Genomic DNA, 54,940 nt, shown 5'->3' with positions numbered 1-54,940 from the left:
GGGATGAACGCGGAGTTGGCGGTGGAAGTGGCGACCGTGGTGCTGAACTCGGTGCTGGTCACAGATACGTCCATTCCTCTTACCAGAAATCGGGCAGGCTGTAGCGATAGGTGTTGGTCTGGTGCCAGTAGTGGTTGCCGTCGACCCACACGGCCACGCCCCGCAGGAAGCGCTGCACGTTCGGCAGGGGGCAGGCGGCGGCCAGGGCTGCGGCTTCGGCCTCGAAGTCGTGCATGAGGTCGTTGTGCACCTCGATCGCCTTCAGATAGGCGTCGCGTTCGCCGATGCCTTCACGTTCGGCGATCACCACGGGGAGGTTCAGATGGCGGCCGGGGCTGGCGAGTTCCTTGGTGTACGAGTACAGGTCGTTCACGATGGTGGTGGCGTTCCCGCCGAGCGCGATGACCCGCTGCATAGCGGGCTGAGCGTGTAGATCGGCTGGCAGTTCGTAGCCGCCGACGGTGTCGGTGATGGTGGGACAGGGACGGAAGTTGTTGAACTGACGCATCGCCAAATACGCCCACACCTCGGGGACATGCCCGCTCTGGGCCCAGGCCGCTTCGGCGAGGTACCCCATGTGCAGACGGGCCATGTCGTGCCGGAACCGGTCGGCCTGGGAAGGGCTGGCGCTTTGGACGAAGTACTCCATGGCGGACCGGTAGGCACGTCGCGGCGCATCCGAATGGAGCGACTCCGCCCACTGCTGCTGGTACTCCTTCGTCGTGTGCAGGGGGTCGATGGCGGTGTGTGCCAGCAGAAGGCGGCCGCCGAGGCCGATGGGCGAGCCCCCGTGGTCCTCGCAGTAGCAGTCGTCCACGGCGTTCTCGGCGACCATCAGACGCGCGGCGAGCATCAGGTGGTCGACGGTGGGAGCGTCCGGATGACAGGCGACCATGTAGCGGCCCACGGAGAAGCCGTCGAACTGCTCCTCCCACTCCTGTGGGTACAAGTCGACCTCGTCCAACGCCCAGGCCTTGATCCTGCGGCTGACTTCTTCCACCCGCACCGGGTCGGGCTCCGGCACCGGGTGGTGGTAGAGGCCGGGGATCGCGTTGCCTTCCACTGGAGCCGTCGACGGCTCCGGTGGCGTCGGGGGCTCCTCGCGCCGTGTCAGATACAGGCTCGTCGTGCCCAGGCCGCTGGGGCCTCGCAGGATCCGTTCCACGGGTGCGGATGGGCTCGACTGTGGAGGGGAAATCTCAGGATCGGGCATCCATGGCTCCTTGATGGGATGGGTGACTGTCCCGGATCACGGGCATACTCGACCGGCCCGGGAGCTCCGAACTGCCGTAGCCGCCGGGATGGGCGCGGGTCCTCTAGTAGCTCGCCAGAGGTGAACTCACGCTCCCGCCACCGCGATTGCTCTGACGTGGGGACGCGGGGACTGCTGGGTCGGCTCCGGCCGTGCTTGCGGGCTGATGTCAACCGTCATGAGGCGAGCTCTCCTCGTCTGGGCGGTGGCTGGCGTGGCGCGTGACCGGAAAGGAGCCAAGAAGCAAGAGGATGGAGACACATCCAGATAATCCGTTCAGATCCCGGACAACGGTAACGGCCGGTCCGCCCAGTCGACCCTGGGAAGTCGTTGACATTAACTCCATGCAGTGATCCCACGCCGCGCAAGGTTTGCCCGGATTGCCGAGTGTATTTTCAGAGAACGTCCGGTTTGCGCTGTTCATTAGCATTCGACCGTGCGATCGCGGCGGCCGTCCAGGCTCTCGGAACTCGCGACACGCCCTGCGGGGTGCTGTTCGCGGTGCGGCCGGAACACTACCTCCCAGTTTATCGTGTCTATGCCACTCTGCACGGGTGTGCTCTAGCCTGCTCCCGCTCCGCCGCACAAGGCGGCGGGCCACGATCCCGGGTCCGCCCGGGGCTTGGGGGAAAACATGATGCGCGATCGAGTGGCGCTCGCTGTCCTGGCGGCCGCGACCGCGACCGCCCTGGTGACCGCCGGTACCGCTCACGCCGGTACGACACACGCCAGTACCGGCACCGCGAAGTCCAGACCGCGCGTCGTCGACGTGACATCGATGGCGCAGATCCCGACCGTCCAGAGCAACCTCAAGGGCAAGGCGGTCCCGAACCAGGTCTACCGGCTCACCATGACCAACAACGACCGGGGCGAGTGCCTGGACGGCGACACCAACACCATCCCCGCCAACGGAGCCAAGGTCCAACTCTGGGCCTGCAACGGCTGGACCAACCAAACCTGGATCTGGGCACCCGCCGCCGGACAACCAGCCGGGAACTACACCATCCAGAACGCCGACGGCAGCGAGTGCCTGGACGGCGACACCAACACCATCCCCGCCAACGGAGCCAAGGTCCAACTCTGGGCCTGCAACGGCTGGACCAATCAAACCTGGGCCTGGCACGGCAGCACGCTGACCAACAACGACCGGGGCGAGTGCCTGGACGGCGACACCAACACCATCCCCGCCAACGGCGCCAAGGTCCAACTCTGGGCCTGCAACGGCTGGACGAACCAGAACTGGACGCTCCACTGAATCCCCGCAACGTTGCGCTCAACCTCGCGCTGTAATACCCCGGCCCGTCGACCGCCAGATCGGCGGCCGCGACCAACAGACGGGCCGGGCAGCATCGCTGCCCGGCCCGTCGTCGAAGTCGACCGACCCGTCTCCGTGTTTGACGGCGTTTGACGGCTTTCGTTAGCGGGTGCTCACCTCGCGGCCGAGCCAGGCGGCGAGGCGGGTGTAGTGGTCCGCGTCCGGCGGGGCCTGGTGGACGGGGCCGAACGGGACCTCGGGCCCTCGCCGGTCAGCGGGCAGCGCGCGGTGCGCGGTGTCCAGGGCGAACTCGGCGATGGCCGGGTCGAGTTGGGCGGGTGCGTCGAGCGCCTGTGTCACGTCCCAGGTGTGTGCCGCCACTTCCATCACGTAGACGCTGAGTGCCGCACGGCCCGGCACGGTGCCCCAGGGCATCTCCGCCGTGCGGTCCAGCACGGCGTCGTCAGCCCACGCGGCAGCCGCACGGGCTCGCGCCCGGGCCACCGCCGCGGGCCAGTCGTCGTCCGCTACGAAGCCGACTTGCGCATAGACGTCCAACGCCCGTCCGCCTTCGCCCACGTAGGCGATGCGGTGCACCGCGCCGACGAGATGGCCGAGCAGCCCGCGCAGGTCGAACTCGGCACAGGGAGTGGGGCGCGTCAGTGCCTGCGGTGGGATGGTGGCGGCCACTTTCTCCAGTTGGTCCAGCGAGCGAAGGAAGAGCGGACGGGGGTCCATGGCGGCTCCTTGCCGGTTCGTTGAGGTTTCGACGGCACGCAGCATGCCGCCCAAACTTGACACCTGGCGTCAGGTTTTATGCTCGGTTTCCGTGAAAGCCGACCGACTGTTGTCGATCCTGCTGTTCCTGCAGACCCGCGGCCGGGCCTCCGCCGCCGAACTCGCCGAGCGTCTTGAGGTCTCGGTACGCACCATCTACCGCGACGTGGACGCGCTGTGCGCCGCGGGGGTGCCGGTGTGGACCGAGCGCGGGCGCGGCGGCGGCATCCGGCTGCTGCCCGGCTTTCGTACCGACGTCACGGGGCTGACCAACGACGAGGCGCGGGCGCTGTTCGTGCTCGCGGCCGAGGGCACGCACGACGCACTGGGCCTGGGCGAGGCGATACGGTCGGCGTTGCGCAAGGTGATGGCCGCGCTGCCCGCGCCGCACCGCGATGACGCCGAGCGCACCAGTCAGCGCGTCCTGGTCGATCCGGTGCGCTGGATGCACGGCGGCAAGGCCGATGCCGACCTCGCCGAACTGCAGCGTGCCGTCTTCACCGACCGGCGGCTTCGCCTGACCTACCGCAGCAGCTCCGCCCGTGAGCCGCGCAGTTACACCGTCGATCCCTATGGGCTGGTCAGCAAGGCGGGCGTTTGGTATCTGGTCGCCGATCGGGACGGCGAGCCGCGCCTGTTCCGTAGCGACCGCGTGCAAGCCGCCACCGTCACGGCCGAGCCGGTGCGTCGCCGCCCGCGGCAGGATCTGGCGTGTGTGTGGGCGCAGTTGCGGGACCGGGTGGAGAAGCTGCCCGACGAGGTCACCGTGCGCTGCCGGGTCCGGCTGGATCGCACGGAGTTGCTGCAGCGCTTGTTCGCCGCCAATCTCGTCGCCCCGCCCACGCCTGCCGAGGGTGATCCCGGCTGGGCCCGTGTCGACCTCGGGCTGCGTTCCCTCACCGCCGTTCGCGCCCTGCTGTGCCTCGGCGGTGCCATCGAGGTCATCTCGCCGCCCGCCGCCCGCGCGGAACTCGCCGCCGCCGCGGCCGAGGTGGTGGCGCTGTACGGCGCGTCGGCTCCGGCCGCGGTCGACGAGGTGCCCGTCGAGTCGCCCGCCCACCACGATGTACCGGGCCGCCAGGGCACAGCGGGCTGAGCGTCGGCCGAGGCTACGTCGCCGCCCGCACACCCCGTGTGCCCGCGCCGACCGCAACTCCCGGCGGCCCGGCGGCCGTTGAGAGCGGGAGCTGGTGAGGCCGCACCCGCTGTGGTTCCGGTTCGTACGCGGTCCGCTGGCGGCCGGGCGCGCCAACGGCCTGGCTAGCGAGCCGCGTTGGAGTCGGCGTCAGGGTGCTTGCCCTGAGTGCGTCGGGCGTAGGCGCGGGCCGCGCGGGCGCGGTCGCCGCAGCGCACCGAGCACCAGTGGCGCCGGGCGTGGGTGCGCAGCAGGTAGCGCTGGCAGGGCGGCGAGTCGCAGGCTGCGAGCCGTTCGGCGTCGGGGCCGGTGAGCAGATCGGCGGCGTCTGCCGCGAGGACCGCGAGGGCGTGGTCGACGATCTGGTCGGTGGGATGAGCCTGGACCCGATGCAGGCCCTGTTCGGGGTCCCAGCGCAGCAGCGCGACCGCGGGAGCGCCGACGAGTGCGTCGTTGACGGCGCGTAGTGCGTTGTCCGGCGCGGGGCGGGCGTCGATCCGGGAGGTGAGCAGTTCGCGCAGTTGGTCCCGCAGGGCGCGCAGGCGGGCCGCGCACACCTCGTGCAGTTCGGCGTCGGACGGAGCGAGGTCGCGCTCGGCCAGCCACCGCTTCGCCGCCTCGGGAGAGCCGAGCAGGTCCAGGAACTGGCCGCCTGGCAGGGCGAGCGCGGTGTTGGCGAAGTCCAGCGCGCGGTACTGCTCCGCACCCGGTGCGGGTGGCGGGGCGGGGTGGACGGGCTTGCCGGTTGCGGTCTCCTTCACGCTTCTCATGTTAAGCCTTGCGTTTCTCCGTGAGGCTCGACTAGCTTCCTCTCACGGAAAAACTCTCATTTACCCGTGAGGAAACGATGTCCGAGACCAGCACGCCCTCCGAGCAGATCCCCGTCAGCGTCTACGGCGGTCCGACCGCCCTGATCGAGTACGGCGGCCTGCGGTTCCTCACCGATCCCGCCTTCGACGAGCCAGGCGAGTACCCCCGGGGCAACGGCTACGTCCTCACCAAGACCGCCCCAGCCCGCGTCCACCCCACCGAACTCGGCCCGCTCGACGTGGTCTTGCTCTCGCACGACGAGCACCCCGACAACCTCGACCACTCGGGCCGTGCGCTGCTGGCCGACGTCCCCCTGGTCCTCACCACCCGCGGCGGCGCGCACCGGCTCGGCGGCACCGCCCGGGGCCTGGCCCCCTGGGAGGCCATCGACCTGCCCCGCCCCGACGGCGGCACCCTGACCGTGACCGCCACCCCCGCCCAGCACGGACCGGACGGCTGCGAACCCGTCATCGGCGAGGTGGTCGGATTCGTTCTGACCGCCCCGGACCTGCCCACCGTCTACGTCAGCGGCGACAACGCCTCGTTGGCCCTGGTCCGGCAGATCGCCGATCGCCTCGGCCCGGTGGACACCGCCGTGCTCTTCGCGGGCGCCGCCCGCACCCGGCTGTTCGACGGCGCCCTGCTCACCCTCGACAGCGCCCAGGCCGCCGAGGCCGCCGCCATACTCGCCGCCCGACGCGTCGTCCCCGTCCACTTCGACAGCTGGGGCCACTTCACCGAGGGCCGCACCCATCTGGTCGACGCCTTCACGGCGGCCGGGCTGCGGGACCGCCTGGAACTGGGGTCGGTCTGAGCCGGTGGCGGACGATGGCGGCGACTGCCCGGTTTCGCCGCGGCCACACAACCGGTGATCACTTCGCCACTGGTCTCGGCCTGTTGGCGTAGTCCGGCGTGCCGCACGGCCGTCGGGTGGTGATGCTGAACGGGTAGCGAGAGCTGAGCACGTGTTGGGAGGACCACGTGATGCGTCACCGTGCCGTCATCGCCTGCCGTTGGACCGCGCGTTCGCTGCTCGCCAGCAGCTTCCTCGTCGGCGGGGTCAGCGCGCTGCGCAACCCCGGGCATCTGCCGCACGCGGTGGAGCGGCTGGGCGTGCCGCGTGGGCGGGCGGCCACCAGCGCCACCGCGTCGGCGATGCTGGCGGGGGCGGTCGCGCTGGCCACCGGGGCGGCCCCGGTGGCCGGCACCGTCGTCCTGGGTCTGTGCCTGATGGGCGCCACGGCCGCCGTCCACCCGTTCTGGACCGAGGACGACGAGGGCCGCCGCGCTGCCCACCGCAACGCGTTCCTGACCAACGTCAGCCTGCTCGGCGCCCTCGGCGTCACCGCGGTGGACGCGCTGCAACACCGCGGCAGATCCCGGACCTAGCCGCACTCGAGCACCGCGCGGCCGCGTTCGGCGGCGGCCATCTGGGAGACGATGGACGTCGTGTGACTGCCCGCGCGAAAAGCGCTGTCCGCCAGTACCTTGCGCAGGAATTCGGAGGTGGTGCACACTCCCGGCCCGTCGACCACCATCTCGGCGAGCGCCCGGTCCATCCGGACCAGTGCCCGCTGCCGGTCCGGGGCCCACACCACGACCTTCGCCAGCAGCGAGTCGTAGTCGGAGGGCACCCGCCAACCGGTGAAGGCATGCGAGTCCACCCTGGTGAACGGCCCACCGGGCGGCCGGTAGTCGGTCAACGTACCGGCGGTGGGCGCGAAGTCGCGCTCCGGGTCCTCGGTGTTCACCCGGCACTCGATGGCCGCGCCGTTGCGGTTCACGTCCTGCTGGGTGAGCGAGAGCGGAAGTCCCGCCGCCACCTTGATCTGTTCCTGCACCAGGTCGATGCCGGTGACCTGCTCGGTGACCGGATGCTCCACCTGTATACGGCAGTTGATCTCCATGAAGGTGAAGCGGCCGTCGTCGTCCACCAGGAACTCGAAGGTACCGGCGCCGGTGTAACCGAGCGCCCGCACCCCCTGCACCGCCATCTCGTTCATGCGCTCGGTGATTTCGGCGGGCAGGTTGGGCGCTGGGGTCTCCTCCAGCAGCTTCTGGTGGCGCCGCTGCACCGAGCAGTCCCGCTCGCCCAGATGGATCGCGTTGTGCTGGCCGTCGGCGATCACCTGCACCTCGACATGGCGCGCGGTCGCTATGTACCGCTCCATGTAGACCCGGCCGTCGCCGAACAGCGCCACCGCGTCGGCGTGCGTCCTGCGGTACGCCGGGACCAGGTCCTCGGGGTCGTGGACGACGGTCATGCCCCGGCCGCCGCCACCGGCCACCGCCTTGATGATCAACGGGAACCCGATGTCCTGCGCGACCTTCTGGGCGGTGGCCTCGTCCAGCACGGCGCCGTCGCTGCCGGGCAGGGTGGGCAGACCGGCGCGCGCCATCATGCGGCGCGCCTCGGCCTTGTCCCCCAACTGCCGCATGAGCCCGGCCGGTGGCCCGATGAAGGTCACCCCGTACGCCGAGCAGATCTCCGCGAAGTCCGGGTCCTCAGACAAGAACCCGTACCCCGGGTGGATCGCGTCGGCACCCACCCGTAGGGCGGCGGACATCACCGCCGCCGGGTTGAGGTAACTTCGGCGCGCCGGTGCCGGGCCGATCTGCACCGCGTCGTCGGCCAGCCGCAGCGCCTCGGACTCGCGGTCCGCGGTGGAGTGCACCACCACGCTGCGGATGCCCAACTCCCGGCAGGCACGCACCACCCGCACGGCTATCTCACCGCGGTTGGCGATCAATACGGTCCTGAACATGGTGCTCCCTCCGCAGGCGGTGGGCCGCCTTGTCATGCCGCGTGGTCGGTCGCCGCGTCCGTCACTCGGCTTCGTCGACCGGTTCGAGCGCGATCAGGGGCTGGCCGTACTCCACCGGTTGGCCGTCCTCGACCAGTACGGCGGCCACCCGGCCGGCGCGTTCGGCCTGGACGGGGTTCATCAGCTTCATGGCCTCCACGATTCCGATGTCCTGCCCCTGTTCCACCAGGTCGCCGACATTGACGAACGGCGGTGCGCCGGGTTCCGGGGCGCGGTAGAAGTTGCCGACCATCGGCGCGGTGATGTGGTGGTGCCGGTCGCCCACCTCGCCGGGCGCGGCGGGTTCCTCCGCCGCGGCCGCGGGGCGGGCGGGCGCGGCGGGTGCCTCGCTGGGCGCGGGGTGGTCCTGCGGCCACTCCAACTCGACCAGCGCCTCGCCGTACTGGATGCGGACCCGTCTCAAGGGGGCGTTCACCATCGTGGCCAGCCGGGACGCGGTCTCCGCCAGCCGCTCGACCGAGTGGGCGGGGCCGTTCCTGGCCAGGCCGTCCGGGCCGTAGCTGGCCTTGCCCAGCCCGTCGTGGCCGCCGTGGCGTGCTTCGAGCCGTGGCACCGAATCTGTCATGACCATCCTTTCCCTGGGATCATCCGGCTGGGGCTCCGATGCCCCGGAACCGCGCTCTGCGGTCCCGGATGAGTTGTTCGCCGCCCTTGCCCGACAGTTCGTCCAGGCAGTGTGAGACGGCCCGCCGTAGTAGGTCGGCGGCCTGTGCGTGGTCGGTGTGGGCGCCGTCCTCCGGCTCCGGTACCACTCCGTCCACGAGCTGGTGTTCCATCAGTGACCGGGCGTCAAGGCGCAGGGCCTCCGCTGCGACCGGGGCCGAGCCGCGGTCGTGCCACAGGATCGCCGCGCACCCTTCCGGGCTGATCACCGAGTACACGGCGTTCTGGCAGATCAGCACCCGGTCGCAGACCGACAGCGCGAGCGCTCCGCCGCTGCCGCCCTCGCCGGTGACCACCGCGACCAACGGCACGGGCAAGGAGGCCATCAGCCGCAGGTTCTCGGCGATCGCCACCGCCTGCCCGTGTTCCTCGGCCTCGATGCCGGGGTGGGCGCCCGGTGTGTCGATCAGCGCCAGCACCGGCAGCCCGAGCTTGGCGGCGAGCCGCATCATCCTGGCCGCCTTGCGGTAGCCGTCGGGCGTGGCCATGCCGAAGGAGTGGTCGGCCAACTCCTTCGTACTGTGGCCCTTTTGGGTGCCGACGATGACCAGGGGCCGGCCGTCGAGGGTGCCGAGGCCGCCGACGACCGCCGGGCAGTCACCGCTGAGCCGGTCGCCGTGCAGTTCGAGGAAGCCGTCGCCGTCCAGCATGTGGCTGAGGTAGTCGCGAGTGGTGGGCCGGTTGATGTCCCGGGCCAACTGGACCACGTCCCACGCCGGGCGCCGGGTCAGTCGCGCGGGGTCGGTGACGATCGGGTGCTCACCGTCCACCGCCGGGGCCCGGCTCACGCGGCTGTCGCACGCGCGCAACAAGGTGGCCAGCACCTCGCGTTGACGTGAGCGGGGCACCACGGCGTCGATGAGCCCCTGGGCGAGCAGGAACTCGGCGGTCTGGAAACCGTCCGGCAGTTTCTGACCGATGGTCTGCTCGATCACCCGCGGTCCGGCGAAGCCGAGCCGCGCGCCCGGTTCGGCGATGACGATGTCGGTGAGGGTGGCGAAGGAGGCCGCGACACCGCCGTAGGTGGGGTCGGTGATCAGGCTGACGGTGAGGATCCCTGCCTCGTCCAGGGCGGCGAGTGCCTGCGCGGTCTTGGCCATCTGGAGAAGGGAGTACACGCCCTCCTGCATCCGCGCCCCGCCGGAGGCGGTCACCAAGACCAGCGGAATCCGGTTTTCCAGGGCGTGTTCGGCCGCCGCGGTGATCGCCTCGCCCTCGGCGCTGCCCATGCTGCCGCCCATGAACCGGAAGTCCATCGCCGCCACCACGACCGGGCAGCCGTCGATCCGGCCCTGTCCGACCAGGACGGCGCAGGGGATGCCGATCTGGTCCCTGGCCTGCTCCAGGCGCTGCGCATAGGGCCTGGAGTCGGTGAAGCCCAGTGGATCGTCGGCGGTGCGCCCCGGCCGTACGCAGCGCGCGCCTTCCCGGCCCAGCAGCCACTCCAGGCGCTCGGCGGCGGTCAGCGGCGCGTGCCAGCCGCAGTCCGGGCAGGTGTTGGCGGCACGGGCGAACCGGCGGCCGTACACGATGGTTCGGCACTGGCCGCAGCGCGCCCAGTCAACTCCCGTGGTTTCCAGGGGCGGTTGGGTGGTGGTGGTGGGTTGCGGTTCGGTAGGGAGCATCGCGATCTCCGGGGTTGCGGCCCGCGGTCGTCTCCGCGGGCCGACGGACGACGTCCGGCGACATGGGACACCGCCGAACGCCTTGGCGGACGTGCGTGCGCCGTTCCTCACCTGATACGGGGGCTCGGCCCACCACGACCGCTGTCCTGGATATCGTTGTCATCGATCATGATGCGCCGGGCCCCGGTGTGCGGCAACCGGAGTACCCCGGGCGTGTCCGGCCGGGGTGCGCGGCCCGCAGGTGCGCATGCGGACCCCGGCGGGCTGCCGTATGGTGACGGAAGATATCCGCGCCTGAAACGGTGCCAAGGGTGACATTTCCCCTGGCCCGGCCAGGGCCGCACCGTGTCGACGCGTTCGTCCGATCCGCTCTGATCCCCTGTCTGATCCCCCTCTGAATCGCCCGTCGGGTGCCCATCGCGGACGCCGCGAAGCACCCCTGCGACCAGGCGGACCCGGTACCGTCCGCGACGCAAGCCCGGAGGCATCCCATGAGCAGCCAGCCGAAGGACCCGCCCCAAGCGCGCTTCTGGAACGTGGAGGACGTGCCGGGCCTCGACTTCGACCCCTTCATGGAGCAGACGCTGGCGCAGGGCTCGCTGGCCCGGGTCAAGCTGCCGCACGGCGAGGGAGAGGCCTGGCTGGCGGCGAAGTACGAGGACGTCAAGTTCGTCACCTGCGACCCGCGGTTGAGCAGGCAGGCCCTGGTCGGGCGGGACGTCACCCGGCTCGCCCCGCACTTCATCCCGCTCGACGACGCGGTGGGGTTCGCCGATCCGCCGGAGCACACCAGGCTGCGCAAGACGGTGTCGAAGGTGTTCACCACCCGGCGCATCGCCCAACTGCGGCCGCGCGCCGAGCAGATCGTGAACCGGTTGCTGGACGGGATGGAGCGGTGCGGGCCGCCCGCCGATGTGATGGAGCACCTCAACACGCCGTTCTCCCTCGCCGGGATGAGCGAGTTGATGGGCGTGCCCGAGGAGGACTGGCCGAAGATGGCCGACTGGACCCGCAAGGTGATCTCCGCGGGCATCGGCCGCGCGGTCAGCGAGCAGGCCAAGGAAGAGATCGGCGAGTACTTCGACGCGCTGGCCACCGAGCGAGGGCGGTCACCGCGGGACGACCTGCTCAGCCATATGGTCGCCGCGGAGCGCGAGGGCGGGCTCAGCCGCCGGGAACTGGTGGCCTTCGCGGTGCTGATGCAGATCAGCGGGATGAACTCGGTGCGGTTCAACAGCGCCAACATGATCTATCTGCTGCTCACCCATCCGGAGCAGCACGCCCGGCTGCGCCGTGAGCCGGAGCTGCTGCCGCAGGCCGTCGAGGAACTGCTGCGGTTCATCCCGCACCGCAACGCGGTGGGCATGGCCCGGGTGGCGACCGAGGACATCCGGTACGGCGAGGTGACGATCCGCTGCGGCGAACCGGTGTACGCCTCGTACCTGGCGGCCAACCGGGACCCGGAGCGGTTCGCCGAGCCGCACGCCCTCGACTTCGACCGTGACTTCAATCCGCACCTGGCGTTCGGCAACGGCCCCCACTACTGCGTGGGGGCGTCGCTGGCACGGATGGAGTCCGAGGTGATGCTCCGCGCGCTGCTGGACCGGTTCCCCGGTCTGGAGCTCGCGGTCGCGCCGGAGGAGATCCAGTGGCGTCGCGGTGAGCTGATCCGCGGCCCGCAGGCGCTACCAGTGACCTGGTGACGCGACCCGTGAAGTGAGGTGAGGACACGATGAGCACGCTCACGCTGAACGCGTTGGACGGGCTGGTGGTGGCGCCGGGCGAGGGCCGGACGCTGGTGACCGGCGCCCAGGAGGTCACCTTCAAGGTCACCGGCGAACGCAGCACGGTGGGCTCGCTGTTCGAGGTCGTCGTACCCCCGGGGTTCGACGTGGGCGCCCATGTGCACGCCAACAGCGAGGAGTTGTTCTACGTGCTGGAGGGCGAGCTGGACCTGCTGGCCTTCGAGCCCAAGGTGCGCACCCCGGACGGTTGGCGCGGCTGGGAGTCCCCCTCCGGCATGCGACCGGTACGGGGCACACCGGGAACGGTGGCCCATGTGCCGCCGGGGTGTCCGCACGCGTTCGCCAATCCGACGGACAAGGAGGCCAGGATGCTCTTCCAGGCCTCGCCGCCGCCCGCGCACGAACGCTACTTCGAGGAGTTGCTGGAGATCCTGTCGTGCGACGGTCCGCCGGACATGGCCGCCATCGCCGAACTGCGCGCGGCGTACGACATCCACCAGCTGACACCGCTGCGCACCCGCCACCGGTGACCTCCGGCGAGGGCGTGGCAGGAGGTACGGCCAACGGCGCAACCATTCGCGCGCCTGGGTCGTCTTACTCCTCCTGCCCATCGACCCGCAACGGAGCACCATGCACGTCCTGTTGTCCGGCACCGTCGGCTCCACCGCGTACGGCCTGGCCCACGAGGGGTCCGACATCGACCGGCTCGGCGTCTTCGCCGCGCCCACCGTGGCGTTCCACGGCCTGCGCCGCCCGGCGGAGTCCCATGTCACCACCAGGCCCGACCGCACCCTGCACGAGGCGGCCAAGTACTGCCGCCTCGCGCTGAGCGGCAACCCGACGGTGACCGAACTCATCTGGCTGCCGGACGAGTTGTACGAGGTGCGCACCGCGCTCGGGGACGAACTGATCGGCATCCGCCGGGCGTTTCTGTCGGCGGGGGCGGTGCGCGACTCGTATCTCGGTTACGCCGCCCAGCAGTTCCGGAAGCTGCGGGCGCGGGCGGGCGCGCAAGGCCGCAAGCGCTCCGAGAAGCACGCCCGGCACCTGGTGCGGCTGCTGGAACAGGGCGCGGAACTCCACCGCACCGGGCACCTGACCATCCGGCTCGCCGACCCCGACCGGGTCCGCGCCCTGGGGGTGCGCATCGCCGCGGAACCGGACCACGCGCTGCCGCTGCTGTCCCGCGCCGAGGACCGGTTCGCCCGTCCGGGCGCCCTGCCCGAGGCCCCCGACGAGGCCGCCGCCGAAGCCTGGCTGCGCACGGTGCGCGCCGCGCTGTACGCGAGGAACTGAGCGGTCCGCTGGGAGTGCGGCGATGTGCCGTCGATCGTCCGCGGCGCCATGGTGGGTGGTCGCGCCCACGCGCCGGAGCCGCACATGAACACAGCCCCGCGCCCCTTCAGGGCGCCACCGAGCCGCAGCGGACATCGCCCGACCTGCTCAGGGCGTGTCCGGCGGGACTTGGTCGGGCCAGCCGGTCACCCAAGGCGATCTCTCAGGCCGTCAGGCCATCCAGTGCCGGGCCGATGCCGCGCAGCACACCGGGCCAGCCGCCGCCCATGCCGTCGAACGCCTGCTTGCCCATGGGCGAGTCAAGGTCGAATCCGGCGTGTTCGAGGAACAGGCGGGTGCCGTTGCCCTCGGGTTCCAGCCGCCAGGTGATGGTGGTGTCCAGCGAGCCCTCGGCGAAGCTGTAGCGCAGCAGCCGCTCGGGCTCCACCGCGATCACCTCACACGGCTGGTGTCCCCAGGGCCCCATGTCCAGGGTGAAGCGGTGGCCGACCACGGGCCTGACGTCGCCCGCCGCCCACCAGCGGGCGTGCCACTGCGGATCGGTCAGCGCCCGCCACACCACGGCGGGCGGATGGGCCAGGAACTGGTCGCAGTGGATGACAGCGGGGTCGGTCACGGGTTCTCCTCGTCGAGTAGGTCGCGCAGCGAGCGCATGCGTTCGCGCCAGTAGTGCTCAAAGGGGTGCAGCCATTCCTGCACCTGCGCGAGGGGCTCCGCCACGAGGTGGTAGTACCGCTGGCGGCCCCTCGGCTCCTCCCGTACGAGGTGGGCGTGGCGCAGCACCTGCAGGTGCTCGGAGACCGCTGGGCGGCTCAACGAGAACTGGCTGGCCAGGTCGTTGACCGCGCGCGGTCCCTCGCGCAGTGATTCGAGCAGCTTGCGGCGCACGGGGTTGGACAGTGCGCTGAAGACGTCTGTCGGCACGGCGCCACCATACGTCGGAAAATCCCGACGCGTCAAAGATTTCCGACGCGTCGAGTGCCGGAGGCCGGGCGTCTAGGGTGTGCCCATGGAAATCTGGATCAACCCCGCCTGCTCCAAGTGCCGATCGGCGATCAACCTGCTGGACGAAGCGGGCGCCGACTACACCGTCCGCCGCTACCTGGAGGATCCGCCCAGCGCCCAGGAGCTGCGCGAGGTCCTGGACAGGCTGGGCCTGGAGCCCTGGGACATCACCCGCACCCAGGAGCCGGACGCCAAGGAGCTGGGCCTGAAGGACTGGCCGCGGGACGCGGCCGGACGCGACCGCTGGATCGAGGCGCTGGCCGCGCACCCCCGGCTCATCCAGCGCCCGATCATCACCGCCGACGACGGCACCGCGTCGGTGGCCCGCACCGAAGAGGCGGTACGGGACGCGCTGGCCCGCAAGTAGGGGATTCGGCGGCTGCCCCGAACCAGGGCCGCCGCTCGTGGACGCCCGGGTGGTGCCGGTCCGGCCTACCCGGTCAGTCCGGCGGGGGTGACGTGTCCGGGCTCCAGTCTCGCCGCTCAGGCTCCGACGGCCGGTCTCCAGTCCGGCCGCTCAGGCTCCGACGGCCGGGTGCCGTCCGGGTCCGCCGCCCGGTCGGCACGGTTCGGACGACGGCCCCCGCGCCGCCCGCCGCTCACCCGGTGAGCGCCGCGGCCGTGAACAGCAGAGCCGGGTACGCCCCGGTGAAGGCGAAGACGAACGTGCTCAGCCCCATGGTGACCGCGATGCCGAGGTGCATCACCGCACCGGCGGCGAGGAACCCCCAGCGCGGGGCCTCCGGCAGGACCAGGGTGAGCCAGAACGTCACCTCCAGCGCCATGACGCCCCACGCGAGCAGGAACCCCAGGTGTGGCCGGGCGCGCAGGGCCGCGGCCACCCGGGGCGAACCATAGGCCCGGGTGGAGAGGATCTGCGCGAGGCACGAGCCGTCGCGCCACATCGGCGAGACCGCCTTCGCCACCCCGGCGATCAGATAGCTCAGCACCAACTGGCCAGCGAGGAAGGCGAGGCAGAGGCGGCCGACCGTGCCGCCGGTGATCAGCGTCACGGCGGCGGTGAGCAGGCACAGGGCGGCCATCTGGTCCGCCCCGTCGGTGCCGAAGTCACTGCGGTGCAGACCCAGCAGCAGGGTGGACAGCAGCAGACAGGCGAGCACGGCGGAGCCACCTGTGGACAGCGCCGCCACGACCGGGGCGGCGAGGCCCGCCGCGCACTGGACGGCCAGCACCGCTCGGTACCGCTCCCAGACGAAGAGCCCGCGCACCACGGCCGGGCAGCGGTGCGGGTGCGCCCCGACCACGGACCACGCCAGCGCGCCGCCCTCGCCGAACTCGCGGGCCTGGCGCAGATCACGCGCCGCCGACACCGCCAGCCCGCTGCCAGCGACGGCCAGGATCGCCCGGGCTGCCCCGGTCTCGGTCAGTGTGATGGTCCCGTGCAGCATGACGGTCTCGTTCAGCATCGGGTCCCTTTCCGTGCGCCGACCCGGCGCGGCCCGGCCTCCCCGGTGGCGGTCGGCTGCTCACCGGGCTCACGCGCACTGGGCTTACGTGCGCTGGGCTCCGGCGCGCCGGGCTCCCACATCCCCGGCTGCGCGCGGCCGACGGCCGTCTCCAGACGGTGCACCGCCGAGACGAAGACCACCTGCGGATCCTCCTCCCGCAGGCTGGCGTGGACGATGACGAACTCGAAGGCGACGGCGGCCGCGTCGTGCGGCGCCGCGGCGGCCCGGTTGAGCAGCAGCAGATACGGGGTGCCGATCATCAGCCGGGCGTCCCGGACCCGCGTGTCCGGCTCCTCCTCCCGGCCCCTCGCGGCCCCCTGCGTCAGGTGCGAGGCGGCGTCGAACAGCGCCTTGCCCGCCCGGCCCCGCGCCCCGCCTTCTGGCAGGACCAGGCGCAGGGGGCTGACGGAGCCGTTGGCGAGGATGTCCCGGTACATCTGCACCTTGTCCTTCGTCGCCGGGTTCGGCGCGAAGAACGTCCAGGACGGCAGCAGCGGGGCGAACCAGGCGGGGATCCGCTTCCGGAGCGCGCCGCCGGTCCGGGGCAGCGCCCCCACCACGGTCAGCAGCAGCCACAGCGCCAGGACGACGGCCACGAGGACGGATCCCACGGGGCATCCGCTAGCGGGAGAAGTGGCGTCGGCGCGTGGCGAGCAGGTCGGCCACCGAGGCCGCGGGTCCGTCCGCCCCTCCCGTGATCTCCTCGATCTCGGCCTCCGACAGCACCGTGTCGCTCTCGCTCATGCCGCACCCGCCGCGTCCGTGCTTGCAGTCGACGGCGGCCTGTGCCGCAGCCGCGATGTTGTTGGTGATGACGTTCATCGTCGTGATCGTCTGGCACGGTTCCCGCGGCCCCATGTGGAGATGCCGCTCATCGGGACCGACGCTTTCGAGCAACCGGCGCTCCAGCGGCGTCAGTTCCGGCGCGCGGCGCAGGAGGAGATAGCTCGTCGCGACCGCGGGCACGTCCCGGCCGGGGTGCTCGACGATACGGAAGTCCGCATCCCGGATCGGGCCGCCGGTGTACGGGAAGGTCACCGTCCGGAACGGGCAGCCGTGCGGAAGCGCCAGATCGCGCGCCACCGTGTGGCCCGCGCAGAGCAGGTCGAACAAGGGCGACGCGGCAACCAGCCGGGTACCGGGCGCGGGCGGTGCGGGAACGGGTGCGTCCCGCAGAGCCTGCCAGTCGCCGCGCAGCGCGGCCTCGCGGAGCTGCTGCCACGAGGACGCCGCGGCGTCCCCCACGCAGAGCACCACCGATCCCGCGGGCGGCAGCATGCCGCCGTCCGCCACCCCCGCGGCATCGGGCGGGAGGGTCACCACGTCCACGCTCCGGGCCGTGGCGGCCGATGCTGAGGCAGTCATCACGGACTCTCCCGTCCATCGTGGTCCGGAGCCGAATGCCGGACCGGGCGACCAGTGTCACGCCGGGCCGTGGTCCTCAGCACCCCCCGAATATTGGGGGGTTGGCGAATCCTTTCCCGCTGCATTACCTGGAACCCGGAGGGAAACACCACCGACGACATGGAGCGAGGAGAGTGGTCGGCATGGCCGGTGCGGAACCCGAAGGACCAGACGCCCCGCAGCCCGCGGCCTCCCGCAGCGCGTACGTACGGCTGCTCGCGATGCAGCCGCGCACCGAGGGCGGGTGGCCCGCCTACCCGGACTTCTGGGTCGAGGGGCCCGGCAACGGGCCCGGGTGGCACGAGAGGTTCGGGGACAGTGGGCCGCCCGGGGCCCGGCGCGTCGCGCAGGGCGGCGGTGCGCGGCGGCCACGGGGCGGGTCCCGGATCACGGACGCCTTCCTCCGGCTGAGGTCGGCCCTCGGCCCAGGGCCCGCATGACGACGCCGCCCTACCTGCAACTCGTGGTGAAGGTGTCCAAGTTCTGCAACCTGCGGTGCCGCTACTGCTACGAGTACCCGTCGCTCGGCGACCGGACCGCGATGACGGTGCCGCAGGTGAGGACCATGATCCGGCACGTGGGAGAGTGGCTGGCGGACCAGCCGGGCCGGACGGCGGACTTCGTGTGGCACGGCGGGGAGCCCCTGCTGATGCCGCACGCGTTCTACCGCGAGGTCAAGCGGGCCCAGCAGGAGTTCCTGGAGCCCGCCGGGATCCCCTACGGGAACTCCGTCCAGACCAACCTCTACCGGCTCACCGACGAGGACATCGCTGTGATCCGGGAGGTCTTCGACGACGTCGGCGTCTCGGTGGACCTCGTCGGCGGCCAGCGCGTGACCGTTGCCGGCCGCCAGGCGCAGCCCCGGGTTCTGGCCCACATGCAGCGCCTGCTGGACGAGGGCCTGGACTTCGGCTGCATCACCGTGCTGTCCCGCTCCACGGCACCCCACGTCGCGGAGATCCACCGGTTCTTCGAGGACGTGGGCCTCGGCTTCCGGCTGCTGCCCGTCTACCGGACCGGCTACCCGGGGCAGCAGGCCCGGCACGGGCTCACGGCGCAGGAGATCGTCACCGCGCTGAAGACGCTCACCGACCGCTGGCTGGCCTCCGACAGCTCCATCACCGTCGAACCGGTCGACAGCTACGCGGCCAACGTCGTGCACGCCCTGCACGGCGCGGGGGAACAGCGCTTCTACGACAAGGAGCAGGGCGAGACCATCCTGGTCGTCGACACGGACGGGTCCGTGTACTCCAACGGCGATGCGTACGACCCGGCCCTGCGGCACGGCGACATCTTCACCGAGTCCCTGTCCGCCATGCGCCGTTCCCCGTCCTTCGGCGAGGCGCTGCGCCAGTCGCGGGAGCGGGTCCGCCAAACCTGCACCGGCTGCCGCTACTTCGGCTCCTGCTCCGGATTCTTCGCGGCGGAGTCCACCCCCGAACAGCGGTGGCGCGACCCCGTGTCCGGCCTGCCGTACTGCGGGGTGGTACGGCCCGTACAGCAGTACATCGAGGAACGGCTCACGGCCCTCGGACTGGTGGACCGGGTGAACCGCCGACTGGACCCCGCCCTCCTTGAGCGGCGGGCGCTCGGCTGAACCGCTCCCCACCGCGCCATTTCCCACAGGGCTGTTCCCTACGGCGCTGCTCCCTACTGCCTGAGCCCCGCGATGAGTTCCTCGCGCCCAGCCGTGCCCGTCTTGCGGTAGACGGACCGAAGGTGGTCGGCGACCGTGTGCGGGGACATGCCCAGGAGACGGGCGATGTGCTTGGTCGGCAGCCCGCTCAGCAGGTGCTCGACGATGGCCTGTTCCCGCGGGGTGATCCCGTACCAGGTGGAGACCGCTGGCAAAAGCAGGGCTGCTGGGGCGGGCTGGAAGGTGACCGTGATGTCGCCGTCGGTGCCGTCGAGGAACTGCGCGTGCGCGGCGACCCACCCGGTGTGCGTGGGGATCCGGCTGAGGGCCGTCCGGTGGGTGCGGCGCGTGTGGTAGGTGAAGCCCCACAGGAGATTGGGGAGTTCCTCCTCCGCAGTCCGCAGATGCTCGGGGACGAATTTGGCGAGCCAGGTGCGCGCCGTCGCCGTCATCCCCTTGACCGTGTCGTCGGGGCCGATGACGACCACGCCCGGGGCCAGCGAGTTACGGCCCGGCCGCAGCGGCTTGCGGGCCACGAACTCCCGAAGCGCGGCGGCCACCGGGCCCGCGAGCCGCTCGGTGCACAGGGCCTCCCCCTCCGAGAACCGTCCGTTTCCCCGGTCGCGAAGCAGGATCAGCCCGCCCCAGGTCAGGCCCCGGTGCGCGAGCGCGACGCGCATCTCGCTCCCGAACCCCTCCGTCGGTATGAGGACGTGCGACCGCACGCTCTCCGGGTAGCGGGACGAGGCCGCACTCAGCACGCACACCGGGCTGGGACCGCTCATGAGACGGGCGAAGGGGTGCGGTTCGCTGCCGAAGGAGTCGTCGATCTCCAGCCGGTGGGCCGAGGCCACGCTGTATCCGTGCTCCTTGTGGTGGAAGCAGCCGACACCGGTGAGCGGATCGAGCCCCGCCAGCATGTACCCGTCGTGGGGGACGAAGCGGTGCAGCCACCGGGACACCTCGGCGGCCAGCTCCGGAATCGTCGCGATGGCGCCCGCCACCGCCAGCAGTTCGCGGCACGCGTCCCGCTCGGCGGCGGTCACCCGGTACTCGGCCATGCCAGGCTCCCCGTCCTGCCGGGACGTCGCCCGGCCCCCGCACCCCATGCTCAGCGACACCGGCCGGACGTCGAATCGACGCCCACGACTGGATCACGGCCTCCCACCTGCCGCCGTACGCACCCGACCTCAACCCGGTCGAAGGCATCTGGTCACTGCTACGGCGCAGCAGCCGGGCCACCACCGCCTCCACTGACCCCGACCGCTTCGTCCCCATATTCTCCGACACGACCCTCGCCAGAATCCAGTACCGCAGCCATCGCCGTTGACGGATGCTCATCGCGACCGGCCTCGACGGGCCGGGGTGGGCCCTGGCGGTGCCCTGCTTCACTGCTCAAGACCTTCAGTCGACGGCGGGGGAAGTGATCACCCCGCTGAGGAAACCGAACAGCCCGAATTCATATCCTCATCTTCTGAAGGTTTCATTCAACAGAGAGCGATGACCGTGGGACTCACGTCCAGCTTGTTCCTCACAGTGCTGGTGATCACCGCCTTGGCGGTGGTCGCGCTGGCGCTGTGGCTGTGGCCGCGCGCCGCGAAGAAGGGCCCGCTGCAGTGGCTCGGCCGCCTCGGGCTGATCGCGGCGACGCAGATCGTGATACTGGGCGTGATCCTGGTCGGCGTCAACAAGAGCATGGGCTTCTACTCGTCGTGGACCGACCTGTTCGGCGCGTCCACCGGCAAGCAGGTGCTCACCGCGGGGACCGCCAGCACCCGCCCGGTCGCCCTCACCGTCAAGGGCGTGATCAACGCGGGCCTGCCCGGCGGCAAGGCGCACTCCGGTGAGGTGCAGAAGGTCACCTTCCACGGCCCGTCCTCCGGGGTGACCGCCGACGGCTTCGTCTACCTGCCGCCGCAGTACTTCCAGAAGGCACACCAAAGCGACCGGTTCCCGGTGGTCGTCGCCCTCAGCGGGCAACCGAACGGGGCGCTGCCGCGCACCGTCGCCGCCGACATCGTCAGCAACAAGATCAAGCCGACCATCTATGTGATGGTGCGGCCCACCGTGGTGCCAGGCCGGGGCGTCGACTGCACCAACGTGCCCAGCGGCCCGCAGGGCCTGGCCTTCTTCAACCAGGACCTGCCGCTGGCCGTCGCCGACCAGTACCGCGCCAGCGGTGCCCTCGGCTCCTGGGGCACCCTCGGCGATGCCACCGGCGGCTACTGCGCGCTGAAGCTCCCGCTGACCAACCCCACCCGCTACGGCGCGGGCGCCAGTCTGTCGGCCGACTTCACCCCGCGGACCGGCGGCACCGGCGATTTGTACGCGGGCAACACCGAGGTGAAGAACGAAAACGACCTGACGTGGCGGCTGGCGCACATGCCCGCCCCGCCGGTCTCCCTGCTGGTGCCGGGCGGCGGGTCCAGCACCCAGTTCCAGCAGAGCGCCAAGGCGCCCTCGCACGTCGACGCCCAGAACGGCACCGGCTACCCGGCCGCGATCCGCTGGCTGGACCAGAAGCTGGCGCTCACCGCCGCGCAACAGGGCTGAGGTTGTCCCGTTCCGGGGGTCTCCCGCTGAGCGGGGGCGCCCCCGGAACCGGTTCGCCGGGCGCCCCACGCGTTCAGCGCGGATCCGAAGTCGCCCACCAGCCAAGGGACTTGCCGCCGGATGTCCGCCCGCGCGACCGCCTCACCCTCCGCCCTCCAGGCAACCCGGCGCCGATCGCCACGGGTTGGCGCCCCCGCCGGACACCGCGCAGTGCGCCCCGGCACCGCGCTGCCCGGCCAGCCGCGCCACCCGCTCGTGCGCGCCCGGCGGAACGTCGTACACCAGATGGCAGAACCGCTCCGGGTGGTGCCGTGCGGGCCAACCGGGCGCCGCGGCACGGCAGTAGGACGGCCAACCGCCCTCGAAGGCCACCAGCACGTCGGCGATCTGGGCAGGGCGACGGCACGCGTTTTCCAAGCCAGGGTGTCCCCCCTGGGGCAGCATTCGCCATGCTGCTCCGGTCAACGGTGCGCGCAGGCACACCGCAGTACGGCGTGACCGCCGGTGAAGTGGATCCCGTGATGGTCGTGGGACGTGCGATGCGCTCTGCACGGCAACCGGGAATCCCCCATTTCCGGTGGGCGGGAGCGGACGAGCGCGGATGATGCCCGCGCTCGACGGTCACATTCTGCGGGCCCGTCGTAACCCGCGCACCGCTGTTCCACGGAAGCGGCGAGAAGTCTCCAGCGCGGGTGGGAAGTTCACATTCCACGTGCACCGCGTTGCCAGCGATCACGCCCCGGATGACATGCGGCGGCGCACCGGGCCAGGAGTAGAACGCGTTTTCGCTGGAGGATCGCCGGTGGTCATAGTGAGCCATCGACCAGCCGAAATCCAGGGAGCCCACGGAGAATTCACAGGAAAATCACATGATTTTCCATCACGCCGCCGCGGGACACCAGGGCACGAGAACGGGCGCGGCCCGCGTGGTGAACGACGGAGCCGCGCCCGACACTCGTAGCGTTGCCGGACCGACAGGCGGGACGGGGCGCGGTCCGCGGCCGGTCCGGCAGCCGCGAACCCTGGGAGCGCCGGTTACACGCCCGCGGCCGCCTCGTAGGCGGCACGAATATCGGCCGGGACCCGACCGCGCTCGTTGACGTTGTAGCCGTTCTCCTTGGCCCATGCACGGATCTTGGCGGTGTCCTGGTTACCGGCCACCACCGGGCGTGCCTTGCCGCGCCCCGCAGTGGTCCGCCCACCGGTCCTGCGGCCCGACTTCACAAAGTCCGCAAGGGACTTGCGGAGTTTCTCGGCGTTGGCCGCCGTGAGGTCGATCTCGTAGGACTTCCCGTCCAGCGCGAACGTCACCGTCTCGTCCGCCTCGCCACCGTCGAGGTCGTCGACGAGAAGGACCTGAACCTTTTGTGCCACGAGTTTTCTCCAGCTTGGTACGACTGATGGATGACGGATGCTACAGGAGACGCGATCGGCTGCTCCCAGGCTTCTGCAAACCTCCCGACATCATTCATAGGATGCCCCTAACTCCGGGGCGCTACTCATGAATTCACCGAGCCGGTTGGGCTCCGTCGCCCGACGGCTTGCAGGGCGCGGGGAATTCCTGACGGCGGCTGCCGTCGGCCGGGGCGCGGAAAGCGCTTCGGCGGCCGCGGGGACCGGCGTTGACGGTGCGTGGGATCGGGGCGAAATGGCTGTCAGGTGGCAACGCGGGCCGTATGACCGGCGGTAGAAGTCCCGGTGGTGGCCGCGACGGCCGTCACCGGTCACAACCGGACCCGCACTCATGGCTCACGGCCGAAAAGCGGTCAGGAATACGCGCGTTGGCGTTCTAGACGGCGCCCGAGCATCCGCCCCGCCGATGAATCCGATCCGCATCTCGGCCGAGGGCCGCCGTCGAGTCCCTCCCCGCGGCACCCCTTCCGGCAGACGGCCCTCGACGTACCCCCAGCACCGGCCGGAATGCGGCGCGGCGGTGTTGACCGCCGACCACGCCCGAACCACGCGCCCCAACCGCGCCGCCTGGACCCACAGCCGCGTCCGGGGCAACCGGTACTTCGCGTTCCGCCCGGAAATGCCGCACGGTGGTTTCAAGCGCTCCGCCACGGCAAGAAGCTCTCACGTCACGGCCTGCAGGAGTACGCCGAATCAAACACGTCATGCACCACACCGTGAGCGACGCACGCGCGGCCGCCGAGCCGCAGAAAGCAACGATGCCCGCACCCGCGCCGCGCGGGCGGAGAAGCGAACAAGAACACACCGGGGCGGCGGGGTGAGACCGCGGCGGCCACGCCCCCTTACGGAGCAATGTGCGGCTGCCGTCGGCGCGCGCGATGAGATCGTGCACGGCCACGGCCTCACACCGATCCCGCGCACAGCTCCCCGACCCGAGGAACGTCCATGACTGCCGCTTCCCCCAACGGACCCAACGCGACGGTCGGACCCCGGTCCGACCTGACGGCCGTCTTCGAACTCGCCCAACAGCTGCGGGTCGACTCGGTGCGCGCCAGCACCTCCGCCGGTTCGGGCCATCCGACGTCGAGCATGTCGGCCGCCGACCTGATGGCGGTGCTGCTCGCCCGCCATCTGCACTACGACTGGCAGCGCCCCGACGACCCCGGCAACGACCACCTGATCTTCTCCAAGGGACATGCCTCGCCACTGCTGTACGCGATGTTCCACGCGGCGGGCGTGGTCAGCGAGGAGGAGTTGCTGGCCCGTTACCGCAGGGCGGGATCGCGCCTGGAGGGGCACCCGACCCCGGTGCTGCCCTGGGTCGACGTCGCCACCGGCTCGCTCGGCCAGGGGCTGCCGTACGGCGTCGGCGTGGCGCTGTCGGGCCGCAAGCTGGAGCACGCGCCGTACAGGGTGTGGGTGCTGTGCGGGGACAGCGAGATGACCGAGGGGTCCATCTGGGAGGCGCTGGACAAGGCGGGCCGCTACGGTCTGGACAATCTCACCGCCATCGTGGACGTCAACCGGCTGGGCCAGCGCGGCCCCACCGAACTCGGCTGGGACCTGGAGGCCTACGCCAACCGGGTGGAGGCCTTCGGCTGCGCCGCGTTGACCGTCGAGGGCCATGACGTGGCGGCGATCGACAAGGCGTTTGAGTACGCCACCCAGAGCGAGCGGCCCACCGTCATCCTGGCCAGGACCGTCAAGGGCCAGGGCTTCAGCGAGGTGGCGGACGCCGAGGGCTGGCACGGCAAGCCACTGCCGTCCGAGATGGCCGAGCGGGCGATCGGCGAACTCGGCGGCGTACGCCGTCTGACGGTGCGCGGCCACGGACCGCGGCCGTACCAGCCGCCCGCGCGCCCGGCGGCCAAGGAGGTGCGGCTGCCGGAGTTCGAACTCGGCGAGAAGGTGGCCACCCGGTCCGCGTACGGCAAGGCGCTGGCGGCGCTGGGAGCCCGGCCGGAGGTGGTCGGGCTGGACGCGGAGGTGGGCAACTCCACGCACGCCGAGGACTTCGCCAAGGTCTACCCCGGCCGCTACTTCCAGTCCTACATCGCCGAGCAGCAGATGCTGGCCACCGCGGTCGGACTCTCGGTGCGCGGTTGGCGGCCGTACGCGGCCACGTTCGCCGCGTTCTTGACCCGCGCGCACGACTTCATCCGGATGGCGTCGGTCTCCCGGGCCCGCCTGGCGCTGTGCGGTTCGCACTGCGGGGTGGAGATCGGCGCCGACGGCCCCTCGCAGATGGGCCTGGAGGATCTGGCGATGATGCGGTCCGTGCACGGCTCGACGGTGCTCTACCCCTGCGACGCCAACGCGACCGTCGCCCTCACCGCCGCCATGGCCGACCTGGAGGGCATCTCGTACCTGCGCACCACCCGCGGCGGCTACCCCGTGCTGTACCCGGCGGGGGAGGCGTTTCCCGTCGGCGGCTCCAAGACGCCGCGGTCCTCCGCCGACGACCGGATCACGCTGGTCGGCGCGGGGGTGACGGTGCACGAGTGCCTGGCCGCCGCCGACACGTTGGCGTCGGAGGGCATCAACGCCAGGGTGATCGACGTGTACTCGGTCAAGCCGATCGACGCCGACGCGCTGGCCCGGGCCGCCGAGCAGACCGGAGCCCTGGTGGTCGCCGAGGACCACCGCCCGGAGGGCGGCATCGGCGAGGCGGTACTGGGCGCGCTCGCCGAGCGCTCCGTGGCGCCCCGCTTCGCGCACCTGGCGGTACGGGACCTGCCCGCCTCGGGCACGTCCGCCGAACTGCTGGACGCCGCCGGTATCTCCAGGCCCCACATCACCGACGCCGCGAGGAGGCTGCTCAGCGGCTGAGGCGCCTGCGGCCGGGTTCGCACCGCACGTCCACTGCCGTACCGCCTCGGCGCGCAGTCAGGGAGGGGCCATGACGAACGGTACGGACCGCACCGGCGGTTCACTGCCGCCGGACGCCTGGGTGGTGGCCGTCGGAGCCGGGGTGATCGGCGCGAGCGTCGCCTTCCAGCTGGCCGAGGCGGGGGCGCGCGATGTGCTGGTGCTGGACCGCGACGGTCCGGCCAGCGGCTCATCGGGCAAGCCGATCAGGGGAGTTCGAGCGCGTTTCCGCGATTCCCTGAACAGCACGCTGGGGCAGCGCGGTTTCGCGGCGTCCCGCGACTTCCTCCAACTCCCAGGCGTGGGTGTGGTGTTGGGTGAGGCGGGTTACCTCTTCCCGCCGCGCGACGGCGAAAAGGCGGCCGCCTGCGCCGGAACCCGGTCATCGATGTGGCGCCGCTGGCCGCCGACGGGTTCGTCCTCCCGCGCCAACCGCCGGGAATCCGCCGTCATCTGACGCCGCCACAGGATGACTCCACCGAGGAGACGTAAGTCGTGACCGACCCGCGCACCACACTGCCCGACACCGACTCCCTGCGCGTTCTGGCCGCGCAGCGGCTCAACCACTGCGGCGCCCAGCCGCCGCTCGGGGGTGACAGCGGTGATCTGGTCTGCCGTACCCCGATCACCGGCGGCGCGATGTTCTTCCTGCCGTGCGCGGGTGCCGAGCAGGTCGACGCGGCGGTCGGCACCGCCCATGCGACGTTCGCCAGTTGGCGCACCACTCCGGCGCCGCAGCGCGGTCGGCTGGTCAAGCGGCTCGGTGAGCTGCTGACCGAGTACAAGGAGGACCTGGCCGATCTGGTCACCCTGGAAGCGGGGAAGATCCGCTCGGAAGCGCTGGGCGAGGTGCAGGAGATGATCGACATCTGCGACTTCGCGGTCGGCCTGTCGCGTCAGCTCTACGGACGCACCATGCCGTCTGAGCGGCCCGGTCACCGGCTCGCCGAATGCTGGCATCCGCTGGGCGTGGTCGGGGTGCTGTCCGCCTTCAACTTCCCCGCGGCGGTGTGGGCGTGGAACACCGCGGTGGCGTTGGTGTGCGGTGACACGGTGGTGTGGAAGCCGTCGGAGCTGACCCCACTGACCGCGGTGGCCTGCGACGCGCTGCTGGCCCGTGCGGCGAAGGACACGGGCGCCCCGCCCGGGGTGCACCAACTTGTCCTCGGGGACCGGGACACCGGACAACAGCTGGTGGACGACGACCGGGTGGCGTTGGTCAGTGCCACGGGCTCGGTGCGCATGGGGCGTGCGGTCGCGCCACGGGTCGCCGCGCGGTTCGGCCGGTGCCTGCTGGAGCTCGGCGGCAACAACGGGGCGGTGGTGGCGCCCTCGGCCGATCTGGACCTGGCGGTGCGCGGCATCGTCTTCTCCGCCGCGGGGACGGCGGGCCAGCGGTGCACCACGCTGCGCCGCCTGATCGTGCACGAGGACATCGCCGACCGGCTGGTGGACCGGATCGTGCACGCCTACCACCGGCTGCCGGTCGGCGACCCGTTCGCCGCCGCCACCCTGGTCGGCCCGCTGATCACCGCACGGGCCCACGAGGCGATGGCACAGGCCCTGGAGCGCGCCCAGGCCGACGGCGGAAAGCTGCTGACCGGTGGCGAAACCCTGCTACGGGACGAGGCGCCGCAGGCGCGTTATGTCGCGCCCGCGGTGGTCCGGATGCCAGCGCAGACGGCGATCGTACGGGCGGAGACGTTCGCCCCGATCGTCTACGTGCTCACCTACCGCACCTTCGAGGAGGCCATCACCCTGCACAACGAGGTTCCTCAGGGCCTGTCCTCCAGCGTCTTCACCAGCGACCAGCGGGAGGCGGAGCGCTTCCTGGCCGCCGACGGCTCCGACTGCGGCATCGCCAACGTCAATCTCGGCACCTCCGGCGCCGAGATCGGCGGGGCGTTCGGCGGGGAGAAAGCCACCGGTGGCGGCCGGGAATCCGGTTCCGACGCCTGGCGGGCCTATATGCGGCGGGCCACGCACACCGTCAACTACTCGGCCGAACTGCCGTTGGCACAGGGCGTTGACTTCCTGTGACGGTCGGTGGTCGCGGCAATTCGGCTTCCGCGCCCTACGGTTCCATTCCGCTGGCCCGCACAATGGCCTCCACCTCGTGCCGGTCCCGTTCCCGTTCGGCCAGTGCCAGCAGTCCGCTCGGCGGCCCCTGACGGCCGCCGGTGGTGGCCGTACCAGCGGAATCGCCCACGTCGACGACCATGCGCATGCCGTGCGGCCCAAGGAGGTCCATAAGCGTTCCCAATTCCCGGCCCAGCTCATTGGTGAACAACTCCCTGTCGCCCGGACCGAAGGGAATGTCAACGCTCCGTGAATGATGCACCAAAGCTTGGTTCACGCCATGCAGGATGCGTAGCAGCAATGCGAACGACTCTTTGTCCAAACGAAGCCCGAGTTCGGCCAGATGACGCGCGAACCGCTCGGTGCGCGCCGCGAAGTCCTGATCGCTCATGGCGCCATCGTCGCGGATCACACCGGGCAGATGTGCTCGATTCCCTAAATTAGGATCAATCGGCGGCCCGCTGGGCTATGCGCACGGAGGCACCCCCGACACCTGGCGGCGTTGTTGATCTGTACGCGCCACACGACCTGCGGACCCCGGTCGGCCGCTCCAGGTTCGCGTGGTACCGTCCCCCGTCTCGTGAACGGCCAAGGAGGGGCGGCGTGCGTCGGTATCGCTATTCCGGACGGAATCCGCAGGGCGGTCAGGTCCCTGAGCATTTCGGCGAGTTGGCCGTTTCCCCGCCGTCCCGTGACGGCCACACCTGGCCGTTGGGGCATGCCCGTGGCAACTGCCACACAAAACCGTCAGCGGTGTTTGCTTTCGGCTAGATAACAAATCACTACGTTGCCGTCTCGTAAGAATTAACTTCTTGACGGGACCCAATTGCCGGAGTTCTACTCACCTCCACCTCGGCCGTACCATCGCGGCCCTGTCAGGGAGGTACCCCTCGTGAACACCACTCTGCGTCGCGCCGTCGTGGCGACCGCGGCAGTGTCCATAACGCTCAGCATGGCGGCGTGCGGCAAGAAGTCGGTCGACACCGGCAAGACCAGCGCGGCAGACGTGAATCAGGGCTTCCGGATCGGTCTGGCGCTGCCGGAGAACCAGACCACCCGTTACGAGGCGGTAGACCGCCCGCAGATTCAGACCAGGCTCCACGCACTCTGCCCGAAGTGCCAACTGGACTACGAGAACGCCGGGCAGAACGCCAACACCCAGGAAGCGCAGCTCAATACGCTGATCAGCGAGGGTGACAAGGTCATCATCGTCGATCCGGTCGACTACAAGGCGATTCAGCCCTCGATCGAAAAGGCACACGCCGCGGGCATCAAGATCGTCTCCTATGACCGCCTGGCGCAGGGCCCAGTGGACGGGTACGTCTCCTTCGACAACACCCAGGTCGGCAAGGAGCAGGCACAGGGACTGCTGGAGGCCCTCGGCGGCCGGGCCACCCCGAGCACCCCGGTCGTCATGATCAACGGTGACAGCGCCGACCCGAACGCCGCCCAGTACAAGGCCGGTGCGCTCAGCGTCCTGCGCGGCAAGGTCAGGATCGCGGCCACCTACGACACCCCGGGCTGGCAGGCCGACGAGGCGAGCAAGGAGATCGACAGCGCGATCAGCCGCCTGGGCAAGGCCAACATCGCCGCCGTCTACTCGGCCAACGACGGTATGGCCACCGGGATCGTCAACACCCTGCTGGCCGACCACGTCAGCCCGCTGCCCCCGATCAGCGGACAGGACGCCCAACTCGACGCGACCCAGAGGATCGTGGCCGGTCTGCAGTCGTTCACCGTCTACAAGCCGTACCTGGTGGAGGCCGGCACCGCGGCGCAGATGGCGATCGAACTGGCCACCGGCCAGCCGCTGGAGGTCGCCGACGGCAAGGTCAACAGCGCCACGAACAAGGACATTCCGGCGAAGCTGGTCGCCACCACGATCATGGACAGCAAGAACATAAGACAGACGGTCCTCGCTGACGGCCTCTACACGGTGGACCAGATCTGCGCCTCGGAGTACGCGGCGGACTGCGTCAAGGTCGGTCTGAAGTAGCCCTCTTCGCGCGCGTGCCTCCCGCGATGGGTGGTCGGCCCACCGCGGGAGGCCTCGGCAGCACGGACACGGCCCCCAGACGGTGCCGTGCCGCCAAGCACGGGCGGTTACCTGCAGTAGGGCACGGCAGCGAGGTTCTTGACGTACCGCGCGCTGACATAGCCGGGCTTGCCCCCACCCAGCAAGTACCACAGGTTGTTGCCGTCGACGTTCTGGCCGACCTTCTTGCAGTGCAGCGCGATCACCGTCGCGGGGCGGAGGGAACCGAGGAACTTCGAGTTGGTGGTGGGTTGTTCGCGGATCGACAGGTTGACCCTGGAGACCACCTTCCCCGTGGGCTCCGCGGCCCTGACGGCGACCGGCGCCGGATGCGCCACCGCGGTCGGCGCCGCGGCGACGGCCAGTGAGGCGCCGGACAGCGCCATCGCGCCCGCCAGCATCGCGCCCGCTGCGACCACAACCCCTCGACGCAAGCCAGATGTGGACATGTCTATCCCCCTACTTCACCGAATGGGAAATCTTACCGGATCAGGCCGTAACGACCTCTCACGTCCTGTATGACACGCGACCCCACGCGAAGGTTGCCCACCGTCAGACAGACAAGTCGATTTGGGCCGCACCACGTTCCCGGTGCGGCCGGACCGGAGTGGCTACCACGTGGGCGCGCAGGACATCCCACCGTCCACCACCAGGTTGTGCCCGGTCAGCCACCTGGCCATCGGGGACGCCAGGAAGACGCAGGCGTCCCCGATGTCCTCGGCCTCGCCCCGGCGCCCCAGTGGCGCGGTCCGGTCCCAGCGGCGCACTCCGTCCGGCCAGTCCGCCGCCAGCCCTGGGCGGTCGATCAGGCCGGGTGAGACGGTGTTGACCCGGATGCCCAAAGGCCCGTACTCAAGCGCGGCGCTGCGCGCGTGCATGATCAGGGCCGCCTTGGACGAGCAGTAGTGCGCGTGGTGTCGGGCGGGTTGGCTGCCCTCGATGGAGGCGACATGGGTGACCGTCCCGCCTCCGGTGGTGCGCATCGCCTCCACCGCGGCCTGCGTACAGGCGAAGGCGCTCACCACATTGAGGTCGGCCACCTCCCGCCAGTCGGCGACGGTCATGCCCTCCAGGGGCTGTACCGGCTGCACCCCCGCGTTGTTCACCAGGGTGGTCAACCGTCCGTTCCAGGAGGCCGACTCGCGCACCAGGCGCCGGCACTCCGTCTCGTCAGTGAGGTCGGCGCGCAGGGCCAACGCCTCGCCGCCGCGCCGCCGGATCCGCTCGACGACTTCTTCCGCGCGATCGGCCCGCGCGCGGTGGTGGACGACGACGGCGGCACCGGCGAGGGCGAAGCGCCAGGCGATGCCGCGGCCCACAGTGCCACTGGCGCCGGTCACCAACACGGTGTGCCCGCTCAGATCGGGCAGGGCCGGGTCGGTCACGTCGGATCCTCCTGGCCGACGGCGTGGCGCAGCGGGACTCCGGGGCGGCACAGGCCCCTGATCCGCTCGGCCGCCTGCGGGTAGCGCGCGCAGAGCTGGTCGGCGTCCGCGCCCTCGTAGTCGGCCGCCACGAATCCCGGCGCGTTGGTACAGCCGAGCAGCGCCCAGCTGCCGCCGCCAGCCACCTTGCCACCCATCCACGTACCACTGGGCACGGTGAACTGCACCTGCTGGCCGCCGAGCACATCGTGGCCGAGCACCACGGTCCGGGCGGCACCGTCCGGTTCCAGCAGCAGCAGTTCGACGGGGTCGCCGAGGTAGAAGTGCCAGATCTCGTCGGTGGGCAGTCGGTGCATCGCGGAGAACCGGTCGTCCTCGGCCGAGAGCAGCACGATGATGGCCGATCCGGCGGGACGGCCTCCGGCCACCCGCGGGCCGGCCCAGGTACGCCGGAACAGCCCGCCCTCCAGGGGCAGCGGCTCAAGGCCGTAACGCGAGACCAGTTCCCTGACCGTGATGTTCTCGGGCCGCATCCGCCTACCCCTCATGCGTGCTCGTACGGTTCGACCGCGCGCAAAGACGGCAGCATCGCCCAGACCTTAGCGCCTCGCACGTCGTACGGGTCGCTTTCACGTCACCCCCGTCGCCACCCTCACGCACCTCCCCCGAAACCTGCTGCCCGGGTCACCGGCCAGGCCGCCCTCACCGCAACTCCGCAACCGCACTGGCTGGCCCGGCCGAGTGGAGGAACCCCGCCTCCGGCACCGACCGGCCGGTGGAACGTCCATTCGCTGCGGAAACGGCGTCCGGCCGGGCGATCCCCGGGTGCCCCGCGTTTATGCACCTGGGCCTTCGGACACGTGGGGTGAGCACCCAGCGGTCCGGAGGCTGACGCATGCGCCTGTTGCTCGTCCACCCGAGCTCCCTGATGTACTCGGAGATCTTCCTACGGCTGGAGCCTTCGGGGCTGGAACGGGTGGCCGGCGCCGCCCGTGACGCCGGCCATGAGGTGCGCGTCATCGACCTTCGGATCGAGTCGCACGCGTCGCTGGACCGTCAACTGGTGTCCTTCGCCCCGCAGGCGATGGGCGTTTCCCTCAACTCCCTGGCCAGCGTAGTTCCCACCACGTTGCCACTGGACGTCTTCTACCAGGAACTGGTGCGCACCCAGGCAGTCATCAACCGCAAGCACCTCGGCCTGCGCACCGCCGTCAGTGCGGCACGGGTCCTCGCCGGAAACCTCGCCCGCGGCCACACGAACTTCGCCCGCATGCTGTGGCGCTTCAACCGCGTCCACAACCCGCGGCGCCAACTCGCCGACCACGCCCGCCCGGTCACCTACGAACTCCCGCTGCCGCGGCGCATCGACGTCGGCGACCGGCGCCAACTGTACGTGCACACCCGATCCGGACGCGGCGAGACCGGCCAAGTGCGTCCAGTGGCGAAGGGCCCGGGTGAACCGTGCTGAGGGAAGTACCCACCACACCGTCACCACCCACCGCGGGACCCGGGATGAGCGCGGGGGAAGGGCGGCGCGGAAGGCGACCGGCCCGTCACACCGCCCGGGCCGTCACCATGGCGGTGATCCTGTCCCTCGCCTGCGCGGACTGCTCCAGTGGGGGCAACGAGGAGCCGTCCCCCACGGCCAACCACCAGGCGCAGCCCTTCGGGCCCGGTTGTTCGTCCATTCCGCGCAGCGGCACCGGTAGCTTCGCGGAAATGTCCAAGGACCTCGTGACCGACGCGTCCGCGCATCTGCCGATGCTGACCCAGTGGGTTCACGCCGTTGACGAAGCCAACATGCACAGAACGCTCAAGGAAGCCCAGCACATCACCGTCTTCGCGCCAGACGACGCCGCCTTCGCCAAGATCCCCAAATCCCAACTGGCGCGGCTGCTGGAGAACAAGGCAGAGCTGCGCAAGACCCTCCTGTACCACGTCGTCGGCCATCGCGTCACACCCGACGCCCTGTCCAACAGCGCGTTCACCACCCTGAGCAACGGCGCGCTGCTGACCTCGGGATCGGGCCAGTCGTTCAAGGTCGACGGCACGGCCAACATCGTGTGCGGGAACATCCAGACCGTCAACGCGAACCTCTACATCATCGACAGCGTCCTGAGCCCCCAACCATGAACCAGGCGTTCACTCCTGGTCCGGGCTGGTCATCGCCGTCTGAATTTCTACCCGCCTGCCCGGAACGGCCGACCGATGAGGAAATCCGGGCCAGACCGTCACCGCGCCAAGATCCCCAAGGCGCCAGTCGATCAGGGGGCGTTGACCAGGCAGCCCACGGCCCCTACGATCCGGGCAGCTCGCGGTTGCGCCTAGGGTTCCGCGACGGCCCCGCCTCAAGTGATGACAATCAGGGGTCGGCGGACTGGACCGAGCGGCGCCAGAGCCGAGGCATTCGGCTCCACACCTGACGGGATAAAAACCCCGAGGGCTTCCATCAGCCTGCCCGCCTTCCGGCTGGGCTGGATCCCAGGAGGCCTTCTCGTGAACCCTGTCACCGCCGCCAGCCATATACCCGGCATCCCGGTCGGCCTGGTCGTGACCGGCATCGGCAACATCGTCGTGTTGGCCGTCGCCGGGGTCCTCGCCGGGCTGGTCGGCACCGCTGGCGGTATCACCTCGCTCGTCTCCTACCCCGCGCTGCTCGCGGCCGGCCTGCCCGGCCTCGCGGCGAACGTGGCCAACATCGTCGCGCTGGTGGCGTGCTGGCCCGGTGCGGCCGTGGCCTCCCAGCCCGAACTGGCCGGGCAGGGGGCGTGGCTGCGTCGCTGGGTGCCCATATCCGCTCTGGGCGGGGCAGCGGGGTCCGTTTTGCTGCTGTCCACCCCGCCGGGCCTCTTCGCTCGCGTCGTGCCATTCCTGGTGGCCGTCGGCTCGCTGACGCTCCTTGCCCAGCCTCGGCTGGCAGCCCGGCATTACCAGTGCCCGTCCGGACGTCAATCCGATGCCCGGCACTTGGTCCTGCCGCTCGGACTGACCGTGATGTCGCTCTACAACGGCTACTTCGGCGCTGGATCCGGTGTGATGACCCTGGCGCTCCTCCTGATCTGTGCTGAGTCACACCTGCCCACTGCCAATGCTGTGAAGAACATGCTCATCGGCGCTGCGGCGCTCGCCTCTGCGGCCGTCTTCGCCGCCGTGGGGCCTGTCGACTGGACCGCTGTCATCCCCCTTGGAGCGGGCATGTTCGTCGGCTCCACCCTCGGCCCCTGCATCGCCAGACGCCTACCTCCCGGCCTCCTGCGCTGGCTGGCTGCCCTGATCGGCATCGGCCTTGCGATCCAGCTATGGATCAACCCGAGCGGGTAATCCGGGCCCGGACCGCCGAGTCCGGGTGCTGCTTCCTGTGTCGACCGGCGCAGCTCCCGGGCCAGCCCGCCCCGCCTTGTCAGCGCGTCCGAGAAACGGCGGCCGCCAGCTCGCGGCCCTCGTCGGCTCGGCCACCGGGGGTTCCGGCCGATGTTGAGCCGCCTACCGCGGCTTCGCCCTTCTGGTGACGAAGTCGCGGATCTTGTCGCGGATCTTGTCGACGAGCCCCAGCCAGGGTGACACGGCCCCGATGGCGGGCGGCCTGTCCGGGGCAGCGGGATGCGGTCGGGTGGGGGCGATCCTTTCGGCGCGTCGGACCTTGTCGCCGAGATCCCGCAGGACTTCGCGCGGGCAGGCTGCCGAAAGCCGCGGGAAGAGCCGTTCCTCTTCGTCGCGCACATGGGCGGTGACGCCCGTGACAAGCACGACGAGCAACTCACTGAAGCCGGGATCACCGGAGTCCACGCCCGCCAGGGCGTTGAGGGTCTCCGCTATTCTGGAGTGATCCCTCAGTTCCTTCTCGGCCAGCGCCTCCCCGTCGACAACATGCTCACGGACGGCCGGGTAAAGGTACTGCTCCTCCGCCACCGCATGGCGTACCAGACGCTCGGTCACCTCGTCGACCAGCTCCTTGCGTTCCCTGCTGCCGGGCCGGGAGGAGCGAATCCGGTCGAAGAGACCCGCCACTTCGGCGTGGTCGGCCGTGAGTTCCTTGATGACATCACCGCCATGTCCCATGGTGTCGGACCTCTCGGGTGTATCGGACGTGGCCACCGGGCGACCAGTGTGATGCGTCGTGGCCGCTTGTCCGGCCATTGGAGTCTGCGGCGAGCGGAAGACGCGGCGAAGTACCGCTGATTCGCGTAATCACGGCCGCGCGAGTGATTGGACATCAGCGGTGGAGGTTACGCATCAGCCGCGATGACCCTGCTCCTGGCGGCGGGCAGGGCGGATAGGGAGCGTGGGCTGGTGCTGCTGTCGAAGAAGAAGGCCAGGCTTGTGTCCAAGGCGCGGGAGACGGCCTACACCGGCTTCGTGGTACTCGACCGGCGGCTTCCGGCAGCCGAGGCGTGCAAGGCCCTGCTGCGCAAGGCTTTCCCCGAACACTGGTCGTTCCTGTTGGGGGAAATCGCCCTCTACAGCCTGGTGGTCCTTGTTCTGACGGGCAGCTACCTGACCCTTTTCTTCAATCCGAGCATGAGCGAGAGCGTCTACCACGGCGTCTATGTGCCGTTGCAGGGTCTGCGGGTCACGGATGCCTACTCCTCCACCTTGGACATCAGTTTCGACATCCGCGGGGGGCTGCTGATCCGGCAGATGCACCACTGGGCGGCCCTGGTCTTCGTAGCGGCCATCGGCGTACACATGCTGCGGATCTTCTTCACCGGGGCGTTCCGCCGCCCCCGGGAGGCCAACTGGATGATCGGTGTCACCCTGTTCATGCTCGCCCTGCTCGAAGGGTTTTGCGGCTACTCCCTTCCGGACGACCTGCTGTCCGGCACCGGATTGCGCACCGCGAACACCATCTTGATGTCCATCCCCGTTGTCGGCACCTACCTGACTTTCTTCGTCTGGGGTGGAGCGTTTCCCGGGCATGCTCTCATTCCGCGGCTGTACATCGTGCACGTACTGTTCGTTCCCGGCGTGCTCATCGCACTGGTCGCCGCGCATCTGATGCTGGTGGTCTACCTCAAGCACACGCAGTGGGGCGCGCAGGGCAAGACGAACCGGAACTCGGTCGGCCTGCCGATGGTCCCGCAGTTCACCGCCAAGTCGACCGGTTTGTCCCTGATGGTCTTCGGCGTGACCTCCGCCCTCGGCGCGGTGGCGCAGATCAACCCGATCTGGAACTACGGTCCCTATCAGGCCGACCAGGTGGCGACCGACGCCCAGCCCGACTGGTACGTCGGCTTTCTTGAGGGGGCGCTGCGGATCATGCCTCCGTGGGAGAACAACGTGGTCGGACACACCATCATGTGGAACGTCTTCATTCCCGCCGTCCTCATGCCCGCCGTGCTCTTCCTGGTGCTCTACCTCTACCCGCTCTTCGAGAAGTGGGTGACGGGCGACCTGATGGAACACCATTTGTGCGACCGCCCCCGGGACCGCCCGACCAGGACCGCGCTCGCGGTGGCGGCCATCGTCTTCTACGCCGTGACGTTGTTGGCCGGGGGAAACGACGTGATCGCCTACAGCTTCCGTGTCTCCGTCAACGCACTGACCTGGATCTTCCGGATTTCCGTGATCCTCGGCCCCATCGTGGCCTTCCTGGCCACCAAGCGGATCTGCCTGGCGATGCAGATGCACGACCGGCAACTCCTCGAAGAAGGGGAGGAGACCGGGAGGGTCAGCCAGAACGTCTACGGCGGCATCAGTGAAAGCCACCGCCCGATCCCCGTCGAACACCGCTACCGCCTGCTGGTGCGGGACATCCCCAAGCCACTGGCCCATCCCGGCAAGCAGGCACCGCGCAGGCACCGGATGCGGGCGGCACTGAGCGCCTGGTACTACCGGGATCGAGTCGACATGCCCACCACCGCCGAGCAGCGGTTGCAGATCACCGGCAAGACCGCCGCCCCCGTCGCAGCCCCGAAAGAGTGAGGGCCGGGATATCCGGGCCGCCAGGTCAGTCGTCGCGCCCGACGAACTCGAAGGCCATACCCGCGACCCCCGCCATCGTGATGCCGAAGGCGATGATGAACAGCCACAGGCCGTAGACGATTCCGACGCCGAGCAGGGCGATGCCCAGGCCGGTCATCGGCGGATAGCCACTGTGCGGCGGGAAGAAGTCCAGCACTCCCGCGCGGTCCTGTACCTGGCCGTCCCGGCGGTCCTCGGGGCGTCGGCCCTTGCGCTGGTAGTTCATGGTGAAGAAGAACGAGATGACCGATGCCATCAGGAACGAGACCGTCAACGCGGCGATTCCCGCGGGTTCGTGGGCGAAGACGATGTAGATGATGTCGGTGACCAGGAAGAAGCCGGCCACGCCGGCGAACAGATAGGCCTCGGTCTTCATTCGCTCTGTTCTCCCAGCGTGTCGGGGGTCGGCTCAATCGTGCCGCGTTCCCCCGGCGGAAGCTCCAGGAACCCGGGGTGGTGCAGGTCGAAGGCGGGGGAATCGGAACGCACCCTGGGCAGCGAGTGGAAGTTGTGCCGCGGAGGTGGGCAGGAGGTCGCCCACTCCAGCGAACGGCCGTATCCCCAGGGGTCGTCGACCTCCACCTTCGGGGCGTACTTGGTGGTCTTCCACACGTTGTACAGAAACGGCAGGGTGGACAGGCCGAGCAAGAAGGCGCCGATCGTGGAGACGGTGTTGAGCGTGGTGAAGCCGTCGGCGGCCAGGTAGTTGGCGTAGCGGCGGGGCATGCCCATCCCGCCGAGCCAGTGCATCACCAGGAAGGTGGTCTGGAATCCCACGAAGAGGGTCCAGAAGTGGATCCTCCCGAGGCGTTCGTCGAGCATGCGGCCGGTCCACTTCGGCCACCAGAAGTAGAAGCCGCCGAACATGGCGAAGACGATGGTGCCGAACAGGACGTAGTGCAGGTGGGCGACGATGAAATAGGTGTCGGTGACGTGGAAGTCCAGCGGCGGCGAGGCGATCAGAACCCCGCTGAGGCCACCGAGCAGGAAGGTCACCATGAAGCCCACCGACCAGAGCATGGGTGTCTCGAACGACAGGCTGCCGCCCCACATGGTGCCGATCCAGTTGAAGAACTTCACTCCGGTGGGCACGGCGATCAGGAATGACATCAGGGAGAAGAACGGCAACAGGACCATGCCGGTGGCGAACATGTGGTGCGCCCACACGCTCGCCGACAGCATGGTGATGGTGATCGTCGCGCCGACCATGCCGACGTAGCCGAAGACCGGTTTGCGGCTGAAGACCGGGACGATCTCGGTGATCACGCCGAAGAACGGCAGGGCGACGATGTAGACCTCGGGGTGGCCGAAGAACCAGAACAGGTGCTGCCACAGGATCGCCCCGCCGTTCGCGGCGTCGAAGACGTGGGCGCCGAACTTCCGGTCCGCCTCCAGGCACAGCAGGATCGCGGTGAGCACCGGGAACGCCAGCAGCGCCAGGATGGCCGTGAACAGGATGTTCCACGTGAACAGCGGCATTCGGAACATCGTCATCCCCGGGGCGCGCAGCGAGACGATGGTGGCGATGAAGTTGACCGACCCGAGCGTCGTGGACAGGCCCGCTGTCACCAGGCCCATCGCCCACAGGTCACCACCGGCGCCCGGGGTGTGGATCGGGCCGTTGAGCGGCGCGTAGGCGAACCAGCCGAACGGCGCCGCGCCGCCGGGAACCACGAAACCGGAGATGACGGTCAGCCCGCCGAACAGGAACAGCCAGTACGTCAGGGCGTTCAGGCGGGGGAAGGCGACGTCCGGCGCGCCGATCTGCAGCGGCATGACGGCGTTGGCGAAACCCGCGAACGTCGGCGTGGCGAACAGCAGCATCATGACCGTGCCGTGGATCGTGAACAGCTCGTTGTACTGCTCGTTGGAGACGAACTGCAGGCCCGGGCGTGCCAACTCCGCACGCATGGCCATCGCCAGCAGACCAGCGAACAGGAAGAAGCTGAACGAGGTCACCAGGTACATGTTGCCGATCGTCTTGTGATCGGTCGTGGTGAGGTACTTCCTGACCCTGGCCCCCGCACTGACCCGTGGGTTCTGCGAGGCGTCCAGCGGCTCTTGGCGCTCGTCCTGGCCCAGCTGCGACATGGCCCTCCCGAGCACCCGGCGGAAGCAGCAGAAACGGCGTTCCGGCAACGCCGCCTGCTGTGTAGCCCCTACCGTTTCCCGGCAAACCTGGCGTCCGGGCGTTCGGCCTATCGGCGGGGTTCGTCAGGGTGAAAAAGCGCTGCGCGACCTGAGCGCCGACCGGGTCACGCCGACGGTCGCGCTAGGCCCGCGGCAGGCGGCCGTGGAGCGGCGTGGGTGCGCGGCGGTGGGGTTTGACCACGGCGGGCAAGGGTTAAGCGCAGTCGGAGAACTCCAGCGGAAACGGATTGGATCGTTCACCGTCTCGGTGGAGAAAGGCCCTCGCTCATGCCCCAGACCGTTGTCATCACCGGAGCCAGTGGCGGCATCGGCCGTGCCACCGCTCGCGCGTTCGCCCGGCGCGGTGCCAATGTCGGCCTCATCGCCCGTGGGGACATGGGACTGCGGGCGGCGGCGCGCGAGGTGGAGCAGGCGGGCGGAAGGGCCCTCGTGCTGCCCGCCGATGTGGCCGACTACTCCCAGGTCGACGCCGCCGCGAGCACGATGGAGGAGGCGTACGGACCCATCGATGTCTGGGTCAACACCGCCTTCACCTCCGTCTTCGCGCCCTTCACCGACATCTCGCCCGAGGAGTTCCGACGCGTCACCGAGGTGACCTACCTCGGCTGCGTCCATGGCACACGAGCGGCGCTGTCGCGGATGCTGCCCCGCGAGGCGGGCACGATCGTGCAGGTCGGCTCCGCACTCGGCGAGCGCTCCATCCCGCTGCAGTCGGCCTACTGCGGTGCCAAGCACGCCGTGAACGGCTTCACCTCGTCCATCCGCTGCGAGCTGATGCACAACAAGAGCAAGGTACGGCTGACGGTGGTGCAGATGCCGGCCGTCAACACCCCCCAGTTCTCCTGGGTGCTCTCCCGGCTTCCGCGACATCCGCAGCCGGTGCCGCCGATCTACCAGCCGGAGGTCGCCGCCCGCGCGGTGCTCTACGCCGCCGACCACCCGCAGCGCAGGCAGTACTACGTGGGCGCCTCGACCGTCGCCACCTGTCTCGCCAACAAGGTCGCCCCAGGGCTGCTGGACCGCTATCTGGCCCGCACCGGCTACGAGTCGCAGCAGACCGGCCAGGAGGTCCCCCCGGACCGCCCGCACAACCTGTGGCAGCCGCTCGACGGCCAAGGCGGCCGCGACTTCGGCGCCCACGGCGTCTTCGACGCCCAGGCCCACGGCCGCGCACCCCAACTCCTGTTCTCCCACCACCCCCGCATCACCTGGACGGCCATCGGCGGCACCCTCGCGGCGGCCACCGCACTGCTCACCACCAGGCTCCGCCGCCGACGCGCATGACCCACGCCCACCGAAGCCCCCGCAAGCCCCAAGCCGCCAAACCTCACCGCCTCATGTCACAACCGCGCTGACCAGCAGGATCGCCCCCAGCGAGGTCACCGACAGCAGCGTGTGCGCCGCCGTCCAGGTGCGCAGGGTGCCGCCGACCGACAGGCCGAAGTACTCCTTGAACATCCAGAACGCGGCGTCGTTGACATGGCCCAGGAACGCCGCGCCCGAGCCCAGTGCCAGGGCGAGCAGGGCGGCCTGGGTGGGTGTCAGTCCGTGGGCCATGGGGCCGATGATCCCGGCCGCGGCCACCGTGGCGACCGTGCCGGAGCCCGCCGCGGTACGCATCAGGGCCGCGACCAGCCAGGCGAGCAGCAGCAGCGGAACGTGGAAGTGCCGGACGGCCGTGGCTATGGCCTCGTCCACACCGCTGTCCTGCAGGGCCTGCGAATAACCGCCGCCCGCGCCAACTATGGCCAGTACACCGGCGATTGGCGGAAAGCTCCGGCTCAACGACTCCTGGACACGCTGCCTGCTGGACCCCACCGAGTAGCCGAAGGTGAACAGCGACACCAGGACGGCCAGTAGCAGGGCGATGACCGGTGTGCCGAGGAACTCCAGCACGGAGTAGAGCGTGCCGTGCGCCAGTTGTGCGGTGTCGCAGATCGCCTTGAGCATCATCAATGCGATGGGCAGCAGGATCGTGCCGAGCGTGACCGAGAAGCGCGGAAGAGTGCGGGAGGGCTCGTCGCCCGCTCCCGTGGTGAACGCCGCCAGCGCGGAGGGGGGTATCTGCGCCCTCACCCGCGGCCAGATGTAGGCGGTGAGCAACGGGCCGACCACGATCGCGCAGGGCACCGCCACGATCAGCCCGTACACCAGGGTGAGGCCGACCGTGGCGTGTACCGCCTGGACGGCGATCAGCGGTCCGGGGTGCGGCGGAACGAGTGCGTGCACGGTGGCGAGGCCGGCCATCGCCGGAATGCCCACCCGTAGCACCGGATACCTGGCGCGGTGCGCCAGTTGCAGCACCAGCGGCACCAGCATCACGAAGCCGACCTCGAAGAACATCGGCAGCCCGACGACGGCCGCGACCAACGTGATGGCCCACGGCAGGCGTTCGGTTCCGACCAGCCGGGTCAGCGTCTGGACGATCTGGTCAATGCCCCCTGAATCCGCCAGCAGGCGGCCCAGGATCGCGCCAAGGATGATCAGCACGCCTATCTTGCCCGTGGTGCCGCCCATTCCCGTGGTGAAGGAGTCGACCGCCTTCGCCACGGGATGCCCCGACAGCAGTGAGACGACGAAGGACCCGACCATCAGGGCCAGGAAAGCGTGCAGCTTGAGCCAGCTGATCCCCAGGATGACCACAACCATGGAAATCCCCACCAGCGTCAACAGCCAGGTGTCATGCGCGGTCCAGGACATCGCCGCCGCCTTCGCCGCCGATGTTGCCAATGCCGTCATCCAGGGATCTCCTTCTGCCGTTCTCCCCCATTGCGGCTTGCACCGTATGGGCCGAGTTCGAACCGCGGCCAGATCCAGGCCGGTTGTGCTGATTGAGAATGACGAATGCGTTTCGCGCTTTGTGTGCGTTGTGCTCACCGAAGCCCACCAGGCGCATGCCGCATACACCCACCGGCGCCGACAATGCCGTCTCGTACGCTGGCGGCATGTTCCGCCGTAAGCCCCGCATCGTGACCCAGGCGCTGCTCGCGCAGATCACGGTGCTGCTGCTGGTGCTCGGCGCCGGATTCACGCTCACCGCGATGCTGGTCCGGCACCAGTCGGAGCAGCAGTACGCACAGCGGGCGCTGGCGGTGGCCCGTACCACCGCCGACAACCCGGTGATCGTGCGGCGGATCGCTTCCGGCCGTGACCCGAACGGCGATGTCCAGCGGGAGGCCGAACGGATCAGGCGGCGCACCGGCATGCTGTTCGTGGTGGTCACCGACGCGCACGGCATCCGGTATTCGCACCCCGACCCGGCGGAGCTGGGCAAGCCCGTGAGCACCCGGCCGACCGCCCTGGACGGCCAGGAGTCGGTCTCGGTGCAGCGCGGCACACTGGGCGACTCGGCACGGGCCAAGGTGCCGTTGCGGGACCCGCGGGGGCGGGTCGTCGGCGAGGTGAGCACGGGGGTGCGGACCCGGACCGCGCAGCAGGCCGCCGTGCCGCTGATCCGGCAGGCCGCCGCGTTCGCCGGGGTGGCGCTGCTGGTCGGCACGGCGGGGGCGGTGCTGCTGTCGCGGCGGCTGAAGCGGCAGACCCTCGGGCTGGAGCCGGTGGAGCTGGCCGAGCTGCTGCGGGAGCAGCGGGCGGTGCTGGGCGGCGTCGGTGACGGTGTGCTGGCGGTGGACACCGCGGACCGCGTCACGGTGTGCAACGACGAGGCGGAACGACTGCTCGGCGGACCGCGACCGCCGGGCACACCGGTGGCCGAACTGCCGCCCGTGCTGGGCGAGTTGCTCATCGAGCGCCGGGAGCTGCGGCAGAGCCATCTGGTGGTGGGTGACCGGCTGCTGGTGGTCACCGCGCAGCCGGTGCGCCGCGGCGGCCGGGATCTCGGGCATGTGCTGACCCTGCGCGACCGTACCGAGCTGGACGAGCTGGAGCGGGAACTGGCGGCGCTGCGGTCGCTGTCGGACGCGCTGCGCGCCCAGGCGCACGAGTACACCAACCGGCTGCACACCCTCTCCGGCCTGCTGGCCACCGGCGCCAACGAGGAGGCGCAGGCCTATCTGCGGGAGCTGGCCGCGGCACCGCTGGCCACCGAGGGGCGGGACGGCGCCCGGATCGCCGATCCGTATCTGCGCGGGCTGCTGGCCGCCAAGACGGCGACCGCGTCCGAACTGGGCGTCGCGCTACGGCTGGTGGCCGACTCCCATCTGCCGCGGCGGCTGGCCGAGCCGCTGGACGTGGTCAGCGTCGTCGGCAACCTACTGGACAACGCGCTGCGGGCGGCCGCCGCCGGAGTGCGCGCCCCCGCCTGGGTGGAGCTGAGCGTGCTGGCCGAGGGCGACACCGTGCACCTGGCCGTGGTGGACAGCGGCGACGGTGTGCCGGAGGCGGACGCGGACCTGCTGTTCCGCAGCGGCTTCAGCACCCGGCCGGAGCGGGGCCGCGACGGGCACGGCATCGGACTGCCGCTCGCCCGCCAGCTGGTCCGGAAGTACGGCGGCGAGCTGCGGCTGGAGCGCGGGAGCGGCGCGGACCACGGCGCGGTCTTCATCGCCCGCATCCCATCGGTGGTGGAGCCGCCGGGCACCGGAGCACCACACGTTGACACGATGGAGGTCGCACGATGATCAGCGTGCTGGTGGTGGACGACGACTACCGCGTCGCCGGGTTGCACGCCCGCTACGCCAGCGGCGTGGACGGCTTCGAGGTGGTGGGCACCGCGCACTGCGCGCGGGAGGCGGTCGAGTTGGAGCAGCGGCTGCGCCCCGACCTGGTGCTGCTCGACCAGTACCTGCCGGACCGGCTCGGCACCAGCGTGCTGCCCGAGCTGCGGGCGGACGTCATCATGCTGACCGCGGCCGCGGACGCGGCGCAGATACGCCAGGCGCTGGGCCGTGGCGCGGTCGGTTATCTGATCAAGCCGTTCGACGCCCAGCAACTGACCGCGCGGCTCAGGTCCTATGCGCGGTTCCGCGCCCAGCTCGGCGGTGACCGCACCCTGGACCAGGAGCAGGTGGACCGGGCGCTACGGGCGCTGCACGGCACCGACCGCGCCGCCCGGGCCCGGCGCAAACGCTCCTCCCCCACCGCCGAGTTGGTCGCGGAGGCGGTCCGCCGCGCCGACCAGCCGGTGACCGCGAGCGAACTCGCGGCCCGACTCGGCCTGTCCCGGCCGACCGCGCAGCGCTACCTCGCCGATCTGTCCGCGGATGGGGCGGTACGGGTGGAGTTGCGCTACGGCGTCGCCGGGCGCCCGGAGCATCTGTACCGGTGGAACTCCCAGGCCACGTAGGGTTGTTGGGCCCAGTCGGAAGCGGTTCGCCAGCGCCCCCGAAGGGGCGCGGGGCTGTGTTCATGTGCGGCTCCGCCGCGCGGACGCGACCAGCCACAACGGTGCCGCAGACGATCGACAGCACATCGCCGCACCCCGCGAAGCGCCTAGCCGTACATGTAGATCGCCAGCGCTATGCCACCGGCGATACCGCAGACCACCAGCAGGATCACCGCCGTCACGCCCACCAGGGCGATCAGTTCCGCGCACCGCACCACCGCGCCGCCGAGGCCGCCGCGCGGCTGCGGCGCCGGGCGCTGCGGCGCGCTGGCGGCGCGCCGCGAGCGGGGGCGCCCGGTGGCCGCCCCCGGCCTGGCCGCCGCGCTACGGCCGGCGGCGCGGCCGGGGTTCCGGTCGGTCCGGTGGTTCAGGTGCACGGCGGGGCCGTCCGGACTGGACATGGACGTCTCTCCTGGTTCTGCTCGTCGAGGACCGTCAAGGACCGCTCATCAGGGCTGATGCTGGGCGGGAGGTAGCGTACGTGCGGTTCCTAGGCGCGGTACACAGGGATGCCGGTCCCCAACCCGAACGGATTTAGCGAAGACCCAGCAGGTGGTCCATGGCGAGCTGGTCGAGCCGTTCGAAGGCCATGCCGCGGCGGCCCGCCGCCTCCGGGTCGAAGTCCTCGAACGCCGAGCGGTCCGCGAGCAGTTCGGTGACCGTCTCACCGGGGCCGAGGGTGGGCCGGGCGAGCTGGTCGAGCCGGGCGGCGCGCAGCGCTTCCTGGACGGCGGGGTCGGCGCGGAAGGCGGCGGCCTTCGCCTTGAGCGCGAGATAGTTGCGCATGCACCCGGCGGCGGAGGCCCACACACCGTCCAGGTCCTCGGTGCGCGGCGGTTTGAAGTCGAAGTGCCGCGGCCCGCTGTAGCCCGCCGATTCCAGCAGGTCCACCAGCCAGAACGCCTGCCGCAGATCGCCCGCGCCGAACCTCAGGTCCTGGTCGTACTTGATGCCGGACTGCCCGTTGAGGTCGATGTGGAACAGTTTGCCCGCCCACAGGGCTTGCGCGATGCCGTGCGGGAAGTTGAGCCCGGCCATCTGTTCATGACCGGTCTCGGGGTTCACGCCGAACAGCTCGGGGTGCTCCAGCCGTTCGATGAACGCCAGGGCGTGGCCGACGGTCGGCAGCAGGATGTCGCCGCGCGGCTCGTTGGGCTTGGGTTCGATGGCGAACCGCAGTCGCAGGCCCTGGGCCAGGACGTACTCGGCGAGCACGTCGAACGCTTCCTTCAGCCGGTCGAGGGCGGTGCGCACGTCCTTGGCGGCGCCGGACTCCGCGCCTTCCCGGCCGCCCCAGGCGACGTAGACCGAGGCGCCGAGTTCTACGGCGAGGTCGATGTTGCGCAGGGTCTTGCGCAGCGCGTAGCGGCGCACGTCGCGGTCGTTGGCGGTGAAGGCTCCGTCCTTGAACACCGGGTGGGTGAACAGGTTGGTGGTCGCCATGGGGACCTTCATGCCCGTTTCGTCCAGCGCCTGCCGGAACCGCTTGACGTGCGCCTCGCGCTCCGCCTCGCCGCTGCCGAACGGGATCAGGTCGTCGTCGTGGAAGGTGACGCCGTAGGCGCCCAGTTCGGCGAGCCGCCGCACCGTCTCGGCCGGATCGAGTGCGGGGCGGGTGGCGTCGCCGAACGGATCGCGGCCCTGCCAGCCCACGGTCCACAGACCGAAGGTGAACTTGTCCTCGGGGACGGGGGTCAGGTGGTCGGTCATGGGTGCCTCCCGGTTGCCGGAGGTGAGGAAGCGGCGCCACCCCTATTCGTAAGGGCGGCAAACAAATTAGTATGCGCGGGCGCCGCGAGGAAGCCCCGCGGCGGCGGGTTGCGGCACGGGTGCGCGAGGAGGCAGCGATGGCCGTACAGCGCGTGGTCGTCGGCGTGGACAGTTCCACCCAGGCGACCAAGGCGGTCGCCGTGGACGTGGACACCGGTGCCGTGCTGGGCGAGGGGCGCGCCCCGCACACCGTGAGCACCGGAGCGGCCCGGGAGAGCGATCCGGAGCAGTGGTGGCGCGCGTTCGCCGAGGCGGTCCGGCGGACCGGCCACGCCGACCAGGCGGCGGCCGTCTCTATCGGCGCGCAGCAGCACGGCCTGGTGGCCCTGGACTCCCGGGGCGTGCCGGTGCGTCCCGCGCTGCTGTGGAACGATGTGCGCTCCGCGCCCCAAGCCGACGCCCTGGTCGAGGAGTTGACGCCGAAGTGGTGGGCGCGGCGCACCGGCAGCGCCCCCACCGCCGCCTTCACCGTGGCCAAGTGGGCCTGGCTGCGCGCCAACGAGCCGGAGGCCGCCGACCGGGTGGCCGCGGTGCGGTTGCCGCACGACTACCTCACGGAGCGGCTCACCGGTGCCGCGGTCACCGACCGGGGCGACGCATCGGGCACCGGCTGGTGGACCCCGGACGGATATGACCAGGACATCCTGCGCCGGGTCGGGCTGGGCCGCGCGCTGCTGCCCGAGGTGCTGGCCCCGGGCGTGGCGGCCGGGACGGTCAGGGCGGGCGCACCGCTGCGGGAGGGTGCGCTGGTCGCGGCCGGTACCGGTGACAACATGGCGGCGGCGCTGGGGCTTGGTCTGCGACCGGGCGTGCCGGTGGTGAGCCTGGGCACCTCGGGCACGGTCTACGCGGTCACCCGGGGCAGGCCGCGGGACCCCTCCGGTACCGTCGCCGGGTTCGCCGACGCGCGCGGCGACTGGCTCCCGCTGGCCTGCACCCTCAACTGCACGCTGGCCGTCGACCGGATCGCGGCGTTGCTGGACCGGGACCGGGAGGACGTCGAACCTGGCGGCACCACCGTGCTGTTGCCGTATCTGGACGGCGAGCGCACCCCCAACCTCCCCTACGCGTCGGGCCTGTTGCACGGGCTGCGCCATGACACCGGTGGCGGCCAGTTGCTGCAGGCCGCCTATGACGGCGCGGCGTACTCGCTGTTGACGGCCGTTGACGACGTACTGCGCGCCGGTGGCGAACCGGTCGATCCGTCGGTTCCGCTGCTGCTGGTCGGTGGCGGCGCCCGGGGCACGGCATGGCGGGAGACGGTGCGCAGGCTGTCGGGGCGGCCGGTACGGGTGCCCGCCGCGCGGGAGTTGGTGGCGTTGGGCGCCGCCGCGCAGGCCGCCGGGCTGCTCACCGGTGAGGAGCCCGACGCGGTGGCCCGGCGGTGGGGCACCGCGGCCGGGATGCTGCTGGAGCCGGTGCCACGGGACACCGAGACGCTGGAGCGGATCAGGCAGACGCTGCGCGCGGCCGGACCGCTGCTCAGCGCGGGTCCCACACCGTGACCCACGGCTGGGCACCCCCCGCACGGTCCGGGCGGGCCGCCTCACAGCAGGACATGCGGCGGCAGAACCTGGCACTGGTGATGACCACGGTGGCCGCGCACGGGCCGCTGTCCCGGGCCGCGATCGCCGGGCGCACCGGACTGACCAGGGCCGCCGTCTCCAGTCTGGTGGAGGAGCTGAACACGGCTGGCCTGCTGACCGAGTTGGGCTCGCTGCCCAGCGGCCGGGCCGGTCGCCCAGGCCGGGCGCTGGCGCTCAGTGAGCGCGGTCCCGCCGGGCTGGGGCTTGAGGTCGGGGTCGGTCATCTGGGCGCCTGTGTGGTCGATCTGCGCGGTGAGGTCAGGGGCTGGCTGCGGGTCGCGGCGGACAACCGGAACCGTCCGGCGGACGAGGTGCTGGCCGAACTCGCCACGGTGTCCCGGCGGGCCGTCACCGAGGCGGAGGGGACGGGACTGCGCCCGGTCGCCGCGGTGTTGGCGGTACCGGGACTCGTCGGAGAGGCGCCCGGAACCGTGGCGACCGCCCCCAACCTGGGCTGGCGCGATGTGGCCGCGTCCGGACTGTGCGCCCAGGGGCTGCCGTTGGAAGTGGAGAACGAGGCGAACCTCGGCGCGCTGGCCGAGTTGTGGCACGGCACGGGGACATCCGACTTCATCCATGTCTCCGCGGCCGAGGGCATCGGTGCCGCCCTGGTCGTGGGCGGCCGGTTGTTCCGCGGCGCGCGGGGGTTCGCGGGTGAGTTGGGCCATGTGCCGTTGTGCCCGGACGGTCCCGTGTGCGCGTGCGGTGCGCGCGGCTGCCTGGAGCAGTACGCGGGCGAGGAGGCGGTGCTGCGGCAGGCCGGGCTGGCGGCGGGCGAGGACGCGGTGCGGCGGCTCGCGTCCCGGGCGCGGGAGGGCGACCGGTGTGCGCTGGCGGCGCTGGAGCGGGCGGGTGAGGCGCTGGGCACGGCGCTCGCCGGTGCGGTCAATCTCGTCGACCCGGAGGCGGTGGTACTGGGCGGCGCCTACGCCGAGTTGGGCGACTGGCTGCTGCCGGGGATGCGCCGGGAGCTGACGGCCCGCGCGCTGCGCCGCTGGCCGCCCAAGGCGCTGCTGGTCTCCGGGCTGGGACGGCGGGGTCCGCTGCTGGGTGCCGGGATGGCCGCCATACGCCGCATCATCGAGGACCCCGCCGAACTGACCGTCAGCCGCAGTCGACGGTGATGGAGGCCACCGGCGCACCGGACAACTCCGAGTCGCCGCCGCCGATTTCCTGTTCCGCACCGGCGAAGTGCGCCCGGTCGTTCAGCCGCACGACGCAGCCGAAGCTGTCCGGTATCGGGTTGTACGCCGAACGCGGGCCGCTGGGCAGCGAAAGCGCGTCGGCATCGGGGAAGGTGAACGTCGTCCTGCGCACCTTCGCGTCCAGCTTGTACAGCACGTCGCCCGTCTGGTGCGGGCCGCTGAACAGGCAGAAGTCGCCCTTCCCGCACCGCTCGGGAGCGGCGGCGTAGCTGCTCGGCGCCAGTACCGCCGACACGCCGAGTGCCGTAACCGCCGCTACCCCTAAGCGAATTGCGCGCTGGCGCATGAATGCTCCTCGTTGGTTTTTCAAAGGTTTCCCGGCTGGCTTCTCGTGAGCCTGACTCTGTTTACCAAGGGTTCGCGCCGGCGCACATCCGCTACCAGTGGTCACAGGTTGTTATCGGCCAGCCGCGGTGGGCTCGGCCGGTGCGCTCGAACGCCGGGGCGCCGCGGGAACCACCAGCGGGGTGCCGGTTTCCGGGTCGTCGATGACGCGGCAGGGGACGCCGAAGACCTCCTCGACCAGTTGGGCGGTCACGATGTCACCGGGCGCACCGGCGGCCATCACCCGGCCCGCGCGCATGGCGATCAGATGGGTGGCATAGCGGGCCGCCTGGTTGAGGTCGTGCAGTACGGCGACGAGCGTACGGCGCTGCTCGGCGTGGAGTTCGGCGCACAGGTCCAGCACATCGATCTGGTGGGCGATGTCGAGGTATGTCGTCGGCTCGTCCAGCAGGAGCAGCGGGGTCTGCTGGGCCAGCGCCATGGCGATCCACACGCGTTGCCGCTGTCCGCCGGAGAGTTCGTCGACATAGCGGTCGGCCAGTTCGCTGACGCCGGTGGCGGCCATCGACTCGGCGACGATCCGCTCATCCTCCGTGGACCACTGGCGCAGCAGGCCCTGGTGCGGATAGCGGCCGCGGGCCACCAGGTCGGCGACGGTGATGCCGTCCGGTGCGATGGACGACTGCGGCAGCAGGCCGAGGGTCCTGGCCACCTTGCGGGCGGGCACGGTGTGGATGTCCTGCCCGTCCAGCAGCACGGTTCCGTCCGACGGCTTCAGTGTCCTGGACAGCGCGCGCAACAGGGTTGACTTGCCACAGGCGTTGGGGCCGACGATGACGGTGAAGGAGTGGTCGGGCACGGTCACATCGAGGTGTTCGGCGATCGTGCGCTGTTCGTAGGCGAGGGTCAGCGCGCTGCCGCTCAGTCGTGTTCCGGTCTGCGCCATCTTCTTCGGTACCTCGCGTTGTCCGTTGTTCACGTTCCCGCTCAAATCCGCCCCCGCTTGCGTTCGGTGGCCAGCAGCCACACCAGGTAGCCGCCGCCCAGTACCCCGGTCACCACGCCCACCGGCAACTGGTGCCCGTTGAGCAGGCGTTGGGCGACGAAGTCGGCGCTGACCATCAGCGCGGCGCCCACGCACAGCGACGGCACCAGGTTCGGCCCGGGCGCCCGGGTCAGCCGCCGGGCCAGCCGTGGCGCGGTGAGCGCGACGAACGCCACCGGTCCGGCCGCCGCCGCGGCGAAGGCGGCCAGCAGCACCGCGCAGCCCAGCAGCGCCATCCGGGTGCGGCGCACCGGCACGCCCAGGCCGTGCGCGGCGTCGTCACCCATCTCCAGCACCCGTAGCGGGCGGGCGCAACCCAGCAGCACCACCGGCAGCAGTACCGCCATGGCCAGCGCGAGCGGCAGCACGTCGCTCCACTGGCGTCCGTCCAGCGAGCCGGTGAGCCACAGCACCGCACGGGCCGCGTCGGGAATCTGCGCCCGGGTCAGCAGATAGCCGTTGACGCCGGTGAGGATCGCCGCCACCCCGATCCCCACCAGGATCAGCGGATAACCGTGCGCGCCCTGCCGTGCGGCCAGCGCGTAGATCACCGCGCCGGTGAGCACCCCGCCGAGCACCGCGCCGCCCGCGAGCGCCGCGCCGCCGCCACCGATCAGCACGATCACGGTGAGCGCCCCGGTGGCCGCGCCCTGGGTGAAGCCCAGTACGTCGGGGCTGCCCAGCGGGTTGCGCACCAGGGACTGGAAGACGGCACCGGCCAGCGCGAGCGCCGCTCCGACCAGGAGCGCGGTGATGACGCGCGGCAGACGCAGTTGCTCCAGGACGAAGGTGTCGGCCACCGCGCCCTGCCCAACGAGGGTGCGCAGTACGGCGGTCGGGCTCATCGGGTACTCGCCGCTGCCGAGCGACAGCACGCCGACCGCCAGCGCGAGCAGTGCGCAACCGGTGCCGACCAGCAGCGCCCTGGGCCGGTAGGCGACGGACAGCCCACCGGTGGTACGGATCACGCTCATGCCCGCACCGCCCGGTTCCGCCGCACGAAGTAGAGGAAGAACGGTCCGCCGACGACCGCGGTGACGATGCCCACCTGGACTTCGGAGGGCCGGGCCAGGACCCGGCCCAGTACGTCGGAGCCGAGCAGCAGCACCGGCGCGAGCAGTGCGCAGTACGGCAGTTGCCAGCGCAGGTCGGGTCCGGTGAGCGAGCGCACCAGGTGCGGCACCATCAGTCCGACGAACACGATCGGCCCGCAGGCCGCGGTTGCGGCGCCGCACAGCAGGGTGACGGCCACGATGGCGGCCGCCCGGACGCGGGCCGGACGGGCGCCCAGCGCCTGCGCGGCGTCGTCGCCGAGGGCCAGGGCGTTCAGCGGCCGGGCCAGCGCCAGGGCGGCGGCCGCGCCGACCGCCACGAACGGCGCCAGCCGCTCGGCGGTGCCGGGTTGGGCGGCGCCCAGGGAGCCCACGGTCCAAAAGCGCATCTTGTCCAGCGACGCGGTGTCCAGCAGTTCCACGGCGCTGACGTACGAGTAGAGCATCGCGTTCACCGCCGCACCGGCCAGCGCCAGCCGCGCGGGGGTCGCGCCGCGCCCTCCGCCGACCGCGTAGATGAGGACGGAGACCAGCGCGGCCCCCAGAAAGGCGAACCAGATGTATCCCGTGAAACTGGACAGTCCCAGAAAGGAGATGACGGAGACCACGGCGGCCGAGGCGCCCGCGTTGATCCCCAACAGCCCGGGGTCGGCCAGCGGATTGCGGGTGAGGGCCTGCATCACGCCACCGGCGAGACCCAGCGCCACCCCCACCACCAACCCGAGGACGGTGCGCGGCAACCGCATCCGGTGCACCACCACGTCCCCCGGGTCGAACAGGCCGTGCCACACCTGAGAGAGCGAGAGCGGCTTGGCGCCCAGCGCGAGGCTCAGCGCCGCCACCACCGCCAGGAGCAGCAGGGCGCCGAGGAGCCCCGCGGCACGCAGTGCGCCACGTCTGCCGGGCGGTCGTATACCGGGCGACGGTGCAGCCGTCGAACCTCCCATGGCTTGCGGTGACTTGGTGACCGACACGTAGGTGCTCCGGTGCGACCGGGGAGCGGCGGCCGCCCCCCATTGGACAGTGACTTAGGTTAGGTTAACCTAACATCGATCTCGATCACCGGCGTCGTCAGGCACGCCGTACGCGATGACGCCACCGATGAAGGAAGTTCCGCCATGCCTTTCTCCCCGTCCGCCGACCTCTCCCGCCGCGGCCTGCTCGCCGCGGGCGGCGCCCTCGGCCTCGGCGCCCTGGTGACCGCCTGCGGGGCCAGGAGCGGTTCGGCGTCCGCGGGCGGGGGTGACGGCTGGTCCTTCACCGACGACCGCGGGCGGAAGGTGACGGCCGCCTCCCGTCCGAAGCGCGTCGTCGCCTACACCGGCGCCGCCGCGGCCCTGCACGACCTCGGCCTCGGCGACCAGATCGTCGGAGTCTTCGGGCCGACCAGGCTCAAGGACGGCAAGCCCGACCCGATGGCGGGCGACCTGGACATCGGCAGGCTCACCGTCATCGGCAACGCCTACGGCGAGTTCGACATCGAGAAGTACGCGGCACTGGAGCCGGACCTGCTGGTCACCAACATGTTCCAGCCCGGCGCACTGTGGTTCGTACCGGACCAGAGCAAGGACACCATCGGCAAGCTGGCGCCCAGCGTCGGCATCACGGTCAGCAGGGTGCCGCTGCCCCAACCCCTCAAGCATTACATGGAGTTGGCCGAGTCCCTCGGTGCCGACACCAGGGCGAAGAAGGTCACCGACGCCAAGGCCCGCTTCCAGGCGGCCGCGGAGCGGCTGCGCGGCGCGGCGAACGCGAGCGGCCGGATCAAGGTCATGGCCGCCTCGGCCAGCGCCGACCTGCTCTATGTCTGTGATCCGAAGGTCTACCCCGACCTGTCCTACTTCCGTTCCCTCGGCGTCGACTTCGTGCAGCCGGACAAGGTGCAAGGCGGCTTCTTCGAGAACCTCAGCTGGGAGAACGCCAACAAGTACCCGGCCGACGTGATCCTGCTGGACAGCCGCACGGCCGCCGCCCAGTCCGGCTTCCTCACCGGCAAGCCCGCCTGGACCAACCTGCCCGCCGTCAAGACGAACCAGGTGCTGCCCTGGCAGAGCGAGCCGCGCATGTCGTACGCGGGGTGCGCGCCGACGGTCGAGGCGCTGGCGACGGCCGTACGGCAGGCCAAGAAGGTCAGCTGAACCGACGCGACTCACCTTTCGGGAGGGACCCCATGACCACCGCGACCACCACGACCGCCGTTCCGTTCCGCTTCTTCGACCTGCGGGTGGCCCGCACCCGGCGGCTGGGCCCCGGCATGGTCCGGGTCACCTTCGGCGGCGAGCAGTTGGCCCACTTCACCTCCGGCGGCCGGGACCAGCGGTTCAAACTGTTCCTGCCGCACCCCGGCCAGGACGCCCCCCTGGTGCCCACCCACGAGGACTGGTTCGCCCAGTGGCGGGCGATGGATCCGGCGGTGCGCGGGGTGATGCGCTCGTACACCGTGCGCGAACAACGCCGCGAACAGCAGGAGTTCGACGTGGACTTCGCGGTGCACGGCGGCACCGGCCCGGCCTCGCGCTGGGCGCAGCGGGCGGTGCCGGGTGACCGGGTGACGGCTCTCGGACCGGTCGTCGAGGACAACGGCGGGGTGGACTTCCGGCCGCCGCCGGGCACCGACTGGGTGCTGGTCACCGGCGACGAGACGGCACTGCCCGCGATCGCCGGAATCCTGGACTGGCTGCCGCCCGGCACCAGGGCCAAGGTGTGGATCGAGGTCGGCCACGCCGCCGACCGGCAGGAACTGCCCACCGCGGCCGACGCCGACATCGTCTGGCTGGTCCGGGACGCCGCGGACGATCCGCTGCTGGCGGCGGTACGGTCCGCCGAACTGCCCGACGGCACACCGTACGCGTGGATCGCCGGGGAGGCGGGCGCGGTACGGGCGCTGCGCCGCCATCTGGTCGGGATGCGCGGATTCGACCGCCGGGCGGTGAAGTTCACCGGCTACTGGCGCCGCGGCGCGACCGAGGAGGACCTGCTGGCGGAGGCCGTCTCGGGCACGGCCGCGGCCGAGGACTGACGACTTCTTCCCTCGCGGGGGCCGCGCTCCCAGGGGCTGGACCCCCGACCCCCCCGACACCTGACGCTAGGACACATCATGAGTTTCACGTCGCACCTGCTCAACGACCTGACGGCCGAGGACTACCGGCGCTGTGTGACCGAGGGCGTGGAGCGGGTGGCGGACAAACTCACCCGTACCAGAAAACCGTTGACCGGAGTGACCCCGGCGCAGCTGGCTCCCGTGATATCCGCGATCGACCTGGACCAGCCGCTGGGCGAGGCGACCGCCGCACTGGAGGAGTTGGAGCGGGTCTACCTGCGGGACGCGGTGTACTTCCACCACCCCCGCTACCTCGGGCACCTCAACTGCC

At 70.7% G+C, this 54,940-nt stretch carries 56 protein-coding genes and 2 pseudogenes (2 of these 58 cut by a window edge); 28 read left to right on the top strand and 30 right to left on the bottom strand.

Annotated elements, in window-relative coordinates; genetic code table 11:
• Together NON19_RS01940 and NON19_RS01935 are read right to left on the bottom strand one after the other, a co-directional pair.
• Positions 1-74, bottom strand: the 5' end (the start) of a protein-coding gene (locus tag NON19_RS01940; protein WP_255924748.1) for a geranyl diphosphate 2-C-methyltransferase. The gene continues 835 nt to the left of window position 1, outside the view; the window shows 74 of its 909 coding nt (coding positions 1-74); it begins with the start codon at positions 72-74; its stop codon lies off the left edge, out of view.
• Positions 75-79: 5 nt separating this feature from the next.
• On the bottom strand, positions 80-1,213 hold the full coding sequence (locus tag NON19_RS01935) for a family 2 encapsulin nanocompartment cargo protein terpene cyclase (RefSeq protein WP_372513963.1): 1,134 nt from the start codon (positions 1,211-1,213) through the stop codon (positions 80-82).
• A 676-nt stretch (positions 1,214-1,889) separates the two neighbouring features.
• Here NON19_RS01935 and NON19_RS01930 point away from each other — a divergent pair.
• On the top strand, positions 1,890-2,507 hold the full coding sequence (locus tag NON19_RS01930) for an RICIN domain-containing protein (RefSeq protein WP_255924747.1): 618 nt from the start codon (positions 1,890-1,892) through the stop codon (positions 2,505-2,507).
• A 162-nt stretch (positions 2,508-2,669) separates the two neighbouring features.
• Here the strand turns inward: NON19_RS01930 and NON19_RS01925 are convergent, their stop codons facing one another.
• Entirely contained in the window at positions 2,670-3,245 is a 576-nt protein-coding gene (locus tag NON19_RS01925; RefSeq protein ID WP_255924745.1) for a TIGR03086 family metal-binding protein, read from the bottom strand.
• A 91-nt stretch (positions 3,246-3,336) separates the two neighbouring features.
• Between NON19_RS01925 and NON19_RS01920 the strand changes: the two genes are divergently transcribed.
• Positions 3,337-4,380, top strand: a complete 1,044-nt coding sequence (locus tag NON19_RS01920) for a helix-turn-helix transcriptional regulator (protein ID WP_255924744.1) — start codon at positions 3,337-3,339, stop codon at positions 4,378-4,380.
• A gap of 164 nt (positions 4,381-4,544) precedes the next feature.
• On the opposite strand, the gene NON19_RS01915 is transcribed toward NON19_RS01920, so the two are convergent.
• A complete protein-coding gene (locus NON19_RS01915; protein WP_255924743.1) occupies positions 4,545-5,189 on the bottom strand; it encodes a CGNR zinc finger domain-containing protein in 645 nt (214 codons plus the stop codon).
• A 77-nt stretch (positions 5,190-5,266) separates the two neighbouring features.
• Between NON19_RS01915 and NON19_RS01910 the strand changes: the two genes are divergently transcribed.
• Both NON19_RS01910 and NON19_RS01905 read left to right on the top strand, forming a co-directional pair.
• Complete coding sequence (locus NON19_RS01910; protein WP_255924742.1) at positions 5,267-6,043, top strand: MBL fold metallo-hydrolase; 777 nt, start codon at positions 5,267-5,269, stop codon at positions 6,041-6,043.
• Positions 6,044-6,213: 170 nt separating this feature from the next.
• Positions 6,214-6,618, top strand: a complete 405-nt coding sequence (locus tag NON19_RS01905) for a hypothetical protein (RefSeq protein WP_255924741.1) — start codon at positions 6,214-6,216, stop codon at positions 6,616-6,618.
• On the opposite strand, the gene NON19_RS01900 is transcribed toward NON19_RS01905, so the two are convergent.
• The 3 genes from NON19_RS01900 to accD form a co-directional block, all read right to left on the bottom strand.
• A complete protein-coding gene (locus NON19_RS01900) occupies positions 6,615-7,994 on the bottom strand; it encodes an acetyl-CoA carboxylase biotin carboxylase subunit (RefSeq protein WP_255924740.1) in 1,380 nt (459 codons plus the stop codon). The two genes, NON19_RS01905 and NON19_RS01900, sit on opposite strands and share 4 nt — an antisense overlap.
• 61 nt (positions 7,995-8,055) lie before the next feature.
• Positions 8,056-8,619 (bottom strand): acetyl-CoA carboxylase biotin carboxyl carrier protein, encoded by a 564-nt coding sequence (gene accB, locus NON19_RS01895; RefSeq protein ID WP_255924739.1) that lies wholly within the window; start codon positions 8,617-8,619, stop codon positions 8,056-8,058.
• 19 nt (positions 8,620-8,638) lie between these two features.
• Entirely contained in the window at positions 8,639-10,342 is a 1,704-nt protein-coding gene (accD, locus tag NON19_RS01890; RefSeq protein ID WP_255924738.1) for an acetyl-CoA carboxylase, carboxyltransferase subunit beta, read from the bottom strand.
• A gap of 491 nt (positions 10,343-10,833) precedes the next feature.
• On the opposite strand from accD, the gene NON19_RS01885 reads away from it, so the two are divergent.
• The 3 genes from NON19_RS01885 to NON19_RS01875 all read left to right on the top strand — a co-directional run bounded on the left by NON19_RS01885 (position 10,834) and on the right by NON19_RS01875 (position 13,383).
• The gene (locus tag NON19_RS01885; RefSeq protein WP_255924737.1) at positions 10,834-12,045 is read left to right on the top strand and encodes a cytochrome P450; all 1,212 of its coding nucleotides are present in this window, start codon (positions 10,834-10,836) and stop codon (positions 12,043-12,045) included.
• Positions 12,046-12,074: 29 nt separating this feature from the next.
• A complete protein-coding gene (locus tag NON19_RS01880; RefSeq protein WP_255924736.1) occupies positions 12,075-12,617 on the top strand; it encodes a cupin domain-containing protein in 543 nt (180 codons plus the stop codon).
• A 100-nt stretch (positions 12,618-12,717) separates the two neighbouring features.
• Positions 12,718-13,383 carry a DNA polymerase beta superfamily protein gene (locus NON19_RS01875; RefSeq protein WP_255924735.1) on the top strand — a complete coding sequence of 222 codons (666 nt, stop codon included), beginning with the start codon at positions 12,718-12,720 and terminating at the stop codon, positions 13,381-13,383.
• Positions 13,384-13,585: 202 nt separating this feature from the next.
• Here the strand turns inward: NON19_RS01875 and NON19_RS01870 are convergent, their stop codons facing one another.
• Both NON19_RS01870 and NON19_RS01865 read right to left on the bottom strand, forming a co-directional pair.
• Entirely contained in the window at positions 13,586-13,999 is a 414-nt protein-coding gene (locus tag NON19_RS01870) for an SRPBCC family protein (protein ID WP_255924734.1), read from the bottom strand.
• Positions 13,996-14,307, bottom strand: coding sequence for an ArsR/SmtB family transcription factor (locus NON19_RS01865; RefSeq protein WP_255924733.1), 312 nt, complete (start codon positions 14,305-14,307; stop codon positions 13,996-13,998). Before NON19_RS01865 ends, NON19_RS01870 begins: the two co-directional genes overlap by 4 nt.
• A gap of 85 nt (positions 14,308-14,392) precedes the next feature.
• Between NON19_RS01865 and NON19_RS01860 the strand changes: the two genes are divergently transcribed.
• Entirely contained in the window at positions 14,393-14,755 is a 363-nt protein-coding gene (locus NON19_RS01860; protein WP_255924732.1) for an arsenate reductase family protein, read from the top strand.
• A 232-nt stretch (positions 14,756-14,987) separates the two neighbouring features.
• On the opposite strand, the gene NON19_RS01855 is transcribed toward NON19_RS01860, so the two are convergent.
• From NON19_RS01855 to NON19_RS01845, 3 genes are read right to left on the bottom strand one after another with little or no spacing between them, the layout of a single operon-like run.
• On the bottom strand, positions 14,988-15,815 hold the full coding sequence (locus tag NON19_RS01855) for an HTTM domain-containing protein (RefSeq protein ID WP_255924731.1): 828 nt from the start codon (positions 15,813-15,815) through the stop codon (positions 14,988-14,990).
• Complete coding sequence (locus tag NON19_RS01850; protein ID WP_255924730.1) at positions 15,809-16,468, bottom strand: hypothetical protein; 660 nt, start codon at positions 16,466-16,468, stop codon at positions 15,809-15,811. Before NON19_RS01850 ends, NON19_RS01855 begins: the two co-directional genes overlap by 7 nt.
• 10 nt (positions 16,469-16,478) lie before the next feature.
• A complete protein-coding gene (locus NON19_RS01845) occupies positions 16,479-17,222 on the bottom strand; it encodes a hypothetical protein (protein WP_255924729.1) in 744 nt (247 codons plus the stop codon).
• A 182-nt stretch (positions 17,223-17,404) separates the two neighbouring features.
• Between NON19_RS01845 and NON19_RS01840 the strand changes: the two genes are divergently transcribed.
• Together NON19_RS01840 and NON19_RS01835 are read left to right on the top strand one after the other, a co-directional pair.
• Positions 17,405-17,701 (top strand): hypothetical protein, encoded by a 297-nt coding sequence (locus NON19_RS01840; protein ID WP_255924728.1) that lies wholly within the window; start codon positions 17,405-17,407, stop codon positions 17,699-17,701.
• The gene (locus NON19_RS01835; protein WP_255924727.1) at positions 17,698-18,858 is read left to right on the top strand and encodes a radical SAM protein; all 1,161 of its coding nucleotides are present in this window, start codon (positions 17,698-17,700) and stop codon (positions 18,856-18,858) included. The genes NON19_RS01840 and NON19_RS01835 overlap by 4 nt, the downstream gene beginning before the upstream one ends.
• 53 nt (positions 18,859-18,911) lie before the next feature.
• Here NON19_RS01835 and NON19_RS01830 read toward each other — a convergent pair whose 3' ends face one another.
• Positions 18,912-19,958 carry a helix-turn-helix transcriptional regulator gene (locus NON19_RS01830; protein ID WP_255924726.1) on the bottom strand — a complete coding sequence of 349 codons (1,047 nt, stop codon included), beginning with the start codon at positions 19,956-19,958 and terminating at the stop codon, positions 18,912-18,914.
• A gap of 80 nt (positions 19,959-20,038) precedes the next feature.
• Between NON19_RS01830 and NON19_RS33880 the strand changes: the two are divergent.
• Together NON19_RS33880 and NON19_RS01820 are read left to right on the top strand one after the other, a co-directional pair.
• Positions 20,039-20,161, top strand: a pseudogene (locus tag NON19_RS33880) (transposase); the annotation flags it as partial.
• A gap of 236 nt (positions 20,162-20,397) precedes the next feature.
• On the top strand, positions 20,398-21,450 hold the full coding sequence (locus NON19_RS01820; protein ID WP_255924725.1) for an alpha/beta hydrolase: 1,053 nt from the start codon (positions 20,398-20,400) through the stop codon (positions 21,448-21,450).
• A gap of 141 nt (positions 21,451-21,591) precedes the next feature.
• On the opposite strand, the gene NON19_RS01815 is transcribed toward NON19_RS01820, so the two are convergent.
• A complete protein-coding gene (locus NON19_RS01815; RefSeq protein WP_255924724.1) occupies positions 21,592-21,867 on the bottom strand; it encodes a putative glycoside hydrolase in 276 nt (91 codons plus the stop codon).
• A 618-nt stretch (positions 21,868-22,485) separates the two neighbouring features.
• Positions 22,486-22,824, bottom strand: coding sequence for a histone-like nucleoid-structuring protein Lsr2 (locus NON19_RS01810; RefSeq protein WP_255924723.1), 339 nt, complete (start codon positions 22,822-22,824; stop codon positions 22,486-22,488).
• 984 nt (positions 22,825-23,808) lie between these two features.
• Here NON19_RS01810 and NON19_RS01805 point away from each other — a divergent pair.
• The 3 genes from NON19_RS01805 to amaB all read left to right on the top strand — a co-directional run bounded on the left by NON19_RS01805 (position 23,809) and on the right by amaB (position 27,771).
• On the top strand, positions 23,809-25,692 hold the full coding sequence (locus NON19_RS01805; RefSeq protein ID WP_255924722.1) for a transketolase: 1,884 nt from the start codon (positions 23,809-23,811) through the stop codon (positions 25,690-25,692).
• A gap of 70 nt (positions 25,693-25,762) precedes the next feature.
• Complete coding sequence (locus NON19_RS01800; RefSeq protein WP_255924721.1) at positions 25,763-26,188, top strand: FAD-dependent oxidoreductase; 426 nt, start codon at positions 25,763-25,765, stop codon at positions 26,186-26,188.
• A gap of 38 nt (positions 26,189-26,226) precedes the next feature.
• Positions 26,227-27,771: an L-piperidine-6-carboxylate dehydrogenase gene (amaB, locus tag NON19_RS01795; protein ID WP_372513962.1), complete on the top strand. Its 1,545-nt coding sequence runs from the start codon at positions 26,227-26,229 to the stop codon at positions 27,769-27,771.
• A gap of 34 nt (positions 27,772-27,805) precedes the next feature.
• Here amaB and NON19_RS01790 read toward each other — a convergent pair whose 3' ends face one another.
• The gene (locus NON19_RS01790; protein WP_255924720.1) at positions 27,806-28,201 is read right to left on the bottom strand and encodes a hypothetical protein; all 396 of its coding nucleotides are present in this window, start codon (positions 28,199-28,201) and stop codon (positions 27,806-27,808) included.
• Positions 28,202-28,702: 501 nt separating this feature from the next.
• Here NON19_RS01790 and NON19_RS01785 point away from each other — a divergent pair.
• Positions 28,703-29,806, top strand: coding sequence for a sugar ABC transporter substrate-binding protein (locus NON19_RS01785; protein ID WP_255924719.1), 1,104 nt, complete (start codon positions 28,703-28,705; stop codon positions 29,804-29,806).
• Between the two features lie 107 nt (positions 29,807-29,913).
• Here NON19_RS01785 and NON19_RS01780 read toward each other — a convergent pair whose 3' ends face one another.
• The 3 genes from NON19_RS01780 to NON19_RS01770 form a co-directional block, all read right to left on the bottom strand.
• On the bottom strand, positions 29,914-30,294 hold the full coding sequence (locus NON19_RS01780) for an SH3 domain-containing protein (RefSeq protein WP_255924718.1): 381 nt from the start codon (positions 30,292-30,294) through the stop codon (positions 29,914-29,916).
• Positions 30,295-30,456: 162 nt separating this feature from the next.
• Positions 30,457-31,230 (bottom strand): SDR family NAD(P)-dependent oxidoreductase, encoded by a 774-nt coding sequence (locus NON19_RS01775; RefSeq protein ID WP_255924717.1) that lies wholly within the window; start codon positions 31,228-31,230, stop codon positions 30,457-30,459.
• Positions 31,227-31,763 (bottom strand): cupin domain-containing protein, encoded by a 537-nt coding sequence (locus tag NON19_RS01770; RefSeq protein ID WP_255924716.1) that lies wholly within the window; start codon positions 31,761-31,763, stop codon positions 31,227-31,229. Before NON19_RS01770 ends, NON19_RS01775 begins: the two co-directional genes overlap by 4 nt.
• A 578-nt stretch (positions 31,764-32,341) precedes the next feature.
• On the opposite strand from NON19_RS01770, the pseudogene NON19_RS01765 reads away from it, so the two are divergent.
• A pseudogene (locus NON19_RS01765) lies at positions 32,342-32,698 on the top strand (hopanoid C-3 methylase HpnR); the annotation flags it as partial.
• A gap of 85 nt (positions 32,699-32,783) precedes the next feature.
• Here NON19_RS01765 and NON19_RS01760 read toward each other — a convergent pair.
• Positions 32,784-32,918, bottom strand: a complete 135-nt coding sequence (locus NON19_RS01760) for a hypothetical protein (protein ID WP_255924715.1) — start codon at positions 32,916-32,918, stop codon at positions 32,784-32,786.
• 31 nt (positions 32,919-32,949) lie between these two features.
• Between NON19_RS01760 and NON19_RS01755 the strand changes: the two genes are divergently transcribed.
• On the top strand, positions 32,950-33,363 hold the full coding sequence (locus tag NON19_RS01755) for a fasciclin domain-containing protein (RefSeq protein WP_255924714.1): 414 nt from the start codon (positions 32,950-32,952) through the stop codon (positions 33,361-33,363).
• Between the two features lie 363 nt (positions 33,364-33,726).
• On the top strand, positions 33,727-34,551 hold the full coding sequence (locus NON19_RS01750) for a sulfite exporter TauE/SafE family protein (RefSeq protein ID WP_255924713.1): 825 nt from the start codon (positions 33,727-33,729) through the stop codon (positions 34,549-34,551).
• Positions 34,552-34,713: 162 nt separating this feature from the next.
• On the opposite strand, the gene NON19_RS01745 is transcribed toward NON19_RS01750, so the two are convergent.
• Positions 34,714-35,289 carry a hemerythrin domain-containing protein gene (locus tag NON19_RS01745; RefSeq protein WP_255925015.1) on the bottom strand — a complete coding sequence of 192 codons (576 nt, stop codon included), beginning with the start codon at positions 35,287-35,289 and terminating at the stop codon, positions 34,714-34,716.
• A gap of 231 nt (positions 35,290-35,520) precedes the next feature.
• Here NON19_RS01745 and qcrB point away from each other — a divergent pair, with 231 nt between their 5' ends.
• Entirely contained in the window at positions 35,521-37,152 is a 1,632-nt protein-coding gene (qcrB, locus tag NON19_RS01740; RefSeq protein ID WP_255925014.1) for a cytochrome bc1 complex cytochrome b subunit, read from the top strand.
• 25 nt (positions 37,153-37,177) lie between these two features.
• On the opposite strand, the gene ctaF is transcribed toward qcrB, so the two are convergent.
• Together ctaF and ctaD are read right to left on the bottom strand one after the other, a co-directional pair.
• Positions 37,178-37,567, bottom strand: coding sequence for an aa3-type cytochrome oxidase subunit IV (gene ctaF / locus NON19_RS01735; protein ID WP_255924712.1), 390 nt, complete (start codon positions 37,565-37,567; stop codon positions 37,178-37,180).
• Entirely contained in the window at positions 37,564-39,282 is a 1,719-nt protein-coding gene (ctaD, locus tag NON19_RS01730; RefSeq protein WP_255924711.1) for an aa3-type cytochrome oxidase subunit I, read from the bottom strand. Before ctaD ends, ctaF begins: the two co-directional genes overlap by 4 nt.
• A 327-nt stretch (positions 39,283-39,609) precedes the next feature.
• Here ctaD and NON19_RS01725 point away from each other — a divergent pair, with 327 nt between their 5' ends.
• Positions 39,610-40,626, top strand: a complete 1,017-nt coding sequence (locus NON19_RS01725) for an SDR family oxidoreductase (protein ID WP_255924710.1) — start codon at positions 39,610-39,612, stop codon at positions 40,624-40,626.
• Positions 40,627-40,677: 51 nt separating this feature from the next.
• On the opposite strand, the gene NON19_RS01720 is transcribed toward NON19_RS01725, so the two are convergent.
• Entirely contained in the window at positions 40,678-42,081 is a 1,404-nt protein-coding gene (locus NON19_RS01720; protein WP_255924709.1) for a GntT/GntP/DsdX family permease, read from the bottom strand.
• A gap of 206 nt (positions 42,082-42,287) precedes the next feature.
• Here NON19_RS01720 and NON19_RS01715 point away from each other — a divergent pair, with 206 nt between their 5' ends.
• Complete coding sequence (locus NON19_RS01715) at positions 42,288-43,922, top strand: ATP-binding protein (RefSeq protein WP_255924708.1); 1,635 nt, start codon at positions 42,288-42,290, stop codon at positions 43,920-43,922.
• Positions 43,919-44,587 (top strand): response regulator, encoded by a 669-nt coding sequence (locus NON19_RS01710; RefSeq protein WP_255924707.1) that lies wholly within the window; start codon positions 43,919-43,921, stop codon positions 44,585-44,587. The genes NON19_RS01715 and NON19_RS01710 overlap by 4 nt, the downstream gene beginning before the upstream one ends.
• A 146-nt stretch (positions 44,588-44,733) precedes the next feature.
• On the opposite strand, the gene NON19_RS01705 is transcribed toward NON19_RS01710, so the two are convergent.
• Both NON19_RS01705 and xylA read right to left on the bottom strand, forming a co-directional pair.
• Complete coding sequence (locus NON19_RS01705; protein ID WP_255924706.1) at positions 44,734-45,027, bottom strand: hypothetical protein; 294 nt, start codon at positions 45,025-45,027, stop codon at positions 44,734-44,736.
• Between the two features lie 133 nt (positions 45,028-45,160).
• Positions 45,161-46,336, bottom strand: a complete 1,176-nt coding sequence (xylA, locus tag NON19_RS01700) for a xylose isomerase (protein WP_255924705.1) — start codon at positions 46,334-46,336, stop codon at positions 45,161-45,163.
• Positions 46,337-46,473: 137 nt separating this feature from the next.
• Here xylA and xylB point away from each other — a divergent pair, with 137 nt between their 5' ends.
• Positions 46,474-47,901: a xylulokinase gene (xylB, locus tag NON19_RS01695; RefSeq protein ID WP_255924704.1), complete on the top strand. Its 1,428-nt coding sequence runs from the start codon at positions 46,474-46,476 to the stop codon at positions 47,899-47,901.
• 53 nt (positions 47,902-47,954) lie between these two features.
• Positions 47,955-49,106, top strand: a complete 1,152-nt coding sequence (locus NON19_RS01690) for an ROK family transcriptional regulator (RefSeq protein ID WP_255924703.1) — start codon at positions 47,955-47,957, stop codon at positions 49,104-49,106.
• Here NON19_RS01690 and NON19_RS01685 read toward each other — a convergent pair.
• The 4 genes from NON19_RS01685 to NON19_RS01670 form a co-directional block, all read right to left on the bottom strand.
• Entirely contained in the window at positions 49,087-49,473 is a 387-nt protein-coding gene (locus NON19_RS01685) for a hypothetical protein (RefSeq protein ID WP_255924702.1), read from the bottom strand. The two genes, NON19_RS01690 and NON19_RS01685, sit on opposite strands and share 20 nt — an antisense overlap.
• A 111-nt stretch (positions 49,474-49,584) precedes the next feature.
• Positions 49,585-50,418 carry an ABC transporter ATP-binding protein gene (locus NON19_RS01680; protein WP_255925013.1) on the bottom strand — a complete coding sequence of 278 codons (834 nt, stop codon included), beginning with the start codon at positions 50,416-50,418 and terminating at the stop codon, positions 49,585-49,587.
• A 41-nt stretch (positions 50,419-50,459) separates the two neighbouring features.
• Complete coding sequence (locus NON19_RS01675) at positions 50,460-51,491, bottom strand: FecCD family ABC transporter permease (RefSeq protein WP_255924701.1); 1,032 nt, start codon at positions 51,489-51,491, stop codon at positions 50,460-50,462.
• Positions 51,488-52,516: a FecCD family ABC transporter permease gene (locus NON19_RS01670; RefSeq protein ID WP_255925012.1), complete on the bottom strand. Its 1,029-nt coding sequence runs from the start codon at positions 52,514-52,516 to the stop codon at positions 51,488-51,490. Before NON19_RS01670 ends, NON19_RS01675 begins: the two co-directional genes overlap by 4 nt.
• Before the next feature lie 171 nt (positions 52,517-52,687).
• Between NON19_RS01670 and NON19_RS01665 the strand changes: the two genes are divergently transcribed.
• The 3 genes from NON19_RS01665 to NON19_RS01655 form a co-directional block, all read left to right on the top strand.
• The gene (locus tag NON19_RS01665) at positions 52,688-53,707 is read left to right on the top strand and encodes an ABC transporter substrate-binding protein (RefSeq protein ID WP_255924700.1); all 1,020 of its coding nucleotides are present in this window, start codon (positions 52,688-52,690) and stop codon (positions 53,705-53,707) included.
• Between the two features lie 32 nt (positions 53,708-53,739).
• Positions 53,740-54,588, top strand: a complete 849-nt coding sequence (locus NON19_RS01660) for a siderophore-interacting protein (protein WP_255924699.1) — start codon at positions 53,740-53,742, stop codon at positions 54,586-54,588.
• A gap of 78 nt (positions 54,589-54,666) precedes the next feature.
• On the top strand, positions 54,667-54,940 hold the 5' portion of the coding sequence (locus NON19_RS01655) for a pyridoxal phosphate-dependent decarboxylase family protein (protein ID WP_255924698.1). 1,226 nt of this gene lie beyond the right edge of the window; 274 of the gene's 1,500 nt are visible here — the first part of the coding sequence; the start codon lies at positions 54,667-54,669; its stop codon lies off the right edge, out of view.

This window comes from Streptantibioticus rubrisoli (genome assembly GCF_024436055.1).
Taxonomy (GTDB): Bacteria; Actinomycetota; Actinomycetes; order Streptomycetales; family Streptomycetaceae; genus Streptantibioticus_A; species Streptantibioticus_A rubrisoli.
Note: the sequence above shows the minus strand (reverse complement) of the source record. Positions and strands in the feature narration are given on the sequence as shown.

Coding starts and splice junctions, on each gene's coding strand:
- NON19_RS01830 (WP_255924726.1), bottom strand. CDS start 19,958: ATGGCCGAGTACCGGGTGACCGCCGCCGAGCGGGACGCGTGCCGCGAA.
- ctaF (WP_255924712.1), bottom strand. CDS start 37,567: ATGAAGACCGAGGCCTATCTGTTCGCCGGCGTGGCCGGCTTCTTCCTG.
- NON19_RS01820 (WP_255924725.1), top strand. CDS start 20,398: ATGACCGTGGGACTCACGTCCAGCTTGTTCCTCACAGTGCTGGTGATC.
- NON19_RS01905 (WP_255924741.1), top strand. CDS start 6,214: ATGCGTCACCGTGCCGTCATCGCCTGCCGTTGGACCGCGCGTTCGCTG.
- NON19_RS01760 (WP_255924715.1), bottom strand. CDS start 32,918: ATGGACGAACAACCGGGCCCGAAGGGCTGCGCCTGGTGGTTGGCCGTG.
- NON19_RS01835 (WP_255924727.1), top strand. CDS start 17,698: ATGACGACGCCGCCCTACCTGCAACTCGTGGTGAAGGTGTCCAAGTTC.
- NON19_RS01805 (WP_255924722.1), top strand. CDS start 23,809: ATGACTGCCGCTTCCCCCAACGGACCCAACGCGACGGTCGGACCCCGG.
- NON19_RS01675 (WP_255924701.1), bottom strand. CDS start 51,491: ATGAGCGTGATCCGTACCACCGGTGGGCTGTCCGTCGCCTACCGGCCC.
- NON19_RS01855 (WP_255924731.1), bottom strand. CDS start 15,815: ATGCTGAACGAGACCGTCATGCTGCACGGGACCATCACACTGACCGAG.
- NON19_RS01745 (WP_255925015.1), bottom strand. CDS start 35,289: ATGGGACATGGCGGTGATGTCATCAAGGAACTCACGGCCGACCACGCC.
- NON19_RS01710 (WP_255924707.1), top strand. CDS start 43,919: ATGATCAGCGTGCTGGTGGTGGACGACGACTACCGCGTCGCCGGGTTG.
- accD (WP_255924738.1), bottom strand. CDS start 10,342: ATGCTCCCTACCGAACCGCAACCCACCACCACCACCCAACCGCCCCTG.
- NON19_RS01860 (WP_255924732.1), top strand. CDS start 14,393: ATGGAAATCTGGATCAACCCCGCCTGCTCCAAGTGCCGATCGGCGATC.
- NON19_RS01715 (WP_255924708.1), top strand. CDS start 42,288: ATGTTCCGCCGTAAGCCCCGCATCGTGACCCAGGCGCTGCTCGCGCAG.
- NON19_RS01770 (WP_255924716.1), bottom strand. CDS start 31,763: ATGCGGCCCGAGAACATCACGGTCAGGGAACTGGTCTCGCGTTACGGC.
- NON19_RS01880 (WP_255924736.1), top strand. CDS start 12,075: ATGAGCACGCTCACGCTGAACGCGTTGGACGGGCTGGTGGTGGCGCCG.
- NON19_RS01660 (WP_255924699.1), top strand. CDS start 53,740: ATGACCACCGCGACCACCACGACCGCCGTTCCGTTCCGCTTCTTCGAC.
- NON19_RS01900 (WP_255924740.1), bottom strand. CDS start 7,994: ATGTTCAGGACCGTATTGATCGCCAACCGCGGTGAGATAGCCGTGCGG.
- NON19_RS01665 (WP_255924700.1), top strand. CDS start 52,688: ATGCCTTTCTCCCCGTCCGCCGACCTCTCCCGCCGCGGCCTGCTCGCC.
- NON19_RS01800 (WP_255924721.1), top strand. CDS start 25,763: ATGACGAACGGTACGGACCGCACCGGCGGTTCACTGCCGCCGGACGCC.
- NON19_RS01845 (WP_255924729.1), bottom strand. CDS start 17,222: ATGACTGCCTCAGCATCGGCCGCCACGGCCCGGAGCGTGGACGTGGTG.
- NON19_RS01680 (WP_255925013.1), bottom strand. CDS start 50,418: ATGGCGCAGACCGGAACACGACTGAGCGGCAGCGCGCTGACCCTCGCC.
- NON19_RS01690 (WP_255924703.1), top strand. CDS start 47,955: ATGCGGCGGCAGAACCTGGCACTGGTGATGACCACGGTGGCCGCGCAC.
- ctaD (WP_255924711.1), bottom strand. CDS start 39,282: ATGTCGCAGCTGGGCCAGGACGAGCGCCAAGAGCCGCTGGACGCCTCG.
- NON19_RS01915 (WP_255924743.1), bottom strand. CDS start 5,189: ATGAGAAGCGTGAAGGAGACCGCAACCGGCAAGCCCGTCCACCCCGCC.
- NON19_RS01930 (WP_255924747.1), top strand. CDS start 1,890: ATGCGCGATCGAGTGGCGCTCGCTGTCCTGGCGGCCGCGACCGCGACC.
- accB (WP_255924739.1), bottom strand. CDS start 8,619: ATGACAGATTCGGTGCCACGGCTCGAAGCACGCCACGGCGGCCACGAC.
- NON19_RS01780 (WP_255924718.1), bottom strand. CDS start 30,294: ATGTCCACATCTGGCTTGCGTCGAGGGGTTGTGGTCGCAGCGGGCGCG.
- NON19_RS01670 (WP_255925012.1), bottom strand. CDS start 52,516: ATGGGAGGTTCGACGGCTGCACCGTCGCCCGGTATACGACCGCCCGGC.
- NON19_RS01755 (WP_255924714.1), top strand. CDS start 32,950: ATGTCCAAGGACCTCGTGACCGACGCGTCCGCGCATCTGCCGATGCTG.
- NON19_RS01935 (WP_372513963.1), bottom strand. CDS start 1,213: ATGCCCGATCCTGAGATTTCCCCTCCACAGTCGAGCCCATCCGCACCC.
- NON19_RS01885 (WP_255924737.1), top strand. CDS start 10,834: ATGAGCAGCCAGCCGAAGGACCCGCCCCAAGCGCGCTTCTGGAACGTG.
- NON19_RS01720 (WP_255924709.1), bottom strand. CDS start 42,081: ATGACGGCATTGGCAACATCGGCGGCGAAGGCGGCGGCGATGTCCTGG.
- NON19_RS01790 (WP_255924720.1), bottom strand. CDS start 28,201: ATGAGCGATCAGGACTTCGCGGCGCGCACCGAGCGGTTCGCGCGTCAT.
- NON19_RS01875 (WP_255924735.1), top strand. CDS start 12,718: ATGCACGTCCTGTTGTCCGGCACCGTCGGCTCCACCGCGTACGGCCTG.
- NON19_RS01685 (WP_255924702.1), bottom strand. CDS start 49,473: ATGCGCCAGCGCGCAATTCGCTTAGGGGTAGCGGCGGTTACGGCACTC.
- xylB (WP_255924704.1), top strand. CDS start 46,474: ATGGCCGTACAGCGCGTGGTCGTCGGCGTGGACAGTTCCACCCAGGCG.
- NON19_RS01725 (WP_255924710.1), top strand. CDS start 39,610: ATGCCCCAGACCGTTGTCATCACCGGAGCCAGTGGCGGCATCGGCCGT.
- NON19_RS01840 (WP_255924728.1), top strand. CDS start 17,405: ATGGCCGGTGCGGAACCCGAAGGACCAGACGCCCCGCAGCCCGCGGCC.
- NON19_RS01705 (WP_255924706.1), bottom strand. CDS start 45,027: ATGTCCAGTCCGGACGGCCCCGCCGTGCACCTGAACCACCGGACCGAC.
- NON19_RS01925 (WP_255924745.1), bottom strand. CDS start 3,245: ATGGACCCCCGTCCGCTCTTCCTTCGCTCGCTGGACCAACTGGAGAAA.
- xylA (WP_255924705.1), bottom strand. CDS start 46,336: ATGACCGACCACCTGACCCCCGTCCCCGAGGACAAGTTCACCTTCGGT.
- NON19_RS01910 (WP_255924742.1), top strand. CDS start 5,267: ATGTCCGAGACCAGCACGCCCTCCGAGCAGATCCCCGTCAGCGTCTAC.